Annotated in this window: 45 protein-coding genes and 10 tRNA genes (1 of these 55 cut by a window edge); 18 read left to right on the forward strand and 37 right to left on the reverse strand. The window is 40.4% G+C overall.

All coding sequences use genetic code 11. The annotated features are described in order from the left end of the window. The 6 genes from ACFI34_RS01585 to ttcA all read left to right on the forward strand — a co-directional run. Positions 1–1,737, forward strand: the 3' portion of a protein-coding gene (locus tag ACFI34_RS01585) for a heavy metal translocating P-type ATPase (RefSeq protein WP_462672158.1). The gene continues 639 nt to the left of window position 1, outside the view; 1,737 of the gene's 2,376 nt are visible here — the last part of the coding sequence; its start codon lies off the left edge, out of view; the stop codon is at positions 1,735–1,737. Continuing rightward, the gene (ccoS, locus tag ACFI34_RS01590; protein ID WP_006794301.1) at positions 1,734–1,901 is read left to right on the forward strand and encodes a cbb3-type cytochrome oxidase assembly protein CcoS; all 168 of its coding nucleotides are present in this window, start codon (positions 1,734–1,736) and stop codon (positions 1,899–1,901) included. The genes ACFI34_RS01585 and ccoS overlap by 4 nt, the downstream gene beginning before the upstream one ends. Beyond that, positions 1,894–2,565: a sulfite exporter TauE/SafE family protein gene (locus tag ACFI34_RS01595; RefSeq protein ID WP_462672159.1), complete on the forward strand. Its 672-nt coding sequence runs from the start codon at positions 1,894–1,896 to the stop codon at positions 2,563–2,565. Before ccoS ends, ACFI34_RS01595 begins: the two co-directional genes overlap by 8 nt. A 66-nt stretch (positions 2,566–2,631) precedes the next feature. Next, a complete protein-coding gene (locus ACFI34_RS01600) occupies positions 2,632–3,363 on the forward strand; it encodes an FNR family transcription factor (protein ID WP_462672160.1) in 732 nt (243 codons plus the stop codon). 100 nt (positions 3,364–3,463) lie between these two features. Continuing rightward, the gene (gene uspE / locus ACFI34_RS01605) at positions 3,464–4,390 is read left to right on the forward strand and encodes a universal stress protein UspE (protein ID WP_039037900.1); all 927 of its coding nucleotides are present in this window, start codon (positions 3,464–3,466) and stop codon (positions 4,388–4,390) included. Between the two features lie 95 nt (positions 4,391–4,485). After that, positions 4,486–5,397, forward strand: a complete 912-nt coding sequence (gene ttcA / locus ACFI34_RS01610; protein WP_008126427.1) for a tRNA 2-thiocytidine(32) synthetase TtcA — start codon at positions 4,486–4,488, stop codon at positions 5,395–5,397. A gap of 47 nt (positions 5,398–5,444) precedes the next feature. Here the strand turns inward: ttcA and ACFI34_RS01615 are convergent, their stop codons facing one another. The 11 genes from ACFI34_RS01615 to ACFI34_RS01665 all read right to left on the reverse strand — a co-directional run bounded on the left by ACFI34_RS01615 (position 5,445) and on the right by ACFI34_RS01665 (position 24,696). Further along, positions 5,445–6,500: a hypothetical protein gene (locus tag ACFI34_RS01615; RefSeq protein WP_462672161.1), complete on the reverse strand. Its 1,056-nt coding sequence runs from the start codon at positions 6,498–6,500 to the stop codon at positions 5,445–5,447. 54 nt (positions 6,501–6,554) lie between these two features. Continuing rightward, positions 6,555–7,622, reverse strand: coding sequence for a hypothetical protein (locus tag ACFI34_RS01620; RefSeq protein WP_462672162.1), 1,068 nt, complete (start codon positions 7,620–7,622; stop codon positions 6,555–6,557). 482 nt (positions 7,623–8,104) lie between these two features. Next, a complete protein-coding gene (locus ACFI34_RS01625; RefSeq protein WP_462672163.1) occupies positions 8,105–9,427 on the reverse strand; it encodes a methyl-accepting chemotaxis protein in 1,323 nt (440 codons plus the stop codon). Between the two features lie 243 nt (positions 9,428–9,670). Further along, a complete protein-coding gene (locus ACFI34_RS01630) occupies positions 9,671–9,892 on the reverse strand; it encodes a hypothetical protein (protein WP_462672164.1) in 222 nt (73 codons plus the stop codon). A gap of 4 nt (positions 9,893–9,896) precedes the next feature. Further along, entirely contained in the window at positions 9,897–11,912 is a 2,016-nt protein-coding gene (gene recD, locus ACFI34_RS01635) for an exodeoxyribonuclease V subunit alpha (protein ID WP_462672165.1), read from the reverse strand. Beyond that, positions 11,909–15,475, reverse strand: coding sequence for an exodeoxyribonuclease V subunit beta (recB, locus tag ACFI34_RS01640; RefSeq protein ID WP_462672166.1), 3,567 nt, complete (start codon positions 15,473–15,475; stop codon positions 11,909–11,911). The genes recD and recB overlap by 4 nt, the downstream gene beginning before the upstream one ends. Continuing rightward, entirely contained in the window at positions 15,462–18,761 is a 3,300-nt protein-coding gene (gene recC / locus ACFI34_RS01645) for an exodeoxyribonuclease V subunit gamma (RefSeq protein ID WP_462672167.1), read from the reverse strand. Before recC ends, recB begins: the two co-directional genes overlap by 14 nt. Before the next feature lie 181 nt (positions 18,762–18,942). After that, positions 18,943–19,998 carry an alkaline phosphatase D family protein gene (locus tag ACFI34_RS01650; protein WP_462672168.1) on the reverse strand — a complete coding sequence of 352 codons (1,056 nt, stop codon included), beginning with the start codon at positions 19,996–19,998 and terminating at the stop codon, positions 18,943–18,945. Continuing rightward, entirely contained in the window at positions 19,995–21,119 is a 1,125-nt protein-coding gene (locus tag ACFI34_RS01655) for an alkaline phosphatase family protein (RefSeq protein WP_462672169.1), read from the reverse strand. The genes ACFI34_RS01650 and ACFI34_RS01655 overlap by 4 nt, the downstream gene beginning before the upstream one ends. Positions 21,120–21,188: 69 nt before the next feature. Further along, on the reverse strand, positions 21,189–23,462 hold the full coding sequence (locus tag ACFI34_RS01660; RefSeq protein ID WP_462672170.1) for a TonB-dependent receptor domain-containing protein: 2,274 nt from the start codon (positions 23,460–23,462) through the stop codon (positions 21,189–21,191). Positions 23,463–23,652: 190 nt separating this feature from the next. After that, a complete protein-coding gene (locus tag ACFI34_RS01665; RefSeq protein ID WP_462672171.1) occupies positions 23,653–24,696 on the reverse strand; it encodes an alkene reductase in 1,044 nt (347 codons plus the stop codon). A gap of 214 nt (positions 24,697–24,910) precedes the next feature. Here ACFI34_RS01665 and ACFI34_RS01670 point away from each other — a divergent pair, with 214 nt between their 5' ends. Beyond that, on the forward strand, positions 24,911–25,300 hold the full coding sequence (locus ACFI34_RS01670) for a DUF2750 domain-containing protein (protein ID WP_462672172.1): 390 nt from the start codon (positions 24,911–24,913) through the stop codon (positions 25,298–25,300). Positions 25,301–25,356: 56 nt separating this feature from the next. On the opposite strand, the gene ACFI34_RS01675 is transcribed toward ACFI34_RS01670, so the two are convergent. Further along, positions 25,357–26,226 (reverse strand): alpha/beta fold hydrolase, encoded by an 870-nt coding sequence (locus ACFI34_RS01675; protein ID WP_462672173.1) that lies wholly within the window; start codon positions 26,224–26,226, stop codon positions 25,357–25,359. 291 nt (positions 26,227–26,517) lie between these two features. Between ACFI34_RS01675 and ACFI34_RS01680 the strand changes: the two genes are divergently transcribed. Both ACFI34_RS01680 and ACFI34_RS01685 read left to right on the forward strand, forming a co-directional pair. Then, a complete protein-coding gene (locus ACFI34_RS01680; RefSeq protein WP_462672174.1) occupies positions 26,518–29,187 on the forward strand; it encodes a CHASE domain-containing protein in 2,670 nt (889 codons plus the stop codon). A 67-nt stretch (positions 29,188–29,254) separates the two neighbouring features. Next, positions 29,255–30,910 (forward strand): GGDEF domain-containing protein, encoded by a 1,656-nt coding sequence (locus ACFI34_RS01685; protein WP_462672175.1) that lies wholly within the window; start codon positions 29,255–29,257, stop codon positions 30,908–30,910. A gap of 41 nt (positions 30,911–30,951) precedes the next feature. On the opposite strand, the gene ACFI34_RS01690 is transcribed toward ACFI34_RS01685, so the two are convergent. The 21 genes from ACFI34_RS01690 to ACFI34_RS01790 all read right to left on the reverse strand — a co-directional run bounded on the left by ACFI34_RS01690 (position 30,952) and on the right by ACFI34_RS01790 (position 44,814). Continuing rightward, positions 30,952–31,041 (reverse strand) — tRNA-Ser (locus ACFI34_RS01690). A 184-nt stretch (positions 31,042–31,225) separates the two neighbouring features. After that, entirely contained in the window at positions 31,226–32,266 is a 1,041-nt protein-coding gene (gene nadA, locus ACFI34_RS01695) for a quinolinate synthase NadA (RefSeq protein WP_462672176.1), read from the reverse strand. A 129-nt stretch (positions 32,267–32,395) separates the two neighbouring features. Further along, positions 32,396–32,471: transfer RNA gene (locus ACFI34_RS01700), tRNA-Lys, on the reverse strand. 79 nt (positions 32,472–32,550) lie between these two features. Continuing rightward, positions 32,551–32,626 (reverse strand) — tRNA-Lys (locus ACFI34_RS01705). Between the two features lie 40 nt (positions 32,627–32,666). Beyond that, a tRNA-Lys gene (locus tag ACFI34_RS01710) sits at positions 32,667–32,742 on the reverse strand. A 59-nt stretch (positions 32,743–32,801) separates the two neighbouring features. Next, positions 32,802–32,877: transfer RNA gene (locus tag ACFI34_RS01715), tRNA-Lys, on the reverse strand. A 64-nt stretch (positions 32,878–32,941) separates the two neighbouring features. After that, positions 32,942–33,017 (reverse strand) — tRNA-Lys (locus ACFI34_RS01720). Between the two features lie 60 nt (positions 33,018–33,077). Further along, positions 33,078–33,153, reverse strand: a tRNA-Lys gene (locus tag ACFI34_RS01725). 48 nt (positions 33,154–33,201) lie between these two features. Beyond that, positions 33,202–33,277 (reverse strand) — tRNA-Lys (locus ACFI34_RS01730). Between the two features lie 59 nt (positions 33,278–33,336). After that, positions 33,337–33,412, reverse strand: a tRNA-Lys gene (locus tag ACFI34_RS01735). 171 nt (positions 33,413–33,583) lie between these two features. Further along, a complete protein-coding gene (gene ybgF / locus ACFI34_RS01740) occupies positions 33,584–34,333 on the reverse strand; it encodes a tol-pal system protein YbgF (protein WP_462672177.1) in 750 nt (249 codons plus the stop codon). A 13-nt stretch (positions 34,334–34,346) separates the two neighbouring features. Continuing rightward, entirely contained in the window at positions 34,347–34,889 is a 543-nt protein-coding gene (gene pal, locus ACFI34_RS01745) for a peptidoglycan-associated lipoprotein Pal (protein WP_008131978.1), read from the reverse strand. Between the two features lie 34 nt (positions 34,890–34,923). Beyond that, positions 34,924–36,282 carry a Tol-Pal system beta propeller repeat protein TolB gene (gene tolB / locus ACFI34_RS01750; RefSeq protein WP_462672178.1) on the reverse strand — a complete coding sequence of 453 codons (1,359 nt, stop codon included), beginning with the start codon at positions 36,280–36,282 and terminating at the stop codon, positions 34,924–34,926. Positions 36,283–36,291: 9 nt separating this feature from the next. Beyond that, positions 36,292–37,218 carry a cell envelope integrity protein TolA gene (gene tolA / locus ACFI34_RS01755; RefSeq protein WP_462672179.1) on the reverse strand — a complete coding sequence of 309 codons (927 nt, stop codon included), beginning with the start codon at positions 37,216–37,218 and terminating at the stop codon, positions 36,292–36,294. Between the two features lie 4 nt (positions 37,219–37,222). Then, positions 37,223–37,651: a protein TolR gene (tolR, locus tag ACFI34_RS01760; RefSeq protein WP_006794474.1), complete on the reverse strand. Its 429-nt coding sequence runs from the start codon at positions 37,649–37,651 to the stop codon at positions 37,223–37,225. Continuing rightward, complete coding sequence (gene tolQ, locus ACFI34_RS01765; RefSeq protein WP_008131987.1) at positions 37,638–38,342, reverse strand: protein TolQ; 705 nt, start codon at positions 38,340–38,342, stop codon at positions 37,638–37,640. The genes tolR and tolQ overlap by 14 nt, the downstream gene beginning before the upstream one ends. A gap of 977 nt (positions 38,343–39,319) precedes the next feature. Then, entirely contained in the window at positions 39,320–40,327 is a 1,008-nt protein-coding gene (gene ruvB, locus ACFI34_RS01770; RefSeq protein WP_462672180.1) for a Holliday junction branch migration DNA helicase RuvB, read from the reverse strand. Between the two features lie 7 nt (positions 40,328–40,334). Beyond that, on the reverse strand, positions 40,335–40,952 hold the full coding sequence (gene ruvA / locus ACFI34_RS01775; RefSeq protein WP_462672181.1) for a Holliday junction branch migration protein RuvA: 618 nt from the start codon (positions 40,950–40,952) through the stop codon (positions 40,335–40,337). Between the two features lie 2 nt (positions 40,953–40,954). Continuing rightward, complete coding sequence (ruvC, locus tag ACFI34_RS01780) at positions 40,955–41,479, reverse strand: crossover junction endodeoxyribonuclease RuvC (RefSeq protein ID WP_008131991.1); 525 nt, start codon at positions 41,477–41,479, stop codon at positions 40,955–40,957. A gap of 130 nt (positions 41,480–41,609) precedes the next feature. Further along, positions 41,610–44,111 carry an ABC transporter permease gene (locus ACFI34_RS01785; RefSeq protein ID WP_462672182.1) on the reverse strand — a complete coding sequence of 834 codons (2,502 nt, stop codon included), beginning with the start codon at positions 44,109–44,111 and terminating at the stop codon, positions 41,610–41,612. Further along, positions 44,101–44,814 (reverse strand): ABC transporter ATP-binding protein, encoded by a 714-nt coding sequence (locus ACFI34_RS01790; protein ID WP_248520297.1) that lies wholly within the window; start codon positions 44,812–44,814, stop codon positions 44,101–44,103. The genes ACFI34_RS01785 and ACFI34_RS01790 overlap by 11 nt, the downstream gene beginning before the upstream one ends. Here ACFI34_RS01790 and ACFI34_RS01795 point away from each other — a divergent pair, their 5' ends adjacent. Further along, on the forward strand, positions 44,815–45,438 hold the full coding sequence (locus tag ACFI34_RS01795; protein ID WP_462672183.1) for an arylesterase: 624 nt from the start codon (positions 44,815–44,817) through the stop codon (positions 45,436–45,438). A 111-nt stretch (positions 45,439–45,549) separates the two neighbouring features. Then, positions 45,550–45,626 (forward strand) — tRNA-Pro (locus ACFI34_RS01800). Between the two features lie 1,001 nt (positions 45,627–46,627). On the opposite strand, the gene cadR is transcribed toward ACFI34_RS01800, so the two are convergent. After that, the gene (gene cadR / locus ACFI34_RS01805; protein ID WP_058549647.1) at positions 46,628–47,017 is read right to left on the reverse strand and encodes a Cd(II)/Pb(II)-responsive transcriptional regulator; all 390 of its coding nucleotides are present in this window, start codon (positions 47,015–47,017) and stop codon (positions 46,628–46,630) included. Positions 47,018–47,098: 81 nt separating this feature from the next. Between cadR and ACFI34_RS01810 the strand changes: the two genes are divergently transcribed. From ACFI34_RS01810 to ACFI34_RS01840, 7 genes are all read left to right on the forward strand, one after another. Then, positions 47,099–47,734: a cation efflux transmembrane domain-containing protein gene (locus ACFI34_RS01810; RefSeq protein ID WP_058549646.1), complete on the forward strand. Its 636-nt coding sequence runs from the start codon at positions 47,099–47,101 to the stop codon at positions 47,732–47,734. Next, complete coding sequence (locus ACFI34_RS01815; protein WP_462672184.1) at positions 47,731–48,090, forward strand: DUF3703 domain-containing protein; 360 nt, start codon at positions 47,731–47,733, stop codon at positions 48,088–48,090. Before ACFI34_RS01810 ends, ACFI34_RS01815 begins: the two co-directional genes overlap by 4 nt. After that, a complete protein-coding gene (locus ACFI34_RS01820; protein WP_462672185.1) occupies positions 48,083–48,976 on the forward strand; it encodes a cation diffusion facilitator family transporter in 894 nt (297 codons plus the stop codon). The genes ACFI34_RS01815 and ACFI34_RS01820 overlap by 8 nt, the downstream gene beginning before the upstream one ends. A gap of 87 nt (positions 48,977–49,063) precedes the next feature. Further along, positions 49,064–49,459 carry a hypothetical protein gene (locus ACFI34_RS01825; protein ID WP_058549643.1) on the forward strand — a complete coding sequence of 132 codons (396 nt, stop codon included), beginning with the start codon at positions 49,064–49,066 and terminating at the stop codon, positions 49,457–49,459. A gap of 71 nt (positions 49,460–49,530) precedes the next feature. Further along, entirely contained in the window at positions 49,531–50,853 is a 1,323-nt protein-coding gene (locus ACFI34_RS01830) for a TolC family protein (RefSeq protein WP_180270423.1), read from the forward strand. Further along, on the forward strand, positions 50,850–51,788 hold the full coding sequence (locus ACFI34_RS01835; protein ID WP_058549642.1) for an efflux RND transporter periplasmic adaptor subunit: 939 nt from the start codon (positions 50,850–50,852) through the stop codon (positions 51,786–51,788). The genes ACFI34_RS01830 and ACFI34_RS01835 overlap by 4 nt, the downstream gene beginning before the upstream one ends. Before the next feature lie 53 nt (positions 51,789–51,841). Then, entirely contained in the window at positions 51,842–54,955 is a 3,114-nt protein-coding gene (locus ACFI34_RS01840) for an efflux RND transporter permease subunit (protein ID WP_058549641.1), read from the forward strand. A 351-nt stretch (positions 54,956–55,306) separates the two neighbouring features. On the opposite strand, the gene ACFI34_RS01845 is transcribed toward ACFI34_RS01840, so the two are convergent. The 3 genes from ACFI34_RS01845 to ACFI34_RS01855 all read right to left on the reverse strand — a co-directional run bounded on the left by ACFI34_RS01845 (position 55,307) and on the right by ACFI34_RS01855 (position 57,657). Continuing rightward, positions 55,307–56,695 carry a bifunctional DNA primase/polymerase gene (locus tag ACFI34_RS01845; protein WP_058549640.1) on the reverse strand — a complete coding sequence of 463 codons (1,389 nt, stop codon included), beginning with the start codon at positions 56,693–56,695 and terminating at the stop codon, positions 55,307–55,309. 62 nt (positions 56,696–56,757) lie between these two features. Beyond that, positions 56,758–56,994, reverse strand: a complete 237-nt coding sequence (locus ACFI34_RS01850; protein ID WP_058549639.1) for a MerR family transcriptional regulator — start codon at positions 56,992–56,994, stop codon at positions 56,758–56,760. 294 nt (positions 56,995–57,288) lie between these two features. Further along, positions 57,289–57,657: a hypothetical protein gene (locus ACFI34_RS01855; RefSeq protein ID WP_058549638.1), complete on the reverse strand. Its 369-nt coding sequence runs from the start codon at positions 57,655–57,657 to the stop codon at positions 57,289–57,291. Positions 57,658–57,671 lie beyond the last annotated feature (14 nt).

Here is a 57,671-nt window from a genome sequence, read left to right on the forward strand (position 1 = left end):
TGGATAAGCTTAGTACTTGCTTCTCCCGTTATTTTGTATAGTGCCCTGCCCTTTTTAACGAATGCAATTAATGGCTTAAAAGCTAAGCAGCTTAATATGGATTTACCTGTATCCTTAGCCATTTTTGGCGCCTACGGAGCCAGTTGTTATGCCACTGTTATGCAAGTTGGTGAGGTATATTTTGAATCTATTTGCATGTTTACCTTTTTATTATTACTGGGTAAATATTTAGAATTTAGAGCACGCTTAAAAGCAAGTGAATACACAGCAAACCTTCAAAAGTTACTACCATTAACGGCTCGCACGCTTACAAATAGTGGTGAAGAACTCATTATTGCGGCTAAAAAGCTTAAACTTAATGATGTTGTGCTTATTAAAGCAGGTGAAACCATTCCCGCCGACGGTGAACTCATTAAAGGTAAAACGACGGTTGATGAATCAATGATGACCGGCGAGCACCAACCGGTTAACAAGTTCATAGGTCATAATGTGTATGCCGGCTGTGTAAACCACGATGGTGTTATTGAAATTAAAATAAATAAAATAGGTCAAAATACACTTTTAAATCAAATTATTCGTCTGCAACACAATGCACTCACAAAACGCCCCAAGCTGGTCGAAATAACCGATAAAGTAGCACAAGGCTTTGTAGCTTGCTTATTAGTATTTGCTTCGTTGACCGCCATTGGTTGGTATCAAATTGATCCCGAGCATGCTTTTTGGATCACTATTTCAGTATTAGTCGCAACCTGCCCTTGCGCTTTAAGCCTAGCAATACCGACAGCCCTAACATGTGCAATTGCCAGCCTAACCAAAAAGGGGATTTTAATTAAACAAGCCCATGTACTTGAAACCCTCTCGAAACTAACTTTATTTGCATTTGATAAAACAGGCACACTCACACAAGGTAAATTTAGCCTTGATGAAGTAGATATTATCGACAACAGCTACTCAAAAGATGATGTAATGGCTATTGCTGCAATGTTGGAGCGTTTTTCTGAGCACCCGATTGCAAGTGCATTTGACGGCTACACTCCAGCAAAGCATACGTTGCATAACATTGAAGTGCACGCAGGTTTAGGGATCAGTGCACAAGATGAAACCACCCACTACGCTATAGGTAAAAGTGGTTGGTTTGATAGTAAAAAAACAAATGCGCAAGCCAGTTTGTATATAAACAAACACGTTGTGGCACGTTTTTATTTTGTAGATAAAGTAAAGCACGATGCCGAAAGTTTAATTAAATCGTTACACGCACAACAATTAACTTGCCACATGTTAACTGGTGATGCATCAGATGCGGGGAACAAAGTAGCTAAGCAATTAAAATTAGACAGCGTACAATCTGGTTGCTCACCACAAGATAAACAAACCGCCGTAGAGGCATTTTCATCTCAAAATGAAGTGGTCGCTATGGTGGGTGATGGTATAAACGATAGCCCTGTATTTGCAAGTGCCCATTTATCTATTGCAATGGAAACCGGCGCTGATATATCAAAAAACAGCGCCGATGTTGTACTGCTAAATAGCGATTTAGCGTCTATTGATCACTTACTCAATATAGCTAAACAGACTCGGCGTATTATTAAACAAAACCTAACATTGTCTTTATTATATAATGGTTCAATATTACCGCTTGCAGCACTTGGGTTAGTTGCTCCCTGGATGGCCGTCATTGGTATGTCTGCCAGTTCGATTATTGTGATATGTAATTCACTGAGGCTATTAAAGTTATGAGCATAATTTATATTTTGATCCCCATCGCCATTTTGTTTGTACTTATTGCTATTGGCGTATTCTTTTGGGCAGTAAGAAGCGAGCAGTTTTCTGATTTAAACAAACAAGGCCACAGTATTTTGTTTGAAGATGACAAAGAGCAGCATAATAAAAGCAATGATTGACCCTTTATACATAAGCGCATTTCTAATGGGTTTGATTGGCAGCGGCCACTGCATAGCAATGTGTGGAGGCATTGCCAGTTCTTTACAATTAGCCAGCGACAAACGTAAAACACTTACCTATTCATTTGCTTATAATACAGGGCGAGCAATAAGTTACATGCTTGCAGGCTCACTCGTTGCGGGTATAAGCAGCCAATTTGCTAAACAAAACACATCATTCTCTATAACGCTTTCATTTATTGCTGCCATTTTTATGCTTTTGGTTGGCGTTTACATAATGCGTTTAGGTCCAACATTGCAATGGCTCGAAAAAATAGGCAAAACGCTTATTTGGCAGCATATAGTGAAGCTTAATAAATATTTAATGCCCGTTAACTCATCGGTTAAAGCATTAGGTTATGGCGCATTATGGGGGTGGTTGCCATGCGGTTTGGTTTACTCTGCGCTAACCTGGGCAATGACGAGCCCAACAGCATTTGATGGCGCAATAGTGATGTTATGTTTTGCACTAGGTACATTTCCTGCCATGATCACAGTAGGCATTGCGGCGCAAAAACTTAATAGCATTATAAATCATCCTTGGACCCGAATAGTATTAGGCAGTGTTATAATTTGGTATGGTATCTACTTATTGATTATTGCAACCGATAAGTTAGTACATTAATGTTAATATTCATTAACCTTTCAGGTTTATTTACCCCTGTATATAAAAACTAAAACGGATAAAATTATGGATTTCACTCAAAGTCGCGCTAAAGGTAATTGTGCTATTAGCTGTAATAACTGCAGCATAAGCCAATTGTGTTTACCGTTTTCGTTAAATGGCCAAGAAATGGATAAGCTTGACGAAATTATTGAGCGAAAAAAACCATTACACAAAGGTGACTATTTATTTGAATCGGGTGCACCATTAAAAGCGATTTATGCTGTACGCTCTGGCTCATTTAAATCATACACCTTGTCTGAGCAAGGTGATGAGCAAATTACTGGCTTTCATTTAGCAGGCGATTTAGTTGGTTTTGATGCAATTAGTAAAATGACACATCAGAGCTTTTCCCAAGCCCTAGAAACCTCAATGATTTGCGAAATTCCCTTTGACACCCTTGATGAACTTGCAGGTAAATTACCTAAACTACGCCAGCAAATAATGCGTTTAATGAGCAGTGAAATTACCTACGATCAAGAAATGCTTTTACTGCTTAACAAAAAATCGGCAGAAGAACGCCTAGCTAGTTTTGTTTATAACTTATCGGAACGATTTGGTGAGCGTGGTTTTTCGCGTAAAGAGTTTAGGTTTACTATGACCCGTGGTGAAATAGGTAATTACTTAGGCCTAACAGTAGAAACCATTAGCCGTTTATTAAGTCGCTTTCAAAAAGCCGATTTAATTAAAGTAGAAGGCAAGTTTATTACTATTTTAGATAATGATGCACTTGCTAAAGCAGCAGCCATTGTTAAATAGGTATACATTGATATAGAACAACAATTTATGTGCTAAGCCTTTAACTGTTTTGTATTTGAGTTACACTAAAAGTACACCAGTTAGATAAATGGAGTAGCACATGAACACAATTAAACGCATTCTCGCGGTTATTGACCCTACCAAAGACGATCAACATGGTTTAGCGCGCTCAGTCGAACTGGCAAAAAAATCTGGCGCAACAATTACAGCATTCATGACGGTCTATGACTTCTCTTATGAAATGACAACGATGCTTTCAGGCGATGAGCGTGAAGCGATGCGCGAAGCCGTTTTAAAAGACCGCGAACTCTGGCTCAACGATTTAGTTTCACCTTACAATAACTTAAATATTGAAACATTAGTTGTTTGGCATAACCGCCCTTACGAAGCCATTATTGAAACAGTTATCGATCAAAATTACGATTTAGTCATTAAAAGTACTCATCAACATGGCGCACTAAAATCGGTAATATTTACCCCTACAGATTGGCATTTGGTGCGTAAATGCCCTACTCCAGTATTATTTGTAAAAGAAATGGCATGGCCTGAAAATGGCAATATTTTAGCTGCTGTTAACGCAGTGAGCGAAAATGATCAGCATATAGCGTTAAACAAACGAATAATTAAAGACGCGCAATTTTTATGTGAGCTTGCTAATGCAAAACTTAACTTAGTCAATGCATACCCTGCCACCCCTATTAATATAGCCATTGAAATACCAGAATTTAATCCAAGTCTTTACAACGAATCAGTTAAAAAACACCATATAGAATCAACTAATGCACTGGCTACTGAATTTACATTAACTACTGAGCAATGCTTTATTGAAGAAGGCTTACCAGAAGATGTAATTCCTGATATTGCAAATCGTTTAAATAGTGAATTAGTGGTTATTGGAACCGTTGGCCGTACTGGGTTAAGTGCTGCGCTAGTTGGTAATACTGCAGAGCATGTAATAGATAGCCTAGACTGCGATGTATTAGCACTAAAACCGGACGGCTATGTAAGCCCACTGGCAAAAGATTAATAAATTTTGCTGTAGCTCCCGATATGCTAATAACATATAATACGCCCCTTTATTTCTAGCAAGTAATTTGCCGCATTGTTTACTAAGGGGGCGTAGTGTCTAACTCAGCTCAAGCTAAAGCTCAATATAACTTTAATAAGTTACAAAAGCGTTTACGCCGTTTAACTGGCCAAGCAGTTATGGACTTTAACATGATTGAAGAAGGTGACCGTATAATGGTTTGCCTCTCTGGTGGTAAAGATAGCTATACAATGCTTGAAATGCTGCAGCACCTTAAACGTGTTGCACCGATTAAATTTGATCTTGTGGTTGTTAATTTAGACCAAAAGCAGCCCGGCTTCCCTGAACATGTTTTGCCCGAGTACCTAGACAAACTCGATGTAGAGTACAAAATTGTAGAAGAAGATACCTACAGCATTGTCACCGACATAATTCCTGAAGGTAAAACCACCTGCTCGCTTTGTTCTCGCTTACGCCGTGGTATTTTATACCGCACAGCTAAAGAACTTGGTGCAACTAAAATTGCCCTGGGTCATCACCGAGACGATATGATTGAAACACTGTTTTTAAACATGTTCTATGGTGGAAAACTAAAAAGTATGCCTGCTAAATTAATGAGCGACAACGGCGAGCATATGGTTATCCGCCCGCTTGCGTACTGTAAAGAAGCAGACATTAGCAAATACGCGTTTACTCAAGGCTATCCTATCATTCCGTGTAACTTGTGTGGTTCTCAAGAAAACTTGCAGCGTAAACATACAAAAAACATGTTAGCGCAATGGAATAAAGACCATCCGGGTCGGATTGAAAGTATTTTTACAGCAATGCAAAATGTTGTACCATCTCATTTAGCCGATGCTGAATTATTTGATTTTGAAAACCTAAAAACGGGTGAAGTGATTGATGGCGGCGATATTGCACTCGACAAGCCAGATATTCCTAAAGTACCTGTCAACAGCGATACAGACGAAGAAAACGCTGGCGTTGTTACAATTAACTTAAGCTAACTAAGTTGTATTTTTTGGGTTTGCATTAAAGCAAACCCAAAACTAGTTTAACCGTCGGCTAATCCTTTTAAAAACTCCAAGCTTAATTTTTCTTGCTCATTAGGTTGATATGGCAGCTGTTGTAAACTGTCAAAAGGAAAGTCATTTATATCAAAGTGGCTAATTTCACTATTACCAAAACTGTTTCGCTCGCCAGGACTTGGCGACATCCTTTCAATTACAAATCCACTCAAACGCATATCAGCCATGCCTTGCGGCAAAATTGACCAGTGCGCTTTTAAATCAATCGTCTGGCTTCCTTCACTTAAACGTTGTTTACTGACCAAGTGCGCAAGGGGTGTGTCGCCAGTAAAAAGGTTCGCCCGAATACGGTACAGGCCCTTTTTTACTACTTTTAAATTGGCGGGTATAAGCATTTTTTCACTTTGTGGGTATGCCGACTCAAAACCAATAAGTGTCGCACTCGGTGGCATATATTGAATTTGTGCCACTACAGGGATTTGTTTCCCATCAATATTAGCTTCAACAAATATTTGTAAATTTCGCGGGTAGTCTTCCTCTGCTTTAAAAATAACATTGGCTTCGCCCTCTCGCGCGTTACTTTTATAAGTTGTTACTATCTCTTTTGTATCTGTATTGGCAAGCTCTACAATCACATTTTTAAGGCCACCTGCGCTGACTTTTAATGTTATTTCTTCTGGATATACAAACCTATATTTACTAAGACTGACTGTAACCGCATTTCCTTTGTCATCTATTGGGCTTTCAACAGGATAAAATTGATTAGGTTTTAAACGGTCTTCATCAAATTCAGACAAGGGTTGTGAATACGGTGGATATTTAAGTGCATGCTCGTATTGAGTGGCAACTTGCTCTGCTGCTTTTGCTAAGTTGCTATTATAATCTGTTGTTAATTTATGCTTCTGTGGTGATTTAGCGGGCAAATTTGCAGTGCTTTTTTGTAAGTTTGATTTATGCTCAACGGTGGCAGGCTGTTTTACCTTAACAACAGAAACCTCAGTCTCTATCTCTTCTTGAGAGGGCCATACTAGTAAAGCAAATATAGCCATTATTGAAATGACTACTAGGATTTTTTTTATCATTTATACTTCAATCCTTATAAAAAGTGCAGCTTAAAAAAGCTGCACATTTAACGCTTATGGGATCACATTATAAATTAATGCAGAAGCACTCGTTGTGTTTGAGTTTTTAATATAACGGTAGTTCTTTTTCCAAAACCACGTACCCGTTGTTTGATCAAATGTATTAAAGCCAACATTTTGTCCGTCGACATTAATATTATTCATAGCAATGGTTACATTACCTTTACGCTGAGCATTATGAATTTCATTATGACTGTAGCTGTCACTCATCATCATAGGGTAATGGTTAGGCATAAAACTATTTACCGCATCACTTTGTGATTTTAATCGACCATCAGTACCAATACTGCTGCTACAGCTACCAAATGAACGCGCTGAGCTTGCACCACATGATGAGTGCGACGCGACAACCGAATCATCATTACCTTTTAAAAATGCGCCAGTGATCCCTAAGTATTCATTACCGTCGGCAACAAAACGTAAACGAGGTGTACGCGCATCTGGAAATGGAGAAATTTTACGCGCATTATTTACTTTTAAATCATGTAACACGCCAACCGCTTCAGTAACATCGCTTCCTAGCCACCATCTGAGTGCTGCATCTATAGCAAAATTCCATGAGGCACCGGTTAGTGCGCTTACAGCAACATCAGCAAGCTCACTACCGCCACCAGCACCAGCTAAATCGAATGTAGCAACTATATTAAGTGGAGAAAGCCCTGCGTTTTCAAGCCAGTTTGCTTGGTTATCTATAATATGGCGTGCAATTAAATCCCCAGTAGAGTGAGTCACTAATACACAGCCATCGGCACATAAGTTTGAGCGCGATAATTGCTTTAATTTAGGCCAAACCCAATCTGTTGCTATTTTACCTTCAACACGCTCGTAGGCAGGCCAATCAATTCGCTCATCTGCTCGGTTATTCCAATAGGACTGCCAATATGTTTCGCCATCGTTTACAACGTCGCTACCTGATTTATTGGTTATTTGAGAAACCTGCAAGCCATGAATTAATATTATTTTGTGATCTTTACTCGCAGCTGAAAAGCTCATTAGCATAGCAAGGCATGCGCCTAGTATATGTTGTGGCTTTAGCCATTTGTGTGTGTGTGTGTTGTTCATAAAATTCCTTAATGTGTGTGTTTAATTTTTTTAGTTAAGGTATTCATCGTCAATATCTTTTTGTGCTGAACAGAAATAATTACGCATATGTAAGGCTTATATCTCACATTAACGACGTTAAAAAATTCTTATTTAGAGCAACCAAAAAGCGAATTTTTTGCTGGCTATCAACATGTTTTTTCACCCTCAAACTAGATCACTTAATTAGGCGAGTTGGTATAAAGTACTTAGTTAAGCAATGTGTGTAACTCATCAGTCCAGACAATGACCAGTATTAGGAACAAAGTATAAAAATGCAACAATTTATTATCATTTGTAACATATATAAAATTTAATCTAATTAAATCAATATAGTAAGAATTGTTATATTTGGGATTGTTATGGGGAGGTTTGTAATATTAAATATTGATGAGGCGCTAATAATACACAGTACCAAACCTAAATGATTTTAAGTTTGGTACACATAGATTTGGTTATAACAATTATTGACCTTTAAGCTCGCTTGTAAATTGCCCTATAGCATTTACAACTTCTTGAGCACCATTTTGTATTTCAGTCATTACATGTCCAGACTCTTTAGATAAAGCTAAGCCTTGCTCTGCTTTTTCTTTACCTTTTTCAATCACATCTACTGTGTTTTGAGTCTGAGATTGGTTACGCTGTACAACTTCTACAATTTCCTCTGTTGCTTTAGATGTGCGCGATGCGAGTAGACGAACTTCGTCTGCTACAACGGCAAACCCTCGGCCTTGCTCACCAGCACGAGCGGCCTCAATGGCTGCATTGAGTGCAAGTAAATTAGTTTGCTCTGCAATACTACTAATGCTTTGCACAATACTCGCTATTTGTTGAGATTGTTGATCTAATGCAGAGATTTCGCTTGCCGCTTGTTCCATATTAATTGCAAGCTCTGTCATTACTGCCACAGTGTCTTTAACTACTTCAGCGCCTTGCTCTGCTTTTTTATCTGTTTGTGTTGAGGTGCTGTAGGCAATTTCGGCAGCTTGCGAAATTGCAATTTCTCGATTTACTTGTTCTGTAATTACCGTGGCAAACTTCATTACTTTATAAAGCTTTCCGGCATCATTAGAAATAGGATTGTAAGAGGCCTCTAACCAGACAATGTTGCCATGCTTATCAACACGTTTAAATCGAGACGCTATAAACTGACCTTGCCTGAGTTTTGACCAAAAGGCCTGATACTCTTGTGATTCAGACTCTTCTCGTTCACAAAAAATACGGTGATGCTGACCCAAAATTTCTTTTTCTTTATAGCTCATAGCGTCTAAAAATTGCTGATTAGCTTTTAAAGCATGCCCTTCTAAATCAAATTCAATAACCGCCATAGAACGATAAATTGCTTTAATTGTGTCATTTTGCTCACGCGATGCTGAAATTGTTTTGGTTAACACAGTACAAAAAATAGAAAAATACAAAAGCTGATCTTGCTCTCCTTTTACAGGATGAACAATTAAACGTAACCACTCAACTTGACCGTCTTGGCGAATAAATTGTAACGCGCCCCCCCAATGGCCCTCTTTTTTAATCGCTTTTTGTAAGCTTTTGTACTCGTCAGAGTGCTGGGAGTGTTCAGAAATAATATCTACAATTGGTGTATTAATAATATGATTTTCTCGATAACCCAACATTTTTAATAGCTGTTCATTAGCGTGGGAAATTCGTCCGTCATAAAGAATATTAATTACTAGCATTTCACGATTAAGGCCTTCCCATACTTGTTGTAGTGGGTAAAGCTCTGCTTTTAAAGATGCTATTTCGTTTTGTTTACTATTAGAAAAAAACATTAATATCCTTACTAATACTCGAGGTATGAAATTTATAAATGCAGAGGCTAATTTATCTACGTGATAAATGAAATTTGCCCTAGCGTTAAATATTTTGCTTAAAGTTCAACCAAAACCAAGACTTTTACATGGTAAAGTAAATACTTAACACACATTTGGGATCATTTATTACTTTAATATAGCCTACATATAAGTCAAACTTTACGATGGGCTATTTTACTAAAATCACTGTTTAAGCCCCATTTACGCTTTTAAATGCAGTGATAGTGCAGGTAATAACGTTTCTATGCACTGGGCGTTTTCTTCATATTGGTGACTTATACGTACCCAACCGTCTGTTCCCATTATTTGTAGCGAGGTTATTTCTACGCTATCGATGTTTTCGTATTGAGTGCAACACAGCCCTTTTACTCTAAATATGCCAGAACTTGTAGTAATGCGATTTATTGTAAATGAAGTTTTCATAAGGTTATTCCGCTTGTAACCGCTCATATAAACCAGATGAGCGCGATACAGTTTTGCTCATCGCTAACTGCAGTACCTTCTTATCGGCAACTAACTCAAAAGTATGTTTTGCACGGGTAATACCGGTATAAACAAGCTGGCGATTAACCCCAACACTTGCCTGCTGTAGTGGCGGTAAAACCATTGCGGTATAGCTAAATTCTGACCCTTGAGACTTATGTATTGTCATTGCAAACACTTTGTCGTGGGCGGGTAAACGGGCCGGTGAAAATGCACGTGTGCTGCCCTGCTCATCAATAAATATAGCCTTAAGCTGCCCAGCTTCATCATTCATTAAAATACCAATATCGCCATTAAAGAGCTTTAATTGGTAATCGTTTTGGCTCACCATTATAGGCATACCACTATAGTGGCGCTGGTTTGGGTTTACGTTTATTAACCCTTGTTGCTGCAAGGTGCGTTCGATGCGTTGATTCAAACTATTAACGCCGTAGTCACCCTCTTTTACTGCGGCCAGTAATTGATAACCTGCAAACGCAGTATGCACTTTGGCTACACTCTCACCTTGGGCAATTAAATTTAAATAGTGTGCATAATGTTTGGCTGCTCGATTTACTAGGTTTTCTATTGGTTTACCTACAAAGTCGTAATCCAAAATAACATCACTAAAACGCCCTTCAACACTCTCTTGCTCTACATAATTTAATAAGCCACTATTATTTGTATTAACTGCCAATGCCAGTTGACCTATGCCACTTTTAGCATCAAAGCGGTAACTGCGTTGTAAAAAGGCAATGCAATCGGCTAGTTTAAATGGGCTATTTTCCTGCGATGTTAATGTGGGCTGATTATTAAAACAAAGCGCATTTAGTTCATCACACCGCTGCTTTGAGTAGTTTGGTGTGCGCCCAAGTGCCAGCCCTTGGCACAAATCGCTCATAACGCTGCCTGTATCAACCGAGGCAAGTTGGTCTTTATCACCAAGCAGTATTAATCGAGCATGAGCAGGCAAAGCTTCTATCAATTTCGCCATTAGCGATAAATCCACCATGCTTGCTTCATCAATAATTAACACATCTAAGTGCAGAGGATTCCTTTGACTATGTCTAAATTTATTAGTAAAAGGTTTTACCCCCAATAAACGATGAATAGTTTGCGCAGTATCAGGGATCAGCGCTTTTATATCGTCGGGTATACTACTTAGCTGATTTTTAGCTCCTAAAATAGACTCACTTAGCCTAGCCGCAGCTTTACCCGTCGGTGCCACCAGCTTGATGCTTAATGGCGCTGCTTTGTAAAGCGATTGCAATATAGCCAGCAACTTAGTTACTGTGGTTGTTTTACCTGTTCCTGGCCCACCGGTTATTACACTAAACCCTTTAGTTGCAGCAATGGCGCACGCCACTTTTTGCCAGTCAATGCCGGTCTCTGATTGCTCTTCAAAATAATGCTGCAATAGGGTTGCAAGAGTTTGATTATCAATATTAAGTGCTCGCTCGCTCATCGCTAACAAACGCTCCGCAAGTATTTGCTCATAGGCAGCAAGACGCGAAAAATAAAGGCGTTGGTCAAATAACTGAAGTGGTTTGGCATCCCCAACGCTTTGATGATTTTGCAAGTAGATTAACGCGGTTTGTTGGTTAAACCCTTGCATAAAAGGGCTATAAGTATCGGGAATATTTCCTTCAACTTTATTAAAGTCGCTTTGGCGTAAATTAAACGGATTAGCCCAATCTATGGTGTTTAATGTTAAGCAACTGTGCTGGCTTTGTTGGGCTATACATAACAACAATACAATATAAAACAGCTCTTTATGTGTTGTTTTATCCGTATTTGAGAGTAACTGCGCAAGTTTTACATCAACGACGCGTATTCTATTTTCACCCAGTAAATAGTCCAGTAACGGCACTTCAGTAACCACACTATTAGATACTGCCTGTTGCTCATACGCTAAAGGCGCTTGTTCAACGTCCTCTTCTAGCGTGTCAAATAAACCCGGCTGCTGATTTAACTCACTCATAGCATGGCTCCTTGGCTAAATAAGCCATCTAAGATAGTTACTTGCTCTAAAGTCAATTTATTAAAGAAGACACCTTGCCCTGCTGGCATACCACGTAAAAAGGTGTAATACACGCCTCCTAAGTGACGCTCAATTGAGTAGTCACTAATGCGTTGTTTTAATAGCCTATGCAGCGCTACGGTATATATTAAATACTGTAAATGGTATTGATGACTGCTCATGGCTTGCTCTAGCTGCTCGGGTTCATAATCTTTAGGCGTATTACCTAAGTAATTAGATTTATAATCTAAAATATAATATTTCCCTTGGTAACAAAATATTAAATCCACAAAGCCTTTTAAAAGCCCTTTAACATGAGAAAAATCCAGCTTACTTTGTACAAAGCCAAAATGTTTAATGAGCACTTCGTTAAGCTTGGGGGCACTTAAACTGGTCAGCGGTAAATGAAACTCCATTTCGACTAAGCAGTCACAGGGCGCTAGCTTACTTAAACTTAAATCAGTTTGAGCATTTAATGGGCAATTAAGTACATCGAGTACCCACTGCTGGGCAATTGGCTGCCATGTGTCGCTAATGTGATATTTTTCAAAGGCCCGTTTAATTACCTGTGACAAATTTTGTTCGCTGTTTGTGGGATGAGCAACTGGGCTTGTGAAATCAATTTGTTCAAAAATTTCGTGTAAACAGCTTCCTGGCTTTGCCCCTTTAGGAAAACTAAAAGGTGAAGGGAGTTCGTCTTGTTGAACCGCAAACTCGTCTTTCTCGTGATCTTCATCGCTTCGCCCTGGGGCTAATTCATCGCTGTGCTTTTTAAAACTCAATGCACTAAAGCTGGTTGCACGCCAATCTCGTTCTATGTGCGCCTTACTATTATTTACACTCAGAATTTGCTGAGCAGCCTCGGTATTAGCAAACTGTAAGGTTCCCTGTTGGCGTAATTCTTCAGAGGTAAATTGTTGATAACACATGAATGTGTGCTTGTCGCAAAACTCACTTAAATGTGTTCGCCATATTTGGCTGCTTGAAATTTCGAGCTCTGAGAACAGCACATGCCCAAGCGCACTACTTTGAATCGCTAACCGACTACTTTGCCCTTGCCCTATGTTATAAACACCCAGCGCACAAAAATGCACTGCGCGCGTAAGCGCTACATACAATAAACGTAAATCTTCGGCTAAGCGCTCTTTTTCAGCCTGCTGGAGTGCGTCTTCATCCTTACTTAAATCATAAATAAGTTTGCCATTTTTATGATAAAGCGCTTCTTTAGTTTCACGATAACCACTGGCAAACGGCATAAATACCAATGGATATTCGAGCCCTTTTGAAGCATGCATTGTCACAATTTTAACTAAGTTGGCATCACTTTCTAAACGCACCTGTACAGTTTCGCCATCTTGTTGACTCACTTTTTGCGCAAACCAGCGCAGTAAGCGTAATGTGCCTTCAAGCTCAATTTGTTTTTGCTGTAATATTTCACCAAGATGTCTAAAGTCGGTAAGCCACCGCTCCACGTTGTAGCCTAAACCTTGCCATTTAGCACTTAACTGATTATGGTTTAGTAATCGCTCAAGCATGGCCATTGCCCCTTGCTTATGCCAAATATGGCTAAGCTGAGCAAAAAAGTTTAAGTGCTCTTGCCAAGCGTTTTCGTTATCGGCAAGTGCGTATACATCGTTATAACTTAAACAAAATAACGGTCCTGCGAGCACACCACGAAGTAATGACTCGTCATATTGACCATGTAATGCAGTTAAAAAATTAAGTAAATGATGGCTCAACTCTTGGCTAAACACGCTATCGCGGGATAGATATACACTGGCAATTTTAGCCTCGCTCAAAGCCTTTTTCATTATTTGCGCTTCAACGCGATCACGTACTAAAATACATATGTCTGCCGCACTTATTGGCGTTTTGCCAATGCACGCAGTGCCCTGTTTAGCGTGTTCTAATAAAGTGACTATTTTATTAGCAAAGTAAGTGGCTAGGTGTGCTTGCCCTAATCCTTTACTGGTGGGTTTATTTTTTTCATCGGCGGCTTCATCTACAAACACGTTAAATTCAAAGGCGTTAGCCGGTTTACCATCAATTAAAAACGATTCATCTGCTTTTTTACCCTTAGCGCTCACTTTGTTAAACGGAATAACATCGTTATAAATAAAACTGTTGTCGTGTTTGCTAAATAAACTATTTACGCTGTTTACTATATCGCTGCTTGAGCGAAAATTAGTGCCCAGTGTAAATTGTTGAGGCTCGTCTACCGCCTTTTTTGCGCCTATGTACGTAAATATATCTGCGCCTCTAAAACCGTAAATAGCTTGTTTAGGATCGCCTATCATGGCAAGTGTAGTATTGGCTTGGCCATAAATTTGGCTAAAAATACCATACTGAATCGGATCGGTGTCTTGAAACTCATCTATCATAGCAACCGGAAATAACTGCGCAATTTTTTGCGCAAGCACATCACCTTGCTCATTATTAAGTGCAGTGTATAAATTAGTGAGTAAGTCGTCGGGGGTGATCACACTTTGCTCTTGCTTGCGCTTAACAATGGCTGATTTTACCCAGCGTGCAGCTTCTTGTACCAACGCTATTTTTAAACCTTGGTTCATGGTGTTGTTAAGCGCTGATAAGGTATCAAACTGACTTAATAGTGGATGCGTAAACAAAGGCTGATTTTTTTTATAGTTAGTGGTGTCACTTAAGTTCTCGGTACTCCATATTTCAAACGAGTACTTATTGGTACCAAACTCAAAAAACACGTCACCGCTTGCACAAAATGCATCAAGCGCTGCAAGGCTTGCTTTGCGAGCGGGTGTTTTAGCACCACTTAGGCCTGAGCCTTTAATAGCATCAGTAAATCCGTGTTCTTGGCAATCTTTTTTAAACTGTGGGATGAGAGCTAGGTATTCATCACGAGCTTGCCATACATCATCTAAGTTTATTTGCGGTGTTATGTGCGCATTGGCCTTATTTAAAATACTGGCTACTTGTGAAAATAAAGACTCGGGTGCTGCAAATACATCTAAAATAGCATCGGTTCTGTCTTCACTCAGTGGATAAACAAACGAACGCCAGAAGTCTTTTATTGTTTCGAGCAGTATGTCGCGCTCGTCTAAAATAAACTCTAAATTAAATGCCACACCCGATTCAAACGCATGTTGCTTTAACATTCGCTGACAAAAGCCATGAATTGTAAATATAGCGGCTTCATCCATCGATTTTGCTGCAGCATCCAATAAATCAAAGGCTCTGTGTTTGTCATCTACTGCGGCAATTACGCCTTCAATTAACTCATCGTTTGGGTCTTGGCCAAGTAATGCATCTCGCGCAGCAATAATACGGTTACGCACACGGTCTTTAATTTCTTGAGTAGCAGCGTCGGTAAACGTTACTACCAAAATTTGTTCTACGCTTAAAGGAGCATTAAGCTCACCCGGTATTTGCATGCCAAGTAAATAGCGTAAATATAACCCGGTAATGGTATACGTTTTACCCGTTCCGGCACTGGCTTCTATTAAACTTTGCCCTTTAAGGGGCATAGTAAGTGGATTAAGCGCTTGCATGGTCTCTCTCCTTAGCATGCTCATATAACGGCGCGAGTAGCTTTTCGCTCCAGCTAATAAACTCGTCTTGGCAGTCGTTAAGGGATTGCACCGTTAATCTAATGTAGGGGTTTTCACCTTCACCTCGGCCTATGTATTGCGGACTAAATTTATTCATCGCTTTTGCCATATCGCCACCCGTTTTTATGTATTCGTATCCACTTACCGGATAAAACGCCACAGGCTCTTTACGCAGTGCTTTGTATAATTCAAACCAATCTGCCAAAATTAAATCAGCGTCGGCTTTGCTCATAGGCGCAAAGCTAATTTGTTTATCAAGCCCAAGTAATAGAGTTTCGAGGTCATACCCCATACTTTGAGCCACAAGGTGATAAATAAAGCCTCTAATCATGTCTTTGGCTTTAATACTGGCGCTACGGTAAAACACCTGCTTTTGCATAAAAATATGGTTAAGCCAGCCCTGAATTTGTGTTCCTTGAATATTAAACGACACCTCTATAGGCTCACTTTTACCCGCTTTTATTTGCTCTTTCACCTGCACTGCAAGCGCGTCAACGCGGTGTTGCATGCTTTGTAAAGCTAAACTCCCCACATTCGCTTGCGGTAACTCGCCGCGCTGCAAAATTTGCTCAGTACTCATTGGCGTATCGTTAATTGTGGCTTCTAATATTTCGTCTAAATAAAAGTAACGGCGCAGCGCATCAATACTAAATGGCTCTTCATCTTTTGCCACTTCGTTAAATTGTGGCAAGCGTAAACCCAATGTTTGACTGTAAAAGCTCTCTTGTGCGTTGCAAATACTGCGTATAAACACATCAAGCTCTAACTGTTCAGGTGGTTTTACATCAAGTGCGGTAACGGGCTCTGGTAAAACAGGCTCATTTGGCAGCCAAATTGGGTTATAACTATGATTGCTGAGCACGTTATTTTTACTATCGTTAGCTTGGTAGTAGTGGCTGTTAAACGGCTGCAAGTGTTGCTGGCTAATTAAACATGCAGGCAAGGTTTTAGTTGAATCGTCTTTTAGCGTAAAGCTACGCCCTATGTATTCTAATAACTCGCTCACCAAGGTTGATGGCATTCGGGGTTGGTTATCAAAGCACGAGCGACCAACATAGCTCATATAAAGATTATCGCGGGCACTGAGTAGCGCTTCTAAAAATAGGTAGCGGTCATCTAATTTTCGTGAACGGTCACCTTTTTGCTTTTTAGAATGCGGCACTAAATCAAAACCAATAGGTTGCACGTTACGTGGGTAGTCAGCGTCGTTTAAACCTAGCATACACACCACTTTAAACGGCACAGCGCGCATAGGCATTAAAGTACAAAAGTTGACTTGCCCGACCAAAAATCGCTGGCCTACGCCTTTTTCTTGTATACCTTGTTTTATTAAATAGCTAACTATACGCTGCGACACCGCTTGATTGTAGTCGCCGTTATCGTGGTGCTTTTGAATATCTTCAAGCACTTTTTGCAGCACGAGTAAATCCCAACTATCGTCGCTTTCACTTTCGTAAACAGCGCCAAGTAGCTCGCTTAAAATGTGCGCTTTATTAGTAAGGGTGTCGTCGGGGGTAAGCTTGGCTTTAAAGTTTTGAAGCACATCGATAAAGTCTACCAGCTTATTAAGCGTATCAAGTGCCATTCCTTCTACTTCATCGGCGCTGTAAATACCATTAAATGGGCACTGTTCGTCTCGCATGGCAATACCCAGTAATAAACGGTTTAAACCATGCTGCCATGTATTTAGCTCAATGGCGGGTAAATCAAAACTGTGTTTATGTTCGCCGTTTATGCCCCATTTAACACCTACGCGTTCAAGCCAGTATTGTATTTGTTCGTACTCATGGGCTTCTAAACCAAACTTTTCAGCTATTTGGGTGACTTGCAGTAAATCTAAAATATCTGATACGCCAAACCGCGAGAACGGTAAGTTAGCTAAGCTTGCAAATGAGCTTAGCACGGGTTTTTCTTGCTCTATGGCTAAATCAGCTAACGCGTAGGGAATATAGCGGCTGCCTTGCGCACCACCAAATACAGCTTCTATATAGGGGCTGTATGTGCCTACATCGGGCATCATTACAATAATGTCTTTTGGGGTAAGCGCAGGGTTTTGGTTAAACAAATTAAGTAAGTAGTCGTGTAATCGCTCAACTTCTCTAAGCGGTGTATGGCAGTCACTAAGGGTAATACTGGTATCGTTTGCACTTACTGGTAATTTACCTTCATCGTTTATAAACCATTCTTTGTTATCGGTAAGCGACTCCCCTTTAAATGCAAGTTGATAAATTTCGCTTTGTACTTGCCCAAGTAATGTAGTGTCAAACGCATCTATAAAGCCATCAATCCACCGGGCATCAAGTTGCACTAGCTGTTCAAAATAATCGCGACCTAACTTCCCCCACGACGATAAAAGTGGGTTACCTATAAAGTAATAGTCTTCATCTGGGTTAGATTGTTTTTTTTGCTGCGCTTCCACCAGCGGCATTTTGGCGTATTTAGCGTTTATTTTAGCCGCTGTTTTTTCGTCAATTATGTCGCCCCAGTAGTGCTCACTCGGGTTAAAAAAGAATAAAAACACCTCTGTTTTTTTGCTCAATGCTTCAAACACATCAAGCTGGGAATTAGCAATGGCTGATATACCAAATAAACTAATGCGTTTAGGTAATAAGCTGTTATCCATATTTTCCAAGGCAGCAAGTAATTGCCCCTGCATGTTAGCGCGGTGAAATTGGCTTTGGCCCAGCTCTTTGCTTAATTTTACAATTCGGCGCCATAAATCAGGCTGCCATGGTGCAATGGTCACATCTACGTCATCAAGTTCATCATTGCCGCTATCCCACGTGGCTATCCAATGCGGTCGATACATTAGGTATTGGTCGTACACATCGGCTATTTTTTCACATAGAGCAAAGGTTTTTTGGCCATCAATATCGCCCTCTAAGTAGGTTTTTAGGGGTAAATACAACGGCTCGTCAATACAAGTGGGTAAAATTGAAAACAATTTCCAAGCAAGGTTTGGCTTATTAAAAGCCGACTCTTTAGGCACATTAGGTAATAGCTGCTGATAAAGTTGCCAAATGAAACTCGATGGCAACGGAAAATCAACCTGTGCAGCCACACCTAAATGCTCACTCAAGCCAATTTTTAGCCACTGCGACATACCCGGAGATTGCACCAGCACCACTTCTTTATCGAACGGGCTTTGCAATGGGCTTACCTTTAACAGTTGATGAAACTGTGCCTGCAGGGCTTCCATACGGTTTGATTGAATAATATTGAGCATACGACACTGTCCTTACTTGAAGTAAAACCAGTGTAAGATATTTTCAATTATAGGGGTAGCAATAAGGGGAAAATGACGTTAATAAAACAGCAAGTTAGAAGGTAGTTAAACAAAAAATAAACGCACAGAACTTACTTTAATCACTTTTTAATCACTATGCGTTTATTATTTATATCGCGCTTTATTTATAAGGGCTAATACTTGAAAGGCCAAAGTTACTTTGCATAATGACCTTGCCGTCAATCCCTTTGAGTTTTAATGAGATAGCTGGGTCAGCTTGTTTCCAATCAATGCTTAAATCACCATAGTTTACATTGTGCGTGTAATCGCCCACACGATGCTTATTTGGGCTGACGTCTTTCCATTTTTCAGTCAAACCTGAGCTGGTCATTTCAATAAGCGGATAATCTAGGTTTTGATCGTATTTAGATATTTCCCCCCAATGTGTATCGCCACTAATGATCACCACGCCATTTACTTTATGTTTTTTAATTAACGTAAATAAACGATTTCGATCCTCTGGAAAGTTTGCCCATGACTCCCAGCCTGTAAAATCAGGCAATAACTGCAAGCTTGATGTAATAAGCTTAATAGCAGCAGGTTTTTTAAGCTCGCGCTCGAGCCACTGCCATTGCGCTTCACCTAGCATAGATGCGCCTTTTACTTCTGTTGGGCTATAAGGGCCTTGGTTGTTTAATTTACGCTTGGTGTAATATTCAAGCTCGCTTACATGATTAAGTGTGTCACGGTTCCAACGTAAATCGGGCATAATCACTTGCACCGTTTGCTCGCCTTCACCATACATATACGAGGTATAAATACCGTCTGAGCGTGTTCTACGCTCTGTGTTTTTAGGCTCGCCCCAAAAGTCGAGCATAATTTGTCGCGATTCTTCTTTGTGAGGGTATTCTTTTCCGGCATCGTTTTGACCAAAGTCGTGATCGTCCCACATTGCAATAATAGGTGTGTTTTCTTTTAGGGTTTTAAAGCCGGGTTTTGCACCTAGTTTTTGATATTTATTAGCAAGCACTGACATGTCATTGGTGTCGCCGTAAATATTGTCGCCTAAAAATATAAATAGATCGCCCTGCTCTTTGTTTATGGTGTCGAATATTGGGATGTCTTTGTCTTGATGCCCGCACGAGCCAAATAATATTTTTGATGGTGCAGCCATCGCGCTTGCACTAACAACCAACGCAAGCGTTGAATATAAAATAGGGTTTAATAACATTTTCATTTTAAAATCTCTTTAATAGCGGGTGCCATATTGGGGTTTATTATATGTGGTTGCTGACCAAGTGCCGAAAGCACTGTAGCGGCAATTTGCGATTGCTTAACATTTTTAATTTTTATTAGGCCATTTCCTTTAATGGCAGGGCCAATTGCGCCAAGCCAAATATGCTCCGAACCAACAATTCCCTCTGGGAATGCCCTTTTACCTTGCACTGATTTAGCTAAGGCCTGTTTAGAGCTATGGTGTTGCCAATCGTTTGCATTGCTACCGCGACCGTGGTCAGTAGTAATAATAAGCGTTGTTTTGTTTTTATAACCCGGGGTACTTTGAATGGTTTGCCATAAGTCTTTTAAAAATACATCGCTTTGTTTCGCTGATTTTAAGTAAGCATCGTAATGACCATCGTGGGCAAAATCATCTGTTTCACCTAAGCTTATTACCAGCAACTTGGGTTGTTTAGCCAACATGTAGGCTTTAGCAAAACGATAGGTAAAACTGTCTAATCGAACATTTGCCCACGGACTGGGGATTTCTTTTTGCAGTGTATTTAAAAGTGGCGCATCTGCAAATAAATCCTCTGCAATAGGCATAAACCCTGCATTTACATATACGTTACTGCGCTGGGTATTTACAATGTATGGAAACACATCCCAGCTACCAAATAACGCGGTGCTGTTCTTAAATGCAGCTTGCGCGTTTAAACGCTCTAAAATAGTTTTATTTGGGTTATACACTTTATCGTTACTGTTAATATTTTCATCTACTTCGCCACTTAAGATTTCGTTATAACCGGGATACGAAAAATACCACGGATTACTAACCGACATTGTAGATCCCTTTGTTCTGTCGCCAATAATTACGCCTTGTTTAGCCACTACTTGCGTTAAAAAAGGCATTAATAATTGCTGACGCTTGTGTGGATTTTCATCCCAAAATTCATTACTTAAATCGCTCGGCTGTTTAACAAAGTCTTTATTACTAATAAGATTTTTATCAGCACCACTAAATACTTCTTGCCAGCGCACGCCATCAAGGGTCACAAGCACAACGTTTGCGTCACTCGCACACACAGAGCTGGCAAGTAAAATAAAGCTCGCTAATAATACTTTTAATATTGTATGCATGAATTTTTCACCTCACGTTAAATAAAAAGCCCATCAATGTGATGGGCTTATATTTACGTAATTGATTGCTTAAAACGTAGCTGTAAAGGTAACTGCCGCAGTGCGAGGCGAGCCTATAAAGTAAGTTGAACCATTACCTGTGCCGCCGGCTAAGTAGCTTTCATCTGTTACGTTATAAACAACAAAAGCAATATCAACAGCTTTAAATGGCCCTGCATCAACTTGTGTTGCGTAACCCGCATTTAAATCAAGCACAGTGTAGCTATCTACGTCGCCACGCTCACCGGTATATTTAGCCGACAAACCAAAGCGAAAATCGCCACTGTAATAATCGGTAGAAAGCACAAATAAGTCATCCACTGAGTCTATAACCTTATCGCCCGCTTCAAAACCTGGCGCATCACCTTTGTACTCTGAGTTATTATTTGTATACGAGCTGTAAAAACTCCACTCAGGGCTAAGCATGTAACTTGCTGAAAGCTCTAGCCCTTGTGATTCAATACCGCCTACATTTAAGTAAGAGCCGTTAGTACCAATGGTATAGTCAATGCCGCCAGTATCACTGCCAGGTGCAATAAAGGTAATACGGTTATCAAACTCAATTGAATAAGCTGTAGCGGTCAGTTTAAGAGCATCGTTTTGGTAACGAACACCTAAGTCAATATTTTCAGCTGTTTCTGGTTCAATGGCTGATAAATCAGAGCTGTCGCGCTCAAGCACACCATCTTTTATAGCTGCAAAATTTTCGCTATAACTAGTAAATAGCTCTGTTGAGTTATTTAACTGGTACACAATACCACCACTAAACAGTATATCTGAGTCACTGTTTACTTTTGCAGTTGTTGCATTTTGGTAATGGTCGAACTTTTCAATATCAACGAGGTATTTTTTGACACCTACGTTAAGCGTTAAATCGCCAAATGCCATTGAATCTTGTGCGTACCATTTTAGCGTATCGGCTTCAAAGGTATTTTTATATTGAGTCCAGTAAGGCGTGCTGTCGTAGTGGTGGTAAATGCGCGCGTCAATGACCTTATGCCAATCGCGCGATTCGTCGCGGTCACTTTGCTCATACCAAAAGCCCGCTTCTATGTCGTGCATACCAAATGTAGCGGCATAATGGGCAGTAACACCTAAGCGATTTTTATTGTAATGAGTATGACGATACGACATAACCGGTGTTGCACCTGCATCGTAACACGCAGGGTTTAACCCCGGGCCAGACTCCCATGGCCAGCTTAAGCTAGCTGTACAATCTGCGTTCGGTGCAAGCGGATTACCTTCACTGTCGGTAAAACCGTAAGACCCTGCATTTGAGCCACCTTCGGTTGTTGGGTTACCATTTTCATCAACTGGGGTTGTTAGGTAAGGTGGGATCCAATCGCCACGCCCTGAATTTTTATGATAATAAGGGCTTATAGTAAGTAATGACGTTGGCGAAATAGCGTATTCAAACTTTAAATAGGCTAACGTATTTTCGCGAAGTGTACCCCAACCTTCTGCAAACATTTGGTCAAAATGCGGCACACCCGTCCAATTCCACGTTAGTTGATCCCAGTCAGGTGTTTGCTCAAATTGGGCTAGATTCACGCTGTTGTAATTTGTTTCGCTTACGTCATCGTATGATATACGCCCGGTTATGGTTAAATCCGTTAACGTAGTAACAAATTTAGCTTCAGCGTGTTGGTTATCTTTACCACCATTGCTACCCGAACCAATCCAACGGCTAGTATCAGTTTGCGAGTAACTAACGTAAGCTTGGGTGTTATCAAATAATGTACCCGTTTCGTGTTTTAAGTAATATCGTGTAGCATCGTGACTGCCCGACGTGTACGCAAAAGTAGTGCTTTTTTCAAGGCTTGGCGCTTTACTGACAAAGTTAAATGTACCGCCTAGCGCTTCAAGTGATGCCGATTTAATATCAGACGTACCTTGACCTACTTCAACGGTTGCAAGGTTTTCAGTGTCTAAATAGCGATTTGCTTTTGCACCGCCGCCATAATTAGAACCGCCATTAGGAATACCATCAACTGTCATACCTAACTGCTGCTGATTCCCGTCAATACTAAAACCACGCATTGTAATGGTGGTAGACCAATCGTCACCACCAAATGCATCACCTTCGTTTATACTAATGCCTGGCAAATTATCAATGACTGACAACACACTTGAAACCGTGCTTTGCTGCTCTAACATGGCAGGTTCAATCACATTATTAGCGTAACTGGTTGGCTTTGCCACAACCGTTACTTCTTCAATAGTCGTGTCGTTAGCATAAGCAGATGTTGATACCGCCATGGCAATGGCCATGCTCAAAATCGATTTACTCTTTAAAGCGTACATTGTTGTCCCGTTTGATTTTATTAATGGTTTATTATGAAAACGGGCACAGTATGATTTTTAAATATGACAATAACGCTTTGTTTTATTGACATAAAGATTAAACAAATATGAGAAAATAATGGCGAAAATATGTAAAAAAAAAGACACTTAATAAGGCTATTAAGTGTCTTTTTCATTTAATTACTACAAATTACTTAAGCTCAGCCAACATCTCATCGCTGTAAGGCACTAACTCTTCGCCGTTAGTTACTTTGCTAATATAATCTGGGTTTGCAATTAGTGGGCGGCCAATGGCAATTAAATCAAACTTACCTTCATTAATTGCGTCTTTGGCTGACTCAAAGCTATAGCTACCTACACCTACCAGTGTTCCTTTGTATCCCGCACGTAAGAACTCTGACGTAGTTTTGCCTTCAAGCGATTCGAATGTTGTGCTGTCGTCAAAAATACCTCCGTGCAAGTAAGCAAGGTTTCGTTTTTCAAGTTCAGGTAAAAGGTAGTCAAAAACCGCTTTGTCACGGTTGTCTTCGCTCATATTAAAGTAAGCGCCAGGTGTTACACGCAATGCTGTACGCTCATTACCTACTGCAGCAATAACTGCATCGGTAACCTCAAGTGCAAAGCGAGCCATGTTTTGCGGTGTTTGACCGTATTCGTCTTCACGTACATTGGCTTCATAATGTAAAAATTGATCAATTAAGTAACCATTTGCGCCATGAATTTCTACACCATCAAACCCGGCTTCAATTGCGTTTTCGGCGGCTTTGGCAAAATCTGCAATTAACGATTTAATATCATCAATGGTTGCCGCTTTTGGTGTTATATAAGTCAGCTCGCGCATGCGGGGTACCGAACCTTCTACGCCAATTGCTGAAGGGGCAAGTACCTCACCATCAAAAAAGTGAGGGTGCGCTACACGGCCAACATGCCAAAGTTGAGCAAACATTTTGCCACCATTTGCATGAACAGCGTCGGTCACTTTTTTCCAACCTTGAATTTGCTCGCTAGTAAACAAACCTGGCGTAGTTGGGTAACCTTGCCCGTCTGGGCGAATAATTGTCGCTTCGCTAATAATAAGACCTGTGTCTGCGCGGCGAGCATAATACTCAACCATATCTTGCGTTGGCACTAAATTTTCGTCAGCCATACAACGTGTAAGTGGTGCCATTAATACACGATTTTTAAGTTCAATCGTGTCATTTAATCGATATGGTGTAAGTAAATCTGTGTTCATTTTATAAATCCTTGATTAAGTGTATGCATACTAAGTGTGGCCTTTTTAACAACATTCAAGATCAATTTTGAATGTTTGCTCAAAATATACTGACTAACCCATAAAACAGATCTAAATAACAAAAATAATTGTGAAGTTTTCAACACGGTGTCACATAACTCGATATACTTGTACGCTATAAATATAAATTGACCGCAACAAAAGTGAGCCCACCATGACACACGCAAATGCAACTGAAGAACACGACGTAATTTTAGGCCTAGGTGCCAAAAAGCGTCTCGCTTTTATGTTTGAAACCGTACAACAGTACAAGCAAGTATGGATTTTAAATGACGACGACGGCTGTGTAATGCTTACTAACGAAGATGACGATTGTGTGCCTGTGTGGCCAACGCGCGAATTTGCCCAGGCATGGGCAACGGGCGACTGGGAAGGATGCACACCTAAAGCAATCCCTACTAATGACTGGTTCAGCCGATGGACACCCGGCCTTGAAGAAGACGACTTACTTATTGCCGTATTCCCGACAGAGGAAGACGACGGTACTATTTTATTTCCTGATGAATTTGAAAAACAACTAAAAGCACCAAGGAAAAAATACTAAATAACTAGCGTAACTTTATTTAGTTTATAAACGCGGCTTTACAATAGCCGCGTTTTTTATACCTGCTTTCTAAAATTTAAATAAGCCTGAGTGATTGCCTTAGCATCTTCAACTTGAGGGTAGTGCCCAAGCTCAGCAAAGCCGTGTGTGCGGGCATTAGGTATTATTTTTTCATACTGTTCGAGCATGTGTTTCCCTGATATTGGGTCTTGCTCACCTGCAAGAAATATAGCCGGTATATCGCTATTAATAATTGCAGTAACCCAGCGCTGCTCGTTTTGCTTTCGCTGTGTAATGTAATTAATTAGCTTTGGCATAACACGTAAACCATTATTGTGATTTAAAAGCGCCCAAAGCGTGTCTATAACTACAGGTGCGGGTGGCGTATTTTCACCAAATATAGAGGTTAAATTTTTGGCAAACTTTTGCTTACTCATTAGCTTAGGGACTATCCAGCCCAGCTTTGAAAGTAACAGCTTTTGTATGAATAACGGTTTATGTGCTTGAGGAAACAACCCGCCATTTAAAAAGCACACACTGTGTATATCTACTTCACTTTGATTAACTACTTGCCTCGCTAGTAGCTCTTGGGCAACGGTATCACCATAGTCATGGGCAAGTATATGTACATTACTTATATTTAAACGCTGTAAAAAATGTGTGTATAAATCAGCTTGCTCTGCAATTTTATAATCTGCTTTTGAAGGTTTATCCGAAAGCCCAAATCCCAGCATATCAAGTGTCACTAAAAAGTAGTGTTTACTAAGTTCATCCCACATACCTTCCCAATCCCAGCTTGCACTTGGAAAACCGTGAATTAAAACAAGCGCGGGGTTATTTGTATTCCCTGCCGTTTTAGTAAAAATTTGATGCCCGTTTATATTTATAAATTGACCGCTTAATTGCCATTGTGAAAGTGTGTACATGTTATGAACCAGAACTTTTGTATTTAAGTGTTGTAACACAATTACCCATAAACTTCGAAAAATCACCAGTAAGCTTTAACGCATTGATTAAAAAAAAGCCTTTTTCATTACAAAAAAACGTATAAATACGGTATCAACTAGGAATCTATGCTAAATAAAAGTATTAAACAACATGCTATTTAACAAAGAGTTTAGTTAATTATTAGCTTGTAACTTAACCATTAAATGCTATATTCAAAGCTCTTAGGCAGTAATACAATCTCAAAAAAAATCATACAAAAGGATTGCTAAATGGCTTTGCAACGTAGAGCTAGTAAAGGGGGGCTATTAAGTGCTTTGCTTCAGGTTGTAATCCTCACTACAGGTATTGTTTTAACCTACTTTCAACAGATACAACATCAGCAAACATTAGATACAAAAGTATTAGCGGCTTTAAACAACGAGCTAACAAACCTCTCCGTAGGCATAAACAACAGAATGGAGTTCTATCAATACGGGTTATTTGGCCTTAAAGGGTTTATACAGGGTATTGGTATTGAAAACTTAAACTACAACGCAATTAAACGTTACTCAAACGCAAGAGATTACGCCCAAGAGTTCCCTGGTGCTAACGGCGTCGGGTACATAAAAAAAGTAACCCATAACGAACTTCCCGCGTTTATAACTAAAGCAAAAAGCGAGCGCCCCGATACCCTATTTAATTTTAAAACATTATCTGAAAACAAAAATGTTCATTTTGTGATCCAATATATTTTTCCTGAAAGTGGTAATAAACAAGCAATAGGGTTAGATATTGGCTCAGAAACTATTCGTAAACGTGCAGCATTAAGCGCAGTTTTTGCAAATAATGCGCAACTGTCTGCACCTATTACATTAGTACAAGCAGATCAGAAAGCTCATCATGGTTTTTTGATTCTATTACCTATTTATAATAGTAATATCACGCCTGCATCTGAAGGCGAACGGCTAGAAGCGCTGCATGGCTGGGCATACTCGCCTTTGCTCATAGACAATATTTTAAACTCATTATTTGAAATTGATGAAAACTACTTAGTCATTAGCGATCTAAACGATGCAACCAATGTGGCCTTTTTTACATACGGCGATAAAACAAATAACACTGAGTTTAAAGTATCCACGGTGACTAAAGTGATCGGCCGTGAGTGGCAAATAACTTTGCATGGCTCTCATGCGTTTATAGAAAACCTGCATTTGCCTTATCAGTATCAAGCACTAGTCAATGGTATTTTTTTAACGCTAATTGCTATGTTAATTTTACTTGCAATAAAGTTACAATTTTTTCGAAAAGCCCAAAAAGAAAATTTAAGACGTGAAGCCGAGCAAGCACATAAAAATATTCTTGAACAAGCTAATTTAAAACTAGAGACTGATGTAAAACTACGAACCCAGCAAATAGCTGACATTAGCATGTTACAGCGCAGCATTTTAGACAGTGCTAGCTACTCCATTATAGCTACCGACGTAAACGGTTTAATTACCGAGTTTAACCCCGCTGCAGAGAAGTTACTGGGCTATAAAGCGAATGATCTAGTGGGTAAAAAAACCTGTAGCATATTTCATTTAGAAACAGAGCTGGTAAGCAAAGCAAAACAACTGAGTGTTGAGCTTAATAAAATGGTGAGTCCTGGATTTGAAACATTAATTGTAAAAGCAACTCCAACAGAACCCGATGTTAATCAATGGACCTATGTAGACTCTAAAGGCAAGCATATTCAAGTGAGCTTAAGTGTTACGTCGCTGTTGAATAACAGAGCCCAAGTTGTAGGTTTTTTAGGCATTGCGTTTGATTTAACACAGCAAATAAAACACGAGCACGCGCTTGCTTATGCAAAAGAACTCGCAGAGCAAAGCTCTAGGACTAAATCTGAATTTTTAGCGAATATGAGCCATGAAATACGAACCCCTATGAATGGTATTTTAGGTACTCTGCAGTTACTGCAAGAGCAACCGATGAATGATAAATCAACAGACTACTTGAAAAAAGCTCTCTACTCTACTCGCTCATTAATCACAATTATTAACGATATATTGGATTTTTCTAAAATCGAAGCCGGTAAACTTTCTCTTGAGCAGAAGGTGTTTGAGCTGGATGAATTAATTCATCATTTAGAGTCTGATTTATTAGTACCCGCTCAAGAAAAAAATATTTATCTACAATTTAAATCAACGATTAATCATAAATACTGGCGTGGTGATGCTGTTAGAATAAGGCAGGTTTTTTTAAATTTAATATATAACGCAATTAAGTTTACGCATAAAGGAGGCGTTACCGTTGAGTTTAAACTTACTGAGAATGAGCAAGTTTGCGTTATTGTTTCAGACACAGGTATTGGCATACCGCAAAATGTAGTGAACAGGTTGTTTGAGCGCTTTGAACAAGCCGAGTCTTCAACAACGCGTGAATATGGTGGAACAGGGCTTGGGTTGCCAATCACTAAGTCACTCATTAACCTTATGGGCGGCGACATTAAAGTAACCAGCAAAGAAGGGATTGGTAGCCAGTTTTATGTTTATTTACCATTAGAGAAAGCACAAAAAGCGCTGGAAAATGAAACCCTAAATGATTTAGCGCTTCCCGATCTAACCAATAAAGTTATTTTAGTTGCTGAAGATAATAAAATTAATCAATTAGTTGTAAGCGCCATGCTTGAGCCTACCGGCGCGCACATTGTTATTGCTAATAATGGCCAAGAAGCCGTAGAGCTTTATAAAGAACGATTGCCTAGTATAATTTTAATGGATATTCAAATGCCTAAAATGGATGGCTTTGAAGCGTGTAAAATTATTAAAAAAATAGATAAATCACAAATTATAATTGCACTGACTGCTAATGTGCTTTCTGAACAAAAACGCTTATACGAAGCGCTTTTTGATGGGTATGTGTCTAAACCTATTGAAAAACAAAAATTAATAAGCGCATTGCATATTAAAAATAGCTGATAAAACACTGTTACATTGGCAATATATAAACGACAGTCATAAATAGTAAGCTTTTATGAGAGGTAACATGCTACGGTTTTTATATGTTTATTTGTGCTTGTTAGCATACTTACCTTTTCACGCTAATGCACAAGTGCTTAATTTACAACAAAGCACTGAAGTGAACTCGCCTATATGGCGACAGGTTAACTTAAATATGCCTAAAACCGGTGAGCAAGTAATTAATGCTTATCTTGGCTCACAAAATTCGCTTGTTTCTTTATCGGAAATGCGAGGGCCCGCAATTGCAAAAATACCACTTTCAACTAATACGCCTACTCGTTGGTTTGTTTTGCCCAACGCAAATTACCTCGATGAAGGATTTGCTTATTGGCAGGATTCAGAGGGAATTCGTTTAATTGCTGATTTTTCACAAGGTAATTTATCTCAGTCAGCAATCATAATGCATGGCCAAGCGTTTCAACTAAACCTAAAAGCAAACTCCCGAGGCGTACTATGGCTTTATTTAAATGCCAACCATTATGCTAAACCAGTAAGCGTAGCAATTATTGATGAGCCAACCTTTATTTATCAACAATTCTTTGTAAATTCACTCAGCATAATGTCCATTACCATTATGCTTACCCTCGCCTGCATGGCATTCATTCTTTATTTAAAAACAGGTCAAAACGTTGCATTATATTGTGCAGGTTATATTGGCTTACACGGAATTGGCTGGGCGTTTGCGGCTGGGGTTTTTGGCGTGTTTTATAGCTTTAAAAGCATAAACTCACATTATCTTGGTATGTATATTTTTTCGTTTGCGATATCTTCAGCCAGCGCCTTTGCCTATTACTTATTTAATTTTCACACGGTTGAAAAAACACGAATAAGCCAATTTTTAAAGTATTTTTCATATGTCGCTTTTATTAGTGGTTTTATAAACCTAGTACTACCCTTTCATTGGGTATTTTATTTAGCACACACGTTAGCAGCAATATGGGTGGTACTAACGTTAGTGCTCGGCTTTAAAATGTTGAGCTTAAACGATTTTAGAGCAAAGTACTTTTTAACCGGTAATATTGTTTACAGCCTATCACTTGTTGTCTTTATTTTATCTCACCTTAATTTATTCGTAACGGCTTCAGCTGAAATTTGGGTGCTTGTTGCCCTCGCTATTGATTGTATTTGTATATTACTTTCATTATCCGAATGGCTGAAAATAAAGCAGAACGATTATATTAATGCCCTTGAGCAATCCCGTATTGACCCACTCACAAAAGTAGGCAATCGTTTATTACTACAAGAAAAGCTAAATTCCATAGGTCATTATTACTTAATAGTATTTATTGACTGCGATGGTATGAAAACAATAAACGATCAATTAGGTCATGCCAGCGGCGATGAGTTACTTATTAACGTTACTAAGTTGATTAAAAAAGGATTGGCTAACTTAGGGGATGTTTATAGAACTGGTGGGGATGAATTTATCTGTTTATGTAATGCCGACTCACTAGAAAACCTTGCTGTAATCGAAAGCAACACGGCTAAGGCACTCAATAAAGTACATATTCAGCTACAGCAAAAGTGGCCGCAATCTGGTTTAAGCTTTGGCATTGCCAGCAGCAGTGAGTGCACAGATTATAAAGCATGTTTTACTTTAGCTGATGAAAGAATGTATGCGGCAAAACATGCACGTAAAAATAATGCGCCTACTAACCACAATACCACTCAGCAAACATAGTACAAAAAAAGGACGCCTAAAGGCGTCCTGATATTGAATGATGGTGGAGGAAGAGGGATTCGAACCCTCGTTAGGGATTAACCTAAACACACTTTCCAGGCGTGCGCCTTCAGCCACTCAGCCATTCCTCCACGGTGTTGCCTAGCAACAGCGCGTAATAGTATGAAATAGGTTACGCAGGTGCAAGGCCTTTTTAAATATGTACTGTTGAATGGCTATTAATCGTGCAGTTATTTACTTTTTCAATAAAAAACGGCTAAACCATAAGGCTTAGCCGTTTTATTATCAGTCTAGTTACTTTACATTTGCTAAAAACTATTTAGCCATACTCGCCGTAAAGTCTAGCATGCGGTTAAGTGACTTAAGTGCACCTTCACGCAAGCCCATATCTACAAATACCTCTTTACCTTGAGGGTCAATTAAAGCCTCCTCAATCGCTTTTAAGCCATTCATTGCCATCCACGGGCAATGTGCACAACTTTTACAAGAAGCGCCTTCACCAGCCGTAGGGGCGGCAAAGAACTCTTTCTCTGGGCATAGCTGCTGCATTTTATAAAAAATACCGCGATCAGTCGCTACAATAAACTTTTTATTCGGCATTGTTTGCGCTGCTTTAATCAGCTGACTTGTAGATCCAACCGCATCAGCAAGTGCGACTATTTCTGCAGGTGACTCTGGGTGAACTAAAACGCCAGCATCTGGGTGCAGTGCCTTAAACTCTTTCAATGCTTTAGTTTTAAACTCGTCGTGAACAATACATGCGCCATTCCACATGATCATATTAGCGCCGGTATTTTTTTGAATGTAGCTGCCTAGGTGCTTGTCTGGGCCCCAAATAATTTTTTCGCCTTGCTCGTCTAAGTGCTCAACAATTTCAAGCGCGCACGATGAGGTTACAATCCAATCTGCACGGGCTTTAACCGCTGTAGAGGTGTTTGCATACACCACCACTTTACGATCAGGGTGCTGGTCGCAAAATGCTGAGAACTCATCAATCGGACAACCGATGTCTAGCGAGCATGTTGCTTCAAGTGTTGGCATAACAACCGTTTTGTTTGGCGTTAAAATTTTAGCAGTTTCACCCATAAAACGAACGCCTGCAACGATGATCATATCAGCGTCGTGTCTAGCACCAAAGCGTGCCATTTCTAAAGAGTCGGCAACGCAACCGCCAGTTTCTTCAGCAAGGGCTTGGATTTCAGGATCAGTATAATAATGCGCTACGAGTACCGCGTTTTTATCTTTAAGTAATTGCTTAATACGTGCTTTGTATTCGCCTTGCTCGTCGTTTGTTAACGGTGCTGGCTTTGGAGGGAAAATATAGCCTTCAGGCATAATAGTTTGCGCTAAACTCATGTTCTCGACCACTTATTTACAGTGTATAAATTACGGCGAATTATACGAGATTAAAAACATAAATAACAGCAAACTGCTTAAGCTTGTTTATAAAAAACAGAATGGGATTTTAAAAAAGAATGTAGCAGATGGTGGGTCATGATGGATTCGAACCATCGACCAATTGATTAAAAGTCAACTGCTCTACCAACTGAGCTAATGACCCGCTCTAATATTGTACGTACTAAAAAAATAGTGTTTGCGTAGATCCGCCGATGTTCCAGTTTTTACTTACAAAGCAAAAATGGTGGGTCATGATGGATTCGAACCATCGACCAATTGATTAAAAGTCAACTGCTCTACCAACTGAGCTAATGACCCGCTCTTGGTGTTAACTAATAAATATATATTTTCATGAAAATGGTGGGTCATGATGGATTCGAACCATCGACCAATTGATTAAAAGTCAACTGCTCTACCAACTGAGCTAATGACCCGCTCAAATATAAACTTAAAAGCTTACTTGCGTGAATCCGCCGATTAGAGTGTTATAGAATGGTGGGTCATGATGGATTCGAACCATCGACCAATTGATTAAAAGTCAACTGCTCTACCAACTGAGCTAATGACCCATTCTATATTTTTTAAATTATTGAGTTTAATTAATGCTTTAACAAGTGACCACTTAAAAATAAGTGGTGGGTCATGATGGATTCGAACCATCGACCAATTGATTAAAAGTCAACTGCTCTACCAACTGAGCTAATGACCCGCTCATAAACTTATTCAATAATATAAATGCGTAAATCCGCCGATCCAGACACTTTAAAAGTGGTGGGTCATGATGGATTCGAACCATCGACCAATTGATTAAAAGTCAACTGCTCTACCAACTGAGCTAATGACCCGCTCTGGTATAACTGCTGTATTAAAGTTGTTGTAGACCATTATAAAAATGGTGGGTCATGATGGATTCGAACCATCGACCAATTGATTAAAAGTCAACTGCTCTACCAACTGAGCTAATGACCCGCTCTAATTTTACAACTTTGAATACTACGTAAATCCGCCGATAAAAGACCATTTTAAAATGGTGGGTCATGATGGATTCGAACCATCGACCAATTGATTAAAAGTCAACTGCTCTACCAACTGAGCTAATGACCCGCTCTTTTTGCAACATTTTGAGTGGGGTAACCATTCGTTTGCTGCGGGCGCTTATAATACTTATTTATAAAATGAGTGCAACCGAAATTGTCTCTTTTTTTAAGTTTTTATGCCTAGTTGACCAATTTTAGACCGCTTATGACAAAAAGCAGTCTAATCAAGCTGATTCAATTAATTTGACAGGCGATCTGTGGCTAATTTTGCAGCCGTTGTACTTGGGTACTGCGTAACAAGTTCGTTAAGTATTTTTAACGATTCGTCTGTCAGTCCTTGCTCTTTTAAAAGCGTGCCTAATTTTAACATGGCGTCTGGGCGTTTGTTTGAATTTGGATATTCGTTTACAACCACTCTAAAGTGATCAACCGCTTTAACTCCATCATTTTTAATTGTTAATAATTGACCTAACCAATAGTGTGCGTTTGACGCATACACAGATTCTGGATATGTTTTTAAGAACGTTTGAAACTCTGGAATAGCCTGGTCGTAGCGTTTATCTTTCATTATAAGCGCAACAGCACGCTCGTAAGCCTCATTCTCAGATAAATCACTGCTATATGCTTGTGAGTCATTAGGTTGTGCATAGTCGGTTGCAGGCACTGCTGCAGGCTGTGAATACGCCTGACTAACACGGTTTTCAATCTCTTGATAAAGCTCACGCTGACGCTGAAGTACTTTTTCCAGTTTATAGCTTTGCTCTTCAGTCACACCACGAATTTGACTTACTTCATCTTGAAGTAAGTTAAGTTGCTGTTGTAACTCCGCTTGCAAGAAATTACGCGATTGCATCATACTTTCTAACGACGCTAAGCGCTTCTCAATACTTGACTGTGAACCCGCAGCTTCTGAAACAGGAGCGGGAGCAGCCCATAACTGGGTGCTCCCGCTCAATATCATTGCTGCCAAAATAATTTTCGGCTTCATAATATCTCTTATCTTAGTAAACTAATACCGCACGGCGGTTTTTAGCGAAAGCTGATTCAGTGCGAGACTTAACCATTGGTTTTTCTTCACCGTAGCTCACTACTGACATTTGGCTAGCTGATACGCCTAAACTTAGCAGGTACTTTTCAACTGACTGACCACGGTTTTCACCTAGTGCAATATTGTACTCTGGCGTGCCACGCTCATCTGCATGGCCTTCAATTAATACTTTAACCGATGGATTTTTAACTAAAAAGTCAGCATGTGCGCGAAGTAAATCAGCATATTTGCTTTCAATTGTCGCTTTATCAAAATCAAAGTAGATTACTTGCTCTTGACGAAGTGCTTCGTATTTTTGACGAAGTTGTTCTTCAGCACGTTCTTCAGGAGAAATTGTTGCTACTTCAACTGTATCGTTGCTAGTTGTTTGCTCAACAGCAGGTTGATTAGATTGGTTTGCAGCACCTTCATCGATATCTGAAGACGAGCTACAAGCTGCTAATGTCATTACTGGCACAGCAATTAGCAGGCCTTTAAGTATTTTATTAAGTTGCATTGATTAGATTCCTATTTTGAGTAAACCAGTAACATTACTGTAAATATGGCGACCAAGCTGGTGCCTTTACTTGTCCGTCTAGCACAGGTAATCGTGCTTTAAAGCGGCCGTCCATCGATACTAACGCCAGTACCTGTTTGTTATTATGGAGCGTGCTGTATATTATCATCGAGCCGTTTGGCGCTATACTCGGTGATTCATCTAAGCGAGTTCGCGTTAATACTTGAAACGCGCCAGAAGCTAGCTCTTTTTTAGCAAGATGGTACTTACCGTTCGTACGATTAACCATCACTAATTCTTTACTGTCAGGCGTAACTGACCCTGCAAGATTCATATCGCCATCAAACGTTAGGCGCTTTGATCTGCCAGTTTTTAAATTTAACTTATAAATCTGAGCATTACCACCCCTTTCCGAGGTAAACACTATATCTTGCCCATTTGGGTACCAAGATGGTTCAGTATCTATGCTTCGGTGGTTTGTTAGGCGTGTTTCTTTACGCGTTGCCAGGTTTAGTAAATAAATTTCTGTTGCACCTGTTTTATCTTTTGAAAGGACCAATAGAAGCTCTTTACCATCAGGTGAAAACTGCGGCGCACCGTTAATCCCACGATAGCTGGCTACCACTTCTCGCTTGCCTGTATATAAGTCTTGGATATATATTTGGCTTTGACGATTTTCAAACGTTACATAAGCAAGCTTGGTACCATCTGGTGACCACGCGGGCGACATTAACGGCTCTTTGGAGCGTAAAAGTACTTGTTCGTTAAATCCATCGTAATCGGCAACAACGAGTTGATACGGTTTATCGTCTTCGTCACGTACAATCACGTAGGCAATTTTAGTTAAAAATGCACCTTTTTCGCCTGTTAGTTTTTCATAAATCACATCACTAATGCGGTGTGAATAGCGGCGAAAGCCACTTTCTGAAATAACGCTTTCTCTAGCTTCTAAAATGTGGTCTTGGCTCTTTACTAATTGCCCATTAGACATCATTTGCGTATTACCGCCCGTGATTTGACCACGAATTACATCCACTAATTCATAGCGGACTAAGTATCGGCCATCGGTTTGCTGTTCAACCTGCCCAACTAAAACAGCTTCAACCCCTTTATTGACCCATGCAGCGTAATCAATTGCTTGGTCCTCGCTTGGTTGTTGTGGCATTTGCGCAACATCAACCGGCTTAAACTTACCACTTCGGACTAAATCAGCTGCAATCACATCACTTATTTTTTGTGGGATAGGACCTATTCCGGTGTATTTAAACGGCACAATAGCAATAGGCCTTGCACCGTCTACACCTTCGGTAATTACTATCTCAAGTGCAGCATTTGCAATGCCTTGAATCCCTAGTAGCAATACTACACAGGCTACTTTTAATTTATTGAACATATCATTCCTTTAAAATTCTGGCTTGATTGTTAGGTTAATATTTTTCAGCTGATCAAACACGTCTCTGTCTTTAGACACTGGTAATGTGTCGGCCATACGAACCGCCCTGAGGGCTGCTTCACACACTAGCTTATCACCACCTAAAGACTGAACTTGCGTAACTAAACCATTAAAGCCAAGACGGATATTCACTCGACATTGTTGGTTTTTCATTTTTTCATCAATTAACAAGTTTTGTTGGATGCGCGCCATAATCAAAGCACGGTATTTGTCAACTTCACTCGCGACTTGTTGCTGGCGTATTTTACTACGTGCAGCCTGCTCTTTAGCAAGTTGTTCTTGTAATATTTGTTCTTGTAACGCTTGTTGACGCTTACGTTCAGCTTCGGCCGCACGCTCTTTAGCTTCTTGCTCACGCTTAATACGTTCAGCTTCTGCTTTTTTTAACGCTTCTTCTTCAAGCTTACGTTTATCTGCCGCGGCTTTTGCTGCCTTTTCAGCCTCTTGTTTTTGCTTTTCTGCTTGCTTAGCTTTGGCACGCTCTTTTTGCTCTATCTCACGCGCCTTTTTTGCTTGAGCTTCAGCTTGCGCTTTTTCTTTCTCTTTGGCTTTGCGTTCACGCTCAAGTTTTTTGATGTTTCGAGCCTCAGATTCACGTTGTTTGCGAGCATCTGCAGCCCTGCGTTCTAAATCACGTATACGCTTATCTTCAGCACGCTTTTTATCTTTTTCTTTTTTTTGTAGCTCAGCAATTTTTTGCTCAACCATTTTTTGGTCAACTGTTACCGCCGAAACCGCTTTTTCGGATTCAGGTATGGCCGTGTTTAACGTCACTTCCATTACTTTAGGGGTTGGTGCATGAATGTTAGCTGACGCATAAAGCAATCCGCCCAAACCTAGATGCAATACCACCGATTTTACTAATGCACTACTCATCCAGTTAATTCCCCTCAAAGGATTCTGTCATTAATCCCACTGACGGCACACCTGCGTTTTTCAAAAAATCCATTAGCAATAACACTTCTTGATAAGAAACTTTACCAGAACCTTTAATCATTACAGGTACATCTGGATTTTTCATTAACTGCAATTTAATCACGGCGGCTACATCGAGTGCTTCCATTGGTTCCTCTGGGTCGGTACCTACACTGACGTAATATTTACCCTCAGCATCAATGGACGCAATAATTGGTGGTGTATCTTTTGTATCAACTAAATCAGATTCTTCCATTTTTGGTAAATCTACTTTTACACCGTGAGTGATTAGTGGCGCAGTCGCCATGAAAATAATCAGCAGTACCAACATTACATCGATATAAGGTACTACATTAATTTCTGCTACAGGGCGGCGCTTTTTACGATGGTACATTCGCTTGTGCCTCTATTTGTGTAGCTGCTTGACGGTGTAAAATATTAGCAAACTCTTCCATAAAGTTGATGTAATGAGACTCAAGCTTTTCAACACTGTTTGAAAAACGGTTATAAGCAATTACAGCAGGAATTGCAGCAAATAAGCCCATTGCCGTAGCAATTAGAGCCTCTGCTATGCCCGGAGCAACCATTTGTAATGTGGCTTGTTTCACTTCGCCCAAAGCAATAAAGGCATTCATAATACCCCACACAGTGCCAAATAAACCGATGTAAGGACTTATAGAACCAACCGTTGCCAGAAACGATAGACTTTTTTCAATTTTTTCGATTTCACGTGACAGCGCTACACGCATCGAGCGATGCGTACCTTCCATTACTATGCTTGCGCCTTGAAATGTATTTTTTTTATGTCGCGCAAATTCTTTAAAGCCTGCTGTAAATAACGCCTCAATACCATGAGATTGAGCACTACGAGATGAAATTTCGTTATAGAGCTTACTTAAATCAATGCCTGACCAAAACTTTTGCTCAAACTTTTTAGCATTTGAAAGCGCATCAGAGATTGCTTTTTTACGTTGAAAAATAATAGCCCACGACATAACCGACATGGCAACTAGCCCTAACATTACTAATTGTACAAGCAAACTGGCTTCTAAAATTAGATCCAAAAAATTAAGCCCTGATCCCACATTAAACTCCTAAATAGTATCAAAATACGTCAATTGTAATGATTTGTGCAATTATGACCGCAACTAAGGTCATTTAGTTGCAACTAGTGTATCGAGTCCATTTCAAACTAACAACGATATTGCTATGAATAGCCAACAAAAAACGTTAAAAATCGACTATGTTGTTTATTTTTTATGCCTAGTTGTATAAATATTTATTCAAATAAAATAAAAACTCAGATTTAGCTGCGTAATTATATAAATAAACATCATAAAACACGGCATTTATTCAAAATCAATGCATAAACACGCAAAACCACGTTAACGTTACCTTCCAGAATACTAAAACTAATGCCGAACAATCATATAAAAATATACTTAAGCAATATTTTTCATTAACTTATAATATATATGGTTATTTAACAAACAAATTACAAACTACAAAAAAACTAAAAACATTAGTTTTTTTAATCCGAAAAAACAAATTTTCTAGTTTGAACAATTTTTAGATATTCCGTATTATTCTCCTATACCGAGCTAGCGCATTAAATGAAACTGTTTCATTATGTCCTGTTCTTAGTAATATGATTTTAAGTCGTATTACATTGTTTTACTCTATTTGGATAAAACCTAACAGTGTAAAACATGGTTCCCCCAGATTACTTCCTTTAACTTGTTGTTAGCCCGCATTATTTGCGGGCTTTTTTTTACCTGAAATTTGGCCTAGACCAAAATATACAGATTCATTTAATATTGTTTATTGAGGCAGAAATTTAGCACTAAACCTAGCCAGCCATAGTCAGCACTGACTAAGTTGAATTTTATGAAAGGCACAATAGCGACATACGCCTTAACGCTCTGTGAATTGTTGGTTAACCAGAATTCAGGCTAGTTAATGGTAAGGCAGCAAATGACTTTTAGTAGATAAAATGCGTTATAAAAGAGAGTACCCTTGCTAAAGGTAATTTTTAGCAAGGGTTTAGGAAAGGTGTTTAAAGTTAGTCTTTTTTAGGTAACAAGCCAAAATGATGATACGCATTGTCAGACACAATACGGCCGCGCGGCGTTCGCTGAATAAACCCTTGTTGAATTAAAAACGGCTCAATAACATCTTCTATTGTTTCACGCTCTTCACCAATGGCAGCGGCTAAATTATCGAGCCCTACTGGACCACCCATGAATTTTTCAATGATGGCTAGTAAGTATTTACGATCCATATAATCAAAACCGCTTTTATCTACATCAATCATGTCGAGTGCTTGCTGCGCAACGTTTGCATTTACAGTGCCGTCAGATTTAACCTGAGTATAATCTCGCACACGGCGCAATAAACGGTTAGCAATACGCGGAGTACCCCGTGACCGTTTAGCTATTTCACTAGCACCATCGTCGCACATTTCTAAATCAAGATAATGGGCTGAACGGCCAACAATGTGTGATAAATCTTCTACCGAATAAAATTCTAAGCGCTGCACTATGCCAAAGCGGTCACGTAGTGGCGATGTGAGTGAGCCTGCACGCGTTGTAGCGCCTATTAACGTAAATGGCGGCAAATCCAGTTTAATAGAACGTGCAGCTGGGCCTTCACCTATCATTATGTCAAGCTGATAGTCTTCCATTGCAGGGTAAAGTATTTCTTCAACCTGTGGGCTTAACCTGTGTATCTCGTCGATAAACAGTACATCACCTTCTTCAAGGTTTGTAAGAAGTGCCGCTAAATCACCCGCTTTTTCAAGTACAGGCCCTGAGGTGGTTTTAATATTTACGTTTAATTCGTTTGCTACAATATTTGCCAATGTGGTTTTTCCTAAACCTGGCGGACCAAATATTAATAAATGATCAAGCGCTTCATCGCGGCTGCGTGCAGCTTCAATAAATATTTCCATTTGCTGCTTAACATGCGGTTGACCTCGGTAATCAGCCAACAGTTTTGGCCTAATTGCTCGGTCAATCGAGTCTTCGTTTGTTTTTTCAGTCGCGTCAATTAAGCGATCCGCTTCAATCATGGGTTACTCACAACATCGATTTTAAAGATTCTTTTATAAGAACCTCAGTAGACATATCCGGTTTACTCACCGATTTTACTGCTTTTTGTGCCTGTGGCAATTTATACCCTAATGCAACAAGTGCCGATACAGCATCATCGGCTGCATTATTAGCAACTAATGCATCGCTGTGAGGCTCTATCACTGCACTATCGCTAAATGGTGTAAATAAATCATTACCCCAATCTTTTAAACGGTCTTTCATTTCAAGCACTAAACGCTCAGCGGTTTTTTTACCCACACCCGGTAATTTAACCAGCGATGTGGCATCTTCATTATTCACGCAGCTAACAAACTGTTGCGCCGACATTCCCGATAAAATAGCGAGCCCGAGCTTTGGCCCTACCCCATTAGCTTTTAAAAGCTCTCTAAATAATGCGCGCTCTGTTTTATTATTAAAACCAAACAGTAACTGCGCATCTTCACGCACTACAAAATGAGTATAAACAATCGTGTTTTCACCTACTTTTGGTAAGTCGTAAAAACAGGTCATTGGCATTTGTACTTCATAACCCACGCCGCTTACTTCAAGTAAAATTTCGGGGGGGTGTTTTTCAACTAAAATACCATTTAAACGGCCTATCATTGTTATTTCCTTAAGCGTCCTCTAACGGTTTTGCTTGCGCTGCCCGCTAGTTTAATTAAATTTTGTTCTGAATGAGCATGGCAAATTGCTATTGCTAATGCATCTGCTGCATCGGCTTGAGGTGTACCTGGTAATTTTAGAATATTTTTTACCATATGCTGTACTTGGCTTTTGTCTGCACCACCGTTACCTACTACAGCTTGTTTAATTTGCCTTGCCGAATACTCAAACACTGGCAAATCAGCCATTGCAGCACCAACAATGGCAGCACCACGCGCTTGGCCAAGTTTTAATGCAGAATCGGGATTATGAGCCATAAATACTTTTTCTATAGCAAACGTTTCAGGCGAAAACTGCTCAACAAGCTGAGTGATGCCCTGGTAAATCATTTTAAGGCGGACCGGGAAAGGATGATCGGCTAATTTTATACAGCCACTGCCTAAATAAGTAAATTTAGCACCTTGGTGAGCAACTACACCGTAACCAGTCAAGCGCGATCCTGGGTCGATCCCTAAAATAATGGCCAAGTAACATTCTCTTTGTTTTTATTGTAAATTAGGCTAATAATGCCAGAGCACTGTATAAAATACCAGTACCAAGCAAAAACAAAAATGCTCGCATACATAGCGAGCATTTTAAACGCAATAAAAACTAGTTTTACCCTAAAGCGCGTACTAGCCCTTGGGTGTTTTGTTTAAGGGTACGGGCAATCATTAAATAACCCAACCCGGCTACAAATAAACCACCCGCAAGCGGGCCTATAATCCATATATGTGGATGAAGCTTGCCCATAAGTTCAAACATTTGTTGCTGCACAATCAAAAGCGCTAAGTCGCTAAAAAATGCAGCAACTAAACCGGCTAATCCACCCAATAATAAAAACTCGTACAAGGTCGCATTTTTAATTAAACGGCTTTTAGCACCTAATGTTCGCAGAATTACAATTTCTTGCATGCGTTCACCTAAGCTCGCTTGCACTTGCGAAATGAGAACTAATGCACCACATAAAACAACAATGGCAAGTACAAAACCAATTGCGAGTGAAACTTGCGATATTGTGGTTTGTATTTGCTTTACAAAGTTGTCTACATCGATTGCAGTAATGGTTGGATAGGTGCGCAACAGTTGGCTAAAGTCGCGCTTTTGCTCACGTTCTATCCTAACCGACGAAATATAAGTCGCCGGAAAGTCTTTAAGTACATCTGGGCTGAGTATAATAAAGAAGTTGGGTTTAAGCGTTGCCCAGTTAACTGTACGAACGCTGGTAATTTTAGCATCGAACGACTGCGCGCCAATTAAAAAGGTAAGTGTGTCGCCAATTTCAACGTCAAGGCGCTCTAACATTGACTCTTCAACTGATGCCTCGGCCACTGCGTTTTCACCAAACCACTCGCCTTGAATTATCTCGTTTTGAGCCGGTACATCTTTAAGCCACGTTAAGTTTAGCTCACGGCCAATACCCGAACGCGCTTCTTCGTCTTTTTTCTCATTGTCTTGAAGAGATACTTCGCGTGCAACCAACTCACCATTTACCGCGTTAACACGCCCTCGAATCGTTGGGTAGAAGTCAGACACTAAAATGTCTTTCTCAGCAAGGTAGTTATTGATTGGTTCAAGGTCGTTTTGCGTAATATTAACTAAAAATGCATTTGGCGCATCGCTTGGTAATTGCGACTGCCAATCAGCAATCATGTCATTTTTAAGCACAACTAAAAACAAAAGCAACTTAATGGCGAGCGAAAAACTAATAAGTTGAACTGCATTTACATTGGCACGCTTTTGAATCGACGCAATAGCCAATGACCAGCTATTACCTGGTTTTAAACCCAGTTTTCGGCCACCACCAAATATAAGTTTAGATATTAAAAACAACACGCCAATTAAAGTTAGTGTGGTTATAAATAATATTAGCGTTATTTTTATATTGTTACTAAATAACCACATTAACAAAAACACGGTCAATGCACTCATACCCAAGTGCACGCGGCTCACCGCTAGTTTGTCACCTAAATTACGACGCAGTACCCTAAGCGGCGGAATATCGAACAAATCAAACAACGGTTTAATAGAAAACATTACGGCACAAATTACACCCGTACTAATTGCTACAAGCCAAGGCTTAAATCCACCCATGGGCAATTCACTTCCCATACTTTTTGATAAGTATCCGGTGGCTATTTCTTGCAAGCCGTAACCAATCAATAAACCTATACTTACAGCCATTGCACATACAAGCAATAAGTGAAGCATGTAAATTTTGCGGATCATTGAACGACTGCCGCCCAGTGTTTTCATCATCGCAACAGGGTCATATTGGCGCTCGCAGTATCGTTTGGCTGATACAGCAATCGCTACTGCAGCCAAAATAATACCGAGTAAACCCGCTAACAATAAAAAACTCTCTGCCCGGTTTAAACTGTTTGAAATTGGTGATTGACGGTCTTTAACACCGTACCACTGTTGGTTTTCTTTCATTTGTGGTTTTAACCAGTCATAAAAGCTGTTTATGTCGTCTTCACTACCGGCATAGAGCTGACGGTAAAAAACACGGCTCCCAGGCTGAACAACCTCTGTTTTTGGCACATCTGCAATATTTATTAATACACGACGGCTACTTGAGAATACGTTAAATGGCGCATCAGGCTCCTCAACGATCACTTTTTCAACATTAAATAACGCAGCACCTAGCTCAACTTGTGAGCCAATATCAATATTCAGCGAGTAAAAAACAGACTCACTGAGCCATACATTGCCTGGGTTTGGGCCGCCGTTTGCAATAACCGTTTCACCCAGCAATGTATTTTTTACTTTTAGCTGCCCTTTTAACGGGTATGCGTCTGACGCTGCTTTTACCGAGCTAAATTGCATTTCATCATTAGCAAACAACATGGTGTCGAAGTACACCATTTGCGCGGTTTGTAAGTTTTGACTTTTAGCTTGCTCAATAAAAGCGGTGTCAATGGCATGGCTGCTAGCCAATACTCGGTCGGCAGCAATAAACGCACTGCTTTTTTGTGCAATACTTTGTGCTATTCGATCTGTCACCATAGACAAGGTAAGTACAGTTAATACCGCTAAAGCAATAGCTGCACTAATTACCGTTAGCTCACCTCTTCGAAATTCTCGCGCAAATAATTTAAGCGCTAATTTAGCCCACATTTGCAACGTCCTCTGCTTCACTTTTTACAAGTAAGCCCGCTTCTATCTGAATAATATGCTCACATTTTTGAGCGAGTCCTTCATCGTGCGTCACCAAAATTAGCGTTGTACCATGTTGAGAATTTAAGTCGAACAGCAGCGACTCAATCATTTTGCCGTTCTTACTGTCTAAGTTAGCTGAAGGCTCATCGGCAAATAAAATTTTGGGTGTGCCAATAAAAGCGCGGGCAATAGCAACACGCTGTTGCTCACCACCCGAGAGCTGAGATGGGTAATGATCCGTTCGGTGGCTTAGGCCTACTTTTTCAAGCAAAGCAAGTGCCTGCTCCTTAGCATCACTTTTTCCCGCTAATTCTGCAGGCAACATTACGTTCTCAAGAGCGGTTAAGCTTTGCACCAACATGAAAGACTGAAATACAAAACCAATTTTAGCGGCACGAAGTGCTGCACGCGCTTCTTCATCTAAATCATGAAGCGGCTCACCGTCTAAAAATATTTCGCCATTACTCGCTGTATCCAAGCCCGCTAATAGACTCAACAAAGTAGACTTACCTGATCCCGACGTGCCAACAATAGCAACAGACTCACCGTGCTTGACATTAAAGCTGATGTCGCTGAGGATGGGCAACTCACCTTCAAAGGTAGTTACTATTTTAGACAAACCATTAACTTGAATTATATTTAATTGAGAAAGCGCTGACATATGACTCATTCAATCCTTCGTTTAGTATTCATTTTATTTTTAGTTATCAAACCGCTGAGTGCAGCAGCCGACAACACGATTTTAATACTTGGTGACAGTTTAAGCGCAGCCTATGGCCTACAACAAGAGCAAGGCTGGGTAAAATTGTTACAAGATAAGTACAATGACGAGCAAGCCGACATTGCACTTGTAAACGCCAGCATTAGTGGCGAAACGTCTGGCGGTGCACTGCGCCGTTTAGATGCATTACTTACCCAATACCAGCCAACACACGTGCTTATAGAGCTTGGTGCAAATGACGGTCTTCGCGGCTTTCCGGTAAAAAAAATGCAAGCTAATTTGACCGCGCTGATACAAAAAAGCCAAGCAGCTAATGCAATGACCGCGCTAATGGAAATTTACATTCCACCTAACTACGGCCCTCGCTACAGCAAAATGTTTACTGATAGTTTTAGCCAAATTAGCGAAGAGACTGATACGCATTTATTAAACTTTTTTATGCTCAATATCGCTGATAAACCAGAGCTAATGCAAAACGATGGGTTACACCCTAACAAAGAAGCACAGCCGTTGATACGTGATGAGATGTACGACTCGATCAAAACTTGGTTGAATAAAGACTAAATAAAATAATCTAGCTTAAGTGGGCTTTTTAGCTCACTTGCCTAATAAACATCCAAACAAACAATCGCTTATTGATTTTTAAAAAAATACACGTACTATTGCACTCAACGTCGGTATGTAGCGCAGCCTGGTAGCGCACTGTCATGGGGTGGCAGGGGTCGAGAGTTCGAATCTCTCCATACCGACCATTTAAATTCTATTTGTTTCAACTTGTTATAAATTAAACTCTCTTCTTTATCGCACTATTAACTTAGCATTTTTAAATATATGTCGCACATTTATCGCACGATACTTCCCTTAAATTATTTTATACTTTTAAGGTATAAAAGGGGGGGATATATAGGAAGACAGCTAATGGCACTCTACTGAACAAGTTTTTATTCTTCTTTTGAATTGTATTTTAAAGCTCAAAGTACAATAGAAAACAATTATGCAAACCAACGAAAAACAAAACCGCTTCACACTTACTCTTTGACGAAATTATTTGTGCAATTGTATTTGGCTCAATTCCCTGCCTTTTAGTCTTACTCTTTTCAGGCGTAGAAGGCCCGGTTAGCTTTTTCTAAGGGATTACGCCACCAGACCATCTGATATACTATTTTAATTTACTAACTCTTTTGCATAGTGTTGTTTGGGCTATTTCTAAATACAGTTTGTCTTTACCCGATTCTAGTAGAACATTTAAATACAGATTACATACACCTTCATACCAAATTGGTTTTAACCTAGTAGGTCTGTATCGAGCTGTAGCAGGTTCACTCCCTTTCATTGCAATACCTCTATTAATTTATGATTCGACTAGAGGTAGCATCCTTAAAGCTATATTTATGCTTTTACTTTCAATTGCTAGTTTACTAGCCGCCTACTGGCTAACATATTGGCAGCAAAAGACCGTACCAAGAATTAAAGAGTTTTGATTTATACTTCAGCCAACGAAAAGTTTGAAACTTAAGGCAACAACTAACTTGAAAAACGCCGGACACCTGTGAATTGGAAATTAAAAGAAAATAGGCAGCTTTGAGCGATCAACGGACATTCGACCTACCTCAGTCGAACGACTGCTTAGCCCAAAAATGCGAACATAGCTATTTATTGTGTATTGGTTACTTTATCTAATATCAATTAGCGAACCATGTACAATTATGAAACCTTAGGCAAACGTAAACTACAAGACTTGTAGATATAAGTATCACTCTTCAAGCAACTGCAATACCCCACATTCTTTAACTTTTCTATCATCTGTGCATGCCGAGGCCATCTCAGATAGGGTAGCCTTTAGCTCCTCAAGCTCTGCAATGCGATGCGTGACGTCAACCATATGTTGATGGATCAAATTGTTCACACTAGAACAACTTTTATCGGGATTATTTTTTGTATCCAACAGCTGTTTAATTTCTATTATGGTCAAATCTAATGAGCGACATTGTTTAATGAATCGCAGTGCTCTCAACGATGATGCGTCGTAAATTCTGTAGTTGCCTTCACTGCGATTGCAAGCCTCAAACAAATCCTGTTTTTCATAAAAACGGATCGTCTGAATAGAACACCCACTTTTTTTTGATAGCTCACCTATTTTCATAAACGTGCCTTTGTGTTGTTGACTCTATACTAGGTATAGACTTTACACTGTACCTATAGTTTTGGGAATAAGAGTTGAACAATGAGTGGTTGCGGCTGTGAAGTGGAAATCAAAGATGCCTCACAAAAACGGGTTCTGTATTGGCTGCTCGGCATCAATGCGACGATGTTTTTCGTTGAGATGACCGTGGGTATTTTGGCTGACTCTACTGCTTTAATAGCAGACTCTATGGACATGCTAGCGGATGCAGTTGTATACGGCATAGGTATTTATGCTGTGGGCAAATCTATACTTCACAAAGCCAAAGCTGCGAAAATCAGTGGTTACTTTCAGCTATTGCTGGGCGTAATTATTCTTATTGATATTACCAGAAGGTTATTCTTGGGCAGTGAGCCTATCTCATCACTAATGATAGGAATGGGGTTCATTGCACTAATTGCAAACGTCGTTTGCTTGGTGATCATTCGTAATCATAAAAACGACGAAGTACATATGCGAGCCAGCTGGATTTTTTCGGCCAACGATGTCATCGCCAACATGGGTGTCATTATCGCCGGAGTTTTAGTGGTATGGCTTGATAGCAGAGTACCGGATTTGGTTATCGGCTGTATTGTGTCGATTGTCGTGCTGCGCGGAGCGTGGATGATCCTCAAAGGTGCCAAGCAGGAAGTACTTAATAGCGAAGTACAGAAAGGTAAAGCGGGTGATCCACTATGACATACAACAAAGCGGTTAAGCCACATATCGATTCCAAATTAACAGATTACTCAGATGCAATGTCTAACAATAATGAGAGGCAGGCATTTGCAGCGCTGGAGGATGCGCATGTAATTGGTCAGCACTCTACTTATTATCATTGTTTAATTCATTGTAAAATTCTGCGACACGGTCTTCTAAACAAAGATTGGAGAGCCGTTTTTGGACAAGTAATAAGAATAGTTGGTGCTGCAACCAAAACAGCTATCGGCCTTGTACCTAAAGGGAATACAGGTGGCACTGACATCAGCCCCTTTAAGCGACTGCCAATCAGTGCTGAAAATCAAGCGATATTGGACAAAATCAACCATGCATAATCATAACCACAGTCACAGTGATAACAGCGCATCAAAACGTATTGGCTGGGCATTTTTCTTGAATGTCGTGTTCACTATCATTGAATTTATCGGCGGGTGGCTGACAAACAGCACGGCTATTATGGCCGACGCAGTGCATGATTTGGGCGATAGTTTATCCATTGGCACCGCTTGGGGCTTAAATAAACTCAGTGATAAACAAGCAACCAATACATTTTCCTATGGCTATAAACGCTTTTCACTTCTTGGTGCATTGATTAACGGGTTAGTGTTAACGACTGGCTCAATATGGATCTTATTCGAAGCTATCCCAAGGCTTTCTGCACCCGAAATGCCGCAAGTCGAAGGCATGATACTCCTGTCAATTTTTGGCATCGCCGTTAATGGATTTGCTGCGTATAAACTTAGCGAAGGGAATTCCTTAAACGAACGTATCTTAAACTGGCATTTACTTGAAGATGTATTGGGTTGGGTGGCAGTGCTGATCGTATCGATTGTGCTGATGTTTAAGCCATGGCCAATTTTAGATCCTATCTTATCCATTGGCTTCACGTTATTCATTTTATTCATTTTATTCAATGTAGTTAGAAATCTAAAAGAAACCTTATTGTTATTCCTGCAAGCCACGCCCGATGCTAAGCAGATGGAGGAAGTGCGTAAAGTACTCATGTCATTTGATGATGTGGCGGATATACATCATTTTCATATCTGGTCTTTGGACGGTGAACATAGCGTCATGACGGCACATGTGGAGTTGAAACAAGATGTTTCGGTTTCTCAATTGAGAACACTTAAAGACGAACTTCGCCAAGGTCTTGATGAGTTTGATTTTGTGCACACTACCATTGAAATTGAATTTGCCAATGAAGATTGTCGTGATGAGTAATGTAATGATTGAAATACTTTGTTTCGGTTGGTCGATTGGTCTTAGTTCGATTACCTGTTAATATGAAAAAGATGAGAGTAGATAGATATGTTTAGTGTAAGGGTGACAAGTTACCTGCTGATTTCGCTGATTTTGTTTCAGTCGTTTTCTGCTGTCGCCAAGTCCTTGGATTTTCATGCTATCGACTCGCAACATCTAAGCGAAATACATGAACATCAGGCGGGAGATAACACCGCTTCTGTGAAGACGCATGCTCAACTGCAATCTAACGAACAACTTGATACTGATAACGCCCCCGTAGATATTTCTCACAATCCTGCTGATTGCCACCATTGTGGTCACTGTCATGGAACCCATGCCCAATGGCTTGGAAATAACACCGCAATTGAACTGGCTTCGGTTGCCACCCATCACGGTTTCTATTACTTATCAAAAGTAATAGATGCACCTGTCACGCAATTACTACGCCCACCTAAAGCATAACCCTGAACTAATCAAACACCGTTCGCCAACTGCTTGGCGATATATATTTTTGATAATTTAGGAATAAAACAATGATGCATATTTCATTGAGTCGCCCTATGCGTTTGCACGCTTGGGTGGTTTCCACGATGCTTGTTCTTTTGACAACACACACCGTGGTAGTAGCACAAACAAACAGTATCACCAATCGCGAAATGACCTTGCAAAGCGCCATACAGCGAACATTAGCGAATTCGCCCGAATTGCATGAGTTCACATACAAGCAACAAGCAATTGAGGGAGAAATTAAAACTGCTTCTCTCAAACCAGCCCTCAACGTAGGCATTGAAGTGGAAAACTTCTTAGGAACAGGCGAGGTATCGGGCATTAAGGACACCGAGCTGACTCTCACATTGTCGTCGGTCATTGAATTGGGCAATAAACTCAATTCACGTAAGGCGTTTGCTAAGGCGCAATCCACCTTAGTCGAAGCGCAAAAACAAGTGCACACCTTGGATGTACTGGCTGAAGTGACACGTCGTTACATCGATGTATTGGCGCAACAAGCGTTAATTGACGCGCAAAAAGATGCAGAAACACTTGCTCGATATACCTATCAAGCAGTCACAAAACGGGTGGATGCAGGTGCTTCCCCTGCATTTGAACAGAAACGCGCTGAAGCGGCTTTAGCAAGAGCTAGACTGGATGTGGTGACGGCACAGCAAACTAAGCAAGCCATGATAAATAGTCTGGCTATTCTGTGGGGGGAAAAAGATCCCTCTTTTACTGATGTGGAGGGTGACTTATTTGCGCTGCAATCGTCTCCTTCGTTAACCGCGCTTTTCACCACTCTATTGGACAGTCCCAATCTTGAGGTCTATACGCAAGGTTCGAGATTGCAGGCTTCCCAAGTCCGCCTTACTCAAGCAGCTAATCAATCGGATTTAAGCTGGACGGCCGGTATCAGGCGCATGAATGGCATAGATGAAACAGCCTTTGTAGCAGGCGTGAGTATGCCTCTGTTTGCCGGTGACCGAAATCTTGGCGAGTACGAAAAACAGCGAGCAATTCAGGCACAGCTGGAACAACAAAAAGAGTCAGCGACGCAAAGCCTATACCATCAGCTAAATATGGCCTTGATGGTCAGAAACAATGCGCTGCTCAATGTACAGACACTGCAAAACTCTATTATCCCACCCTTAGTTCAAGCGCTGGAATTAGTAGAACAAGCCTATATCAACGGTCGATTCAGCTACCTTGAATGGGTGAGTACACGTCAAGAACTACTCAATGCCAAACAAGCCTTAATTCAATCAGCGAAGCAAGCTCATCAGCGTGGTGCCGATATCGAATCACTGACTGCACAGCCTCTTGTGGATACGATCAACACCTCTTTTTCGAGAAAAACAAAATGAACAAAAATATATTAATTAAGAAGCAAAACACGCTGTTAGTTTTCATTGTTTGCAGTGCGTTGGGATTTTTTTCAAGCACCACAATACAAGCATCAGAAGGCGAGCATGGTAAAGAGGAAGCCCATAAGGATGAACGCGTATTCATGGCAGATAGCATGGCGCAAAAAATGGGCGTAATGACGCAAAGTGTGCAAACGGGTAGTCTCAATATTACCACCACTGTTTACGGAAATATAGTGACCGACCCTGCTTCACTGAGTCATGTGCGTGCACGATTCGACGGTATGGTGACTAAGGTCAATGCAAACTTAGGTAACAAGGTAAAAAAAGGCGAGACACTGGCGGTAGTTGAATCCAACGAAAGCCTGAAAAGTTATCCCGTTGCCGCGCCGTTTTCAGGCACCGTGATTGCCAGACATGCCAATGAAGGCGAGTTATCTAATGGCCAAGTGTTATTTTCAATCGCAAACTATGATGACGTGTGGGCACAGCTTAAAGTCTTCCCACAACAGCTCTCTGATATTGCAGAGCAGCAAAGTGTTCAACTTAGTGTGGCAGGCTCATCGTTAGAAACCACTATCCAGCATATCTTACCCTCGCCAGATGAAAAACCGTATGTATTGGCGTATGCCAAAATAGCTAATACCTCAGGTCAGTGGCCGGTTGGCGCGGCTATCAAAGGGCTTGTCACAATCAACAAACTTGATGTCGCCATGATGGTTCCTAAAGCTTCGATTCAAGAGTTTGAAGGGGCTTCTGTCGTGTTTGTCAAAGAAGGTGATGAATACCGTCCCGTGCCCGTTACCTTAGGTCAACAAGATAACTACAATATTGAAGTGTTATCAGGTCTGCACATTGCAGATGTGATTGTCAGCCAGAACAGCTACCTGTTTAAAGCCGATTTAGAAAAGTCGGAGGCCGGTCATGACCACTAATAACTCAATGCTATTTACTTGGTCATGCGTCTCAGTTATTGGGGGACGAACATATGATTGAATCCATATTACGTTTATCCATAGAGCGACGAGGGATAATGCTGATGTTGATCTTCCTTGTGCTGGGCATGGGGATATTCAGTTATCAAAAATTACCTATCGATGCGGTACCCGATATCACTAACGTGCAAGTGCAAATCAATACACAAGCACCGGGCTATTCGCCTTTGGAAACCGAGCAGCGGATCACATTCGTAGTAGAAACAGCACTGGCGGGATTACCTGACCTGTCCTACACCCGCTCTTTATCACGCTACGGCCTGTCTCAGGTAACAGCGGTATTTGATGAAGGCACTGATCTGTATTTTGCGCGTAATCTCATCAATACGCGATTAGGCGCAATCAAAAGTCAGCTACCAGAAGGGTTAGAGCCTGAAATGGGACCTATCGCTACTGGGTTGGGCGAAATCTACATGTATACCTTGCGAGCCAAGCAAAATGCGATGCAAAAAAATGGTGAGCCTTACAATGCAATGGCGCTTCGCGAGATACACGACTGGATTGTAAAACCGCAGCTCGCACTGGTTAAGGGGATCACTGAAGTCAACGCCATTGGAGGCTATGTTAAGCAATACCATGTGAATCCTGAACCACAGCTTATGCTGAATTTTGACATTAGTCTAAGCGATATCCATCGTGCTCTGGAGCGAAACAACACCAATCAGGGGGCGGGGTTTGTTGAGCGAAATGGGCAACAAATACTGGTGCGCTCACAAGGTCAACTTCAAACACTTAGCGATATCGAAAATGTGGTAATAAAACGCATTAATACTGTCCCCGTTGCGGTGAAAGACATTGGCAGTGTGGCTATTGGTAAGGAGCTGAGAACTGGTGCGGCAACGCAGGAGGGTGAAGAGACCGTTTTAGGTACGGCAATGATGCTAGTCGGCGAAAACTCACGAGCCGTTGCTCAATCCGTTGCCAAAAAGGTGAAGGACATTCAATCCAGCTTACCTGATGGTATTGTCATTGAGCCAGTCTATGACCGTACCCTATTGGTCGATAAAGCTATCGAAACGGTTCAGAAGAATTTAGTAGAAGGTGCGTTATTAGTCATAGTGATCTTGTTCATATTGCTTGGCAATATTCGCGCCGCGCTCATCACTGCGGCAGTTATACCGCTGGCGATGTTGGCGACCATTACAGGGATGGTTAATACAGGTGTGTCTGCCAACCTAATGAGCCTTGGCGCATTGGACTTTGGATTAATTGTCGATGGTGCGGTGATCATCGTAGAGAACTGTATCAGGCGGTTATCCGAGTCTCAGAAACGCACAGGCACAGTCTTGCCACTTAAAGAGCGGCTAGAACTGGTTTTTCAAGCGACCAACGAAGTCATTCGTCCTAGCTTATTCGGTGTATTGATTATTACTGTCGTGTATATCCCGCTGTTCTCATTGACAGGCGTTGAGGGCAAGATGTTCCAACCAATGGCGGCAACGGTCATCATGGCGCTGATAGCAGCGATGCTGTTCTCCATTACCATTGTACCGGCGGCAGTCGCGATGTTTATGGCAGGTAAAGTCAGTGAGAAAGAAAGCTTCATTATTGTTGCAGCTAAATCCGCCTATCGTCCTATCATTAATCTTGCACTGAAATTACGCTGGATAGTGCTTTTCGGCTCAGTCGTGCTGGTAGTGGGCAGCTTATGGTTGGCAACGCGATTAGGCTCTGAGTTTGTTCCCCAGCTTGACGAAGGAGACATCGCACTGCACGCCATGCGAATACCGGGCACAGGTATTGAACAAGCCGTCGCAATGCAAAAAACACTTGAATCTACCTTGATGGAATACGAACAGGTACTCACAGTGTTTGCGAAAACCGGTACCGCAGAAGTAGCTACCGATGCGATGCCGCCCAACGTAACCGATACCTTTGTGATGCTAAAACCACGAGCGCAGTGGCCTGATCCTAACCTATCAAAAGCTGATTTCGTGGAAACCCTTGAGCGAGATTTACAAGCGGTGACAGGCAATAACTATGAGTTTACCCAACCTATCCAAATGCGTTTTAACGAGTTGATAAGTGGGGTAAGGGCTGACCTTGGTATAAAAGTCTTCGGAGATGATTTAACCACGCTGGTTGCTTCTGCAAACGACATCTTAACGGTTTTACAATCAATTGACGGCGTGGCGGATGCACGACTTGAACAGGTCGATGATATCCCTATCTTCACTATCAACCCTAAGCTAGTCGAGTTGGCACGTTATGGATTGGACGTGGCCGATTTGCAGGAGTGGTTGGCGTCAGCTATCGGTGGTAATACTGCTGGCTTAATTTTTGAGGGAGATAGACGCTTTGAGTTGCTTGTGCGATTTGGTGAAGGTATCCGCACAGATTTAGATGCCATTGGCAGCACTCCTATCATTACATCGGATGGGGAATTTGTGCCGTTATCAGAAGTCGCTACGCTGGGGTACTCGTCTGTTCCCAATCAAATCAGTCGAGAAAACGGTAAGCGCAGAGTCGTGGTTACCGCCAATGTCAGAGAGCGCGACTTGGGGAGTTTTGTTGACGAAGCCAAAATCAAAATAACCGAACAGGTAGCTCTACCAGCAGGCTACTGGCTGGATTATGGCGGCACGTTTGAACAGCTTGAAAGTGCCAGTCAGCGACTGTCTATCGTGGTGCCGGCCACGCTTTTCCTGATACTTGTGTTACTAGTGGTGGTGTTTGGCTCATTTCGTGATGCCTTGATCATCTTCACTGGTGTGCCTTTAGCCTTAACAGGAGGTGTTTTCGCACTCTGGATGCGTGACATGCCACTGTCTATATCTGCCGGAGTCGGGTTTATTGCGCTCTCTGGTATTGCGGTACTAAACGGCTTAGTGATGTTGTCATTTATTAAACAGCGAGTACTAGAAACAGGTGACTTGATTAACTCAATCGTTGATGGAGCTATCACAAGATTGCGTCCGGTTCTGATGACGGCACTGGTAGCAAGTTTAGGTTTCATCCCCATGGCACTGAATGTCGGGACTGGCGCTGAAGTGCAAAGACCGCTTGCAACGGTAGTGATTGGCGGGATCATCTCGTCCACCATCCTAACATTGGTCGTTTTGCCTATTTTATATCGGATGATGCACTCGAAATTAACTAAGGAGTGAATGTTGGGCACCGTATTGCAGAAAATACGGTGCTCTTCGTCTGGAAATTTAAAACAACTGAAAATGATTACTGAACTGTATATTCACCAATAAGAAGCTGATTGTCCGGAATACTACAATTACCACCAATTCAATCAAGGTCGAATGATGATCTGCAAATGACACAAATTTAACAGTCAGGTCTAACGTTCGACTGTCCGCTTTTAGGCTCAAAGCAGACCGTTAGAGAATTTCTGCTCAACAACTGCAATTGGCACTAAGCGGTCGGGGCAACTAGTCCAGAAAGTTCTAAGCTGTATTGCCACTGTTGCATATTTTGCTGTTTAATTTCAATCTAAGTGCCCTGTCACATTATGTTATCCAATATCTTTTAACTGTTCTTAAACTAAGATTAGTAAAAAGTGCAACAGCCTGTTGAGTTGGTTTGTTGCCCGTTTCTTTGGTTATTTTTTTAACAGTTTTTTTAACAAGCTGCTGCGAATTACTTCGCTTTTTAATCGCAGTGTCTGTAGCTGCTTTTTTCTGCCTCTCCTTAATTTCATCGCTTGATAACTTCACTTTTGACTTAACATTTAAGTATTCAGGGCAAAAGCCGAACAAGTCTTCCAGGTAATCAGCTAGAGTCTCTTTTCTGTACTTATAGTGTGTTGTTTTTGCTGTTCTAGTTAAACTAACAAGCTCTTCTAATGATAAACCAATTAGTTCATCATTTATTTTTGTTAGCTTTTCAAATGCGGTGTTTTTATTCAGATGTTGAAACGCAACAAACAGGATAAACGCTGTTTTATCTCGCTTACCCTTTGGCACCCCACCCTGCTTATAAAAGTGGTTTTGAATACTGTTAATACATTTTAGCCACCATTCTTTAATGCTATGACCGTAGCGTTGGTGACCTGGTTGCTTTGGTTGCTTTGGTTGCTTTGGTTGCTTTGCTATCTTATCTCTGGGGCTTGAAGCTAAACTAGTTTTGAATTCTAGTTGTGATTTCTCTATATCCTTCCGTAAATGACATAGATCTAAACACATCAACAGTTCATCAAATGTATATTTAGTACCAGAGCCAAAATACCTGGCATGCAATCCTGTTCTGCTGTGAACAGACCCTGGGACGCGCAAAAAGCCGCTAATTCTTTTTGTAGCCATAAGATCTATATGCCAAAAACTCTCTGACGTTCCAAAACTCTCAATTAGACTTTTAGCGATTTGTTGCCATATCAACTTGTTAATTGCGACTGCATCTACAGGATTGTAAATCCAATAAAGATGTATTCCACCTGAGCCAGAAAGGACATAGCCTGTTGGCGGCGGTAGCTTACTCAGTTTTAACCTATTGAATACTTCAGGAACAATTTTAGCCTCTGTCCTTCTAACATCAAATGGATCACATTTATGATTAAGATCAATTTCAATCCAATTCGCTGACAGTAGAGCAAGGTTGCTTTCCCTAGGCCAACTAAAAAATTCGTTTGGAGTGTAATAGCAGTCTACTGATTCACTTGTACTATACAATACTCCTCGAACAAACTTACTAGTGTCCCGTCTAAAAGCTCGAAAATCGGTTAAGCTTTTTGATTTACTGTTCCCAAGTAAATGAATAAATTTTTTAGACTTATGGCATTTACTTAGTAACCCTCGAACATATTTAGGTGTCTTAAATTCAATTAGAGAATAAAACTGACTCGGATAGGCAATAGTATATTCTGGCCACTCGAATTGTGGCCTTATTTTAAAGGCAAGCATATAATATGAAAATGCAAAGTGCGTTTGGGGTGTCGCCGGTCAAGCAGCCCCTTTCGCCTTCCTTACACCTCCACTCCTTCAAAGCGAGCAAGCCATTGCTCAACTGTTTCGCGTTTAAACAGGCGAACTCGTCCCAATTTAATAGAAGGTGGAGCTAAACGTTGAACTTGATAAAGGTTGGCATCTTTTCCAGACTCAATAGCCTTGCGCTGGGCGCTCAGACGATTATTAATTGTGCCTGTAGATAGGTGTAAAAGCTCTGACAGCTCTTTTACTGATAAGATCTCTGATGACTGCATATTCGCTCTCCAATACGTAAATTAGAGCAAAGAGATGCCACATTGCTCTGTGAGCCGTGGACTTGCTAGTACATATAATTAATATATGCGTACCCTAGTAACCTCTTTTCTACGTATTGAAAGCAGCCCCGAACATTGGGCGCCTGTTTTTTATTAACTTTACTATGTTCTGTGGTAAATCTTTTTATCTCTTTGCATTATAAGTAAGCATAATGACTATGCTTAAGATGAATTTAAATGAGATATAATGATAAATCAAGTGAACTTGAGGAATTAAATTGCTCTAAGGCTCTGCTAATGAATTACCGAGCGCTGGATTTTTAAACTATCACTGCAATCATCACAAAGCATAAGCATCCACTTAAACACTGATTGAACATGTGCCTCAGGGTAGTAATTATCAAACTTCTTCACTTTTTCTGATCGATTATAAAACGATGAAAAAGACTCTAGTTGTATATCCCAAACCTCTGATTGCTCGTTACTATAATCGTAAAACATGAAGTCTAAGGTAAGTAACTCACTAAGTACTTGTGCTTCATTAAGCTTACTTAGGTTATTTCTAATCGATAATAACTTATCACGGCTATTATCCTGACCTTGCAGTCTGATAAATAAAAAATCAATCGCGGGTAAAAATGAATAAACGTTAAAATTAATCATAAAAAACTACGCAG

The sequence above is a fragment of the Pseudoalteromonas sp. PSi26 genome (assembly GCF_054960575.1).

What these genes read in the sequence shown, in the direction of transcription:
- ccoS (WP_006794301.1), top strand. Translation starts at nt 1,734, where the DNA reads ATGAGCATAATTTATATTTTGATCCCCATCGCCATTTTGTTTGTACTT.
- ACFI34_RS01595 (WP_462672159.1), top strand. Translation starts at nt 1,894, where the DNA reads ATGATTGACCCTTTATACATAAGCGCATTTCTAATGGGTTTGATTGGC.
- ACFI34_RS01600 (WP_462672160.1), top strand. Translation starts at nt 2,632, where the DNA reads ATGGATTTCACTCAAAGTCGCGCTAAAGGTAATTGTGCTATTAGCTGT.
- uspE (WP_039037900.1), top strand. Translation starts at nt 3,464, where the DNA reads ATGAACACAATTAAACGCATTCTCGCGGTTATTGACCCTACCAAAGAC.
- ACFI34_RS01615 (WP_462672161.1), bottom strand. Translation starts at nt 6,500, where the DNA reads ATGATAAAAAAAATCCTAGTAGTCATTTCAATAATGGCTATATTTGCT.
- ACFI34_RS01620 (WP_462672162.1), bottom strand. Translation starts at nt 7,622, where the DNA reads ATGAACAACACACACACACACAAATGGCTAAAGCCACAACATATACTA.
- ACFI34_RS01625 (WP_462672163.1), bottom strand. Translation starts at nt 9,427, where the DNA reads ATGTTTTTTTCTAATAGTAAACAAAACGAAATAGCATCTTTAAAAGCA.
- ACFI34_RS01630 (WP_462672164.1), bottom strand. Translation starts at nt 9,892, where the DNA reads ATGAAAACTTCATTTACAATAAATCGCATTACTACAAGTTCTGGCATA.
- recD (WP_462672165.1), bottom strand. Translation starts at nt 11,912, where the DNA reads ATGAGTGAGTTAAATCAGCAGCCGGGTTTATTTGACACGCTAGAAGAG.
- recB (WP_462672166.1), bottom strand. Translation starts at nt 15,475, where the DNA reads ATGCAAGCGCTTAATCCACTTACTATGCCCCTTAAAGGGCAAAGTTTA.
- recC (WP_462672167.1), bottom strand. Translation starts at nt 18,761, where the DNA reads ATGCTCAATATTATTCAATCAAACCGTATGGAAGCCCTGCAGGCACAG.
- ACFI34_RS01650 (WP_462672168.1), bottom strand. Translation starts at nt 19,998, where the DNA reads ATGAAAATGTTATTAAACCCTATTTTATATTCAACGCTTGCGTTGGTT.
- ACFI34_RS01655 (WP_462672169.1), bottom strand. Translation starts at nt 21,119, where the DNA reads ATGCATACAATATTAAAAGTATTATTAGCGAGCTTTATTTTACTTGCC.
- ACFI34_RS01660 (WP_462672170.1), bottom strand. Translation starts at nt 23,462, where the DNA reads ATGTACGCTTTAAAGAGTAAATCGATTTTGAGCATGGCCATTGCCATG.
- ACFI34_RS01665 (WP_462672171.1), bottom strand. Translation starts at nt 24,696, where the DNA reads ATGAACACAGATTTACTTACACCATATCGATTAAATGACACGATTGAA.
- ACFI34_RS01670 (WP_462672172.1), top strand. Translation starts at nt 24,911, where the DNA reads ATGACACACGCAAATGCAACTGAAGAACACGACGTAATTTTAGGCCTA.
- ACFI34_RS01675 (WP_462672173.1), bottom strand. Translation starts at nt 26,226, where the DNA reads ATGTACACACTTTCACAATGGCAATTAAGCGGTCAATTTATAAATATA.
- ACFI34_RS01680 (WP_462672174.1), top strand. Translation starts at nt 26,518, where the DNA reads ATGGCTTTGCAACGTAGAGCTAGTAAAGGGGGGCTATTAAGTGCTTTG.
- ACFI34_RS01685 (WP_462672175.1), top strand. Translation starts at nt 29,255, where the DNA reads ATGCTACGGTTTTTATATGTTTATTTGTGCTTGTTAGCATACTTACCT.
- nadA (WP_462672176.1), bottom strand. Translation starts at nt 32,266, where the DNA reads ATGAGTTTAGCGCAAACTATTATGCCTGAAGGCTATATTTTCCCTCCA.
- ybgF (WP_462672177.1), bottom strand. Translation starts at nt 34,333, where the DNA reads ATGAAGCCGAAAATTATTTTGGCAGCAATGATATTGAGCGGGAGCACC.
- pal (WP_008131978.1), bottom strand. Translation starts at nt 34,889, where the DNA reads ATGCAACTTAATAAAATACTTAAAGGCCTGCTAATTGCTGTGCCAGTA.
- tolB (WP_462672178.1), bottom strand. Translation starts at nt 36,282, where the DNA reads ATGTTCAATAAATTAAAAGTAGCCTGTGTAGTATTGCTACTAGGGATT.
- tolA (WP_462672179.1), bottom strand. Translation starts at nt 37,218, where the DNA reads ATGAGTAGTGCATTAGTAAAATCGGTGGTATTGCATCTAGGTTTGGGC.
- tolR (WP_006794474.1), bottom strand. Translation starts at nt 37,651, where the DNA reads ATGTACCATCGTAAAAAGCGCCGCCCTGTAGCAGAAATTAATGTAGTA.
- ruvB (WP_462672180.1), bottom strand. Translation starts at nt 40,327, where the DNA reads ATGATTGAAGCGGATCGCTTAATTGACGCGACTGAAAAAACAAACGAA.
- ruvA (WP_462672181.1), bottom strand. Translation starts at nt 40,952, where the DNA reads ATGATAGGCCGTTTAAATGGTATTTTAGTTGAAAAACACCCCCCCGAA.
- ACFI34_RS01785 (WP_462672182.1), bottom strand. Translation starts at nt 44,111, where the DNA reads ATGTGGGCTAAATTAGCGCTTAAATTATTTGCGCGAGAATTTCGAAGA.
- ACFI34_RS01790 (WP_248520297.1), bottom strand. Translation starts at nt 44,814, where the DNA reads ATGTCAGCGCTTTCTCAATTAAATATAATTCAAGTTAATGGTTTGTCT.
- ACFI34_RS01795 (WP_462672183.1), top strand. Translation starts at nt 44,815, where the DNA reads ATGACTCATTCAATCCTTCGTTTAGTATTCATTTTATTTTTAGTTATC.
- cadR (WP_058549647.1), bottom strand. Translation starts at nt 47,017, where the DNA reads ATGAAAATAGGTGAGCTATCAAAAAAAAGTGGGTGTTCTATTCAGACG.
- ACFI34_RS01810 (WP_058549646.1), top strand. Translation starts at nt 47,099, where the DNA reads ATGAGTGGTTGCGGCTGTGAAGTGGAAATCAAAGATGCCTCACAAAAA.
- ACFI34_RS01815 (WP_462672184.1), top strand. Translation starts at nt 47,731, where the DNA reads ATGACATACAACAAAGCGGTTAAGCCACATATCGATTCCAAATTAACA.
- ACFI34_RS01820 (WP_462672185.1), top strand. Translation starts at nt 48,083, where the DNA reads ATGCATAATCATAACCACAGTCACAGTGATAACAGCGCATCAAAACGT.
- ACFI34_RS01825 (WP_058549643.1), top strand. Translation starts at nt 49,064, where the DNA reads ATGTTTAGTGTAAGGGTGACAAGTTACCTGCTGATTTCGCTGATTTTG.
- ACFI34_RS01830 (WP_180270423.1), top strand. Translation starts at nt 49,531, where the DNA reads ATGATGCATATTTCATTGAGTCGCCCTATGCGTTTGCACGCTTGGGTG.
- ACFI34_RS01835 (WP_058549642.1), top strand. Translation starts at nt 50,850, where the DNA reads ATGAACAAAAATATATTAATTAAGAAGCAAAACACGCTGTTAGTTTTC.
- ACFI34_RS01840 (WP_058549641.1), top strand. Translation starts at nt 51,842, where the DNA reads ATGATTGAATCCATATTACGTTTATCCATAGAGCGACGAGGGATAATG.
- ACFI34_RS01845 (WP_058549640.1), bottom strand. Translation starts at nt 56,695, where the DNA reads ATGCTTGCCTTTAAAATAAGGCCACAATTCGAGTGGCCAGAATATACT.
- ACFI34_RS01850 (WP_058549639.1), bottom strand. Translation starts at nt 56,994, where the DNA reads ATGCAGTCATCAGAGATCTTATCAGTAAAAGAGCTGTCAGAGCTTTTA.
- ACFI34_RS01855 (WP_058549638.1), bottom strand. Translation starts at nt 57,657, where the DNA reads ATGATTAATTTTAACGTTTATTCATTTTTACCCGCGATTGATTTTTTA.